Origin of the sequence: Burkholderia sp. IDO3 (genome assembly GCF_003366075.1) — a bacterium.
Lineage (GTDB): Bacteria > Pseudomonadota > Gammaproteobacteria > Burkholderiales > Burkholderiaceae > Burkholderia > Burkholderia anthina.
Genome location: NZ_CP028965.1, coordinates 280,936 through 337,101, shown reverse-complemented (window position 1 = coordinate 337,101; position 56,166 = coordinate 280,936). Strand labels below are relative to the sequence as shown.

Here is a 56,166-nt window from a genome sequence, read left to right as displayed (position 1 = left end):
CCCTGGAGAGGCCGGTGCGTTGAGTGCCAGCGAGCGCCAGGAACTCATCGAGCTAGGGGTCGTCTCAGAAAACGGAAAATAAAGCACGTTAAGCTGGTGGCAGCGGTCGCAACGCCCTGAACTTCCCTGCACCGACCTTGGTGCTGCTGCGCCAAAGGTAATCGCCGGTCAGATTGATGTGTTCCCACCCCAGCGGCGATAGGTACTGCAACAGCGTGTCATCGACGGTCTGGCTGTGGCTACGCAAAGCACTGGTGGCACGCTCCAGATAGACCGTATTCCACAACACGATGGCCGCCGTCACCAGATTGAGGCCGCTGGCTCGATAGCGTTGTTGCTCAAAGCTGCGGTCGCGGATTTCACCCAATCGGTAGAAAAAGACAGCCCTGGCCAACGCGTTGCGCGCTTCGCCCTTATTCAGTCCAGCATTGACGCGGCGACGCAGCTCCACGCTTTGCAGCCAATCCAGTATGAACAGCGTGCGCTCAATGCGCCCCAACTCGCGCAGTGCAACGGCCAATCCGTTCTGACGCGGATAGCTACCGAGCTTGCGCAACATCAGCGAGGCCGTCACCGTACCCTGCTTGATCGAGGTGGCGAGCCGCAATATTTCATCCCAATGGGCGCGTATTTGCTTGATGTTCAGCCTGTCGCTGCTAATCATCGGCTTGAGCGCGTCATAGACGGCATCGCCCTTGGGGATGAACAACTTGGTGTCGCCCAGGTCCCGGATACGTGGCGCGAAGCGAAATCCCAGCAAATGCATCAAGCCAAACACGTGATCGGTGAAGCCCGCTGTATCGGTGTAGTGCTCCTCGATCCGCAAGTCGGACTCGTGGTACAGCAAGCCATCGAGCACGTAGGTCGAATCGCGCACGCCTACGTTGACCACCTTGGCGCTGAATGGCGCGTACTGGTCGGAGATATGAGTGTAGAAAGTCCGTCCCGGACTGCTGCCATATTTCGGGTTGATGTGTCCCGTGCTCTCGGCCTTGCTGCCGGTTCTGAAGTTCTGGCCATCGGATGAGGACGTGGTGCCATCACCCCAGTTCGCGGCGAAGGGTTGCCGGAACTGCGCATTGACCAGCTCGGCCAGGGCCGTTGAGTACGTTTCATCCCGGATGTGCCACGCTTGCAGCCACGACAGCTTCGCGTAGGTCGTGCCAGGGCAGGACTCGGCCATCTTGGTGAGCCCAAGATTGATGCCATCGGCCAGGATCGTCGTCAGCAGCAACGTCTTGTCCTTGGCGGTGTCACCGGTTTTCAGATGTGTGAAGTGCCGGGTGAAACCCGTCCACTCATCAACTTCTGCGTATTTCGGCGAACGTGACCGCCGATTTCGGGAACGTGACCGATTCGGCGGGGTTGGGCGTTGCGCGGTGTTGATTGTAGATTTTCTTGTTAGTTCTGGTCGAGTTTGGGCTCCGGGACGTTGGGTTTTGGGGACGCTTTTCTGAGGGATTCACCGGTGAGCATGATCCGGTGATGACGCTGCATGAGACGGTCGAGCATTGCGTCGGCAATGGTCTCGTCGCCGATCCATCCATGCCAGTGCTCAATCGGTAACTGGCTGGTGATGATGGTCGCCTTTCCCGCAGAGCGGTCGTCGATCATCTCGAGCAGATCGTTTCGGACCATCGCGTCGAGGGGAGCCATTCCCCAATCGTCCAGCAGGAGCACGTCAACGCGGGCGACCTGCAGCAGCCATTTTGTGAAGCCGCCGTTGCCGTGCAGAACGCGAAGCTCCTCGCCGAGTCGCGGCACGCGCAGATACAAGGCCGAATGCCCGCGCCGGCAAGCGTATTGGGCCAGGGCGCAAGCGAGCCACGATTTCCCAGCGCCGGTCGGGCCGCTTATGAGCAGGCTGTAGCCGGCTTCGACCCAGTCACCGAGCGCGAGACTCGTGAGTGAGCGCGAATCGACGCCACGCCCAGCGCGCGTGTCGAGATCTTCAATGGCGGCTTGCGGATACTTGAGGCGCGCCTGCTTGAGCAGTCGGGTACGACGGCGATCATCACGCCAGCTGACTTCCCGGTCGACCAGCAGTGACAGGCGTTCCTCGAAGCTCAGGCTGGCCGCACCGGGCTGCGTCAGTTGTTCTTCCAGGCCGTCAGCGAAGCCGTCCAGCTTCAGGGTGCGCAGTTGCGTCAGTGTCTGTTGCATCATCATGGTGGGTCTCCTTTATTGGTAGTAGCCGGCGCCGCGTACATGCGCGTGACTTGGGCTGATCCAGTCGGCGGGCGTTGCCACTGCTGCGCGGTCGCGGTTGTTGATCAGGATGTCGCGCACGTGGCGGTAACGGTGCACGCCCAGCTCCAGTGCTAGCGCACAGGCGGCTTCGAGACGTTCGCGGCCATAGCGACGTGAGAGCGAGAGCAATCCGAGGCACGCCCGATAGCCGTGTTCCGGATGGCGTTGCTCCTGCAGCAGCCGGGTAACAAGCACGCCGGTTGCCGCGCCGATCTGCTGTCCCCAATGAATCAGCCGCTGCGGCGTCCATTCCAGATGAGCGCGGTGCGCCGCCGGCATGTGCTCGACGACGGTGGTGTAGCCGCCTGCGCGCTCGTTGCGCGCGTGGCTGGCGACACGGCGACCGCGATGCAGCAGTTCGACAGCGCCCGCCGTGATGCGCGCATCGAGCTTGAGACCGACCAGCGCGTGCGGCACGCTGTAGCGGTGTTTGTTGATCTCGACGTGATAGTCGATGTGAACCGTCACTGTCTTGAAGCGCGCGAGCTCATAGGGCTGTGCCGGCAGCGGCTGCAGTGCCGGCGCGTCCAGCTGGGCGAATGCGCTGGCGCGACATCCAGGCAGCTTCTGGAACGGCCTCTCATTCAGGTTCCTGAGCAGCGGGCGGATCGCCTCATTGACCGAGTGGACCGACTCAAACCGGTGATGACGCAGGCGCGCCATGATCCAGCGTTCGACGACCTGGACCGCAACCTCTACCTTCGGTTTGTCCTGCGGACGATATACGCGTGCGGGAAGGAATGACGTGCCGTAGTGACGCGCAAAGTCCAGCACGGTGTCGCCGGCGCGAGGTTCATAGCGGTCGGGATCGGCAATCATCGCGCGCGGGTTATCCGGCACGATCAGCTGCGGCACGCCACCATAGAAGGTCAGCGCACGTGCGATGCCGCCCAGCCAGTCCTCCATCGTTTCGGCTGGCGTCGCGCATGCGAACGTGTAACTCGATGCGCCCATGGCTGCCACGAAGATGTGCGCGCGGCGTCCAGTCGTCAGCGGCAGCGTGGGGCCGGCGAAGTCGACAAACAGTTTCTCGCCGGCGCGGTGAATTTGCCGCATCGAGCGCTTCAGGCGTTTCGTGAACGCCTTGTAGTGCCCGCAGAACTGCGTATAGCGGTAGGTCTGCCGGTCCGCGAACTCGGCCTGGTACTCCTCCCATAGCAACGTCAGCGTCATGCCCTTGCGACGCAGCTCCTGGTGGATGCGTCCGTAGTCGGGCTGGGCGTAGCCTGCTGGCCCCGTGGGCTTGCCGAGGAGCCGCCGCTCGAGGTCGCCTTCATCCATATCGCAGGCGCTTGCCCAGTCCAGCCCGGCAGCACCGGCCAGTCCTATGTACTTCGTGACCACGCCCTTGGAGATGCCCAGTGACGCGGCGATCCGGTCGTGCGAGAAACCGCCGTCGAATTTAAGTCGTAAAACGTCCTTGATCATCCGCATGTTCATCCGGTGCGCGGGCATGCTGTCTCCGGCCAAAGCCGGCGAGCATAGCCCGCGTGGTTGATGTCATGCGCAACGCCAATCCTGCCTTCCGGTCCGCTTCGTCACGTTCCCGAAATGACCGGTCACGTTGCCGAAATCGCCGGTCACGATCCCGAAACGGCCGGTCACGTTGGTCCGAAATACGCAAACTTCCATCAAGAGTTCGGTGATCTTGACGTGCGGCAGCAGCATCGCCGATTGGTCGATCAGGGCTTGCGCGGTTTCAGGCACAGCCGCGTCCAGCGGCGTGATCTTCAGGCCGGACTCGGTAATGATGGCGTCCGGTAGATCATTGGCCGCCGCCATGCGGTTGACGGTAGCGAGCTGCTGTTCCAGCAATTCCAGCCGGTCGTGCAAATACTGATCGCAGTCAGTGGCCACTGCCAGCGGCAATTCGCTGGCCAGCTTCAGAGTAGCGAACTTCTCGGCCGGCACCAGGTACTCATCAAAGTCCTTGAACTGGCGCGAACCCTGCACCCAGACATCGCCTGAGCGCAGCGCGTTCTTAAGCTCCGACAGGGCGCACAGCTCGTAGTAGCGCCGGTCAATACCATCATCCGTGAGCACCAGTTTCGCCCAGCGTGGCTTGATGAATGCGGTCGGCGCGTCGGCGGGCACCTTGCGAGCATTGTCGTTATTCATGTCGCGTAGCACGTCGATGGCATCGAGCACGCCTTTGGCGGCTGGTGCCGCCCGTAGCTTGAGTACGTCCAGGAACTGCGGTGCGTAGCGGCGCAACGTGGTGTAGTTTTCACCGATGCGATGCAGAAAGTCGAAGCTCTCCGGTTGCGCGAGCTTTTGCGCCTCCGTGACGCTGGCGGCAAAGGTGTCCCAAGGCATTACGGCCTCGATGGCGGCGAACGGATCGCCGCCGCTCTGTTTGGCTTCCAGCAAAGCTTGGCCGATGCGGCCATACATCCGCACCTTGTCATTGATCGCCTTACCGGAAGCCTGAAACTGCTGTTGATGCTTGTTCTTAGCGGCGTTGAACAGCTTGCCAATGATGCGGTCGTGCAGGTCGATGATTTCGTCGGTGACGGTAGCCATGCCTTCAATGGCCAACGCTACCAGAGTGGCATAGCGTCGTTGCACCTCAAACTTGGCCAGGTCAGCGGGCGTCATCTGGCCACCCTCACGGGCGATCTTGAGCAGGCGGTTCTGGTGAACTTGTCGCTCGATGCCTGCGGGCAGGTCAAGCGCCTGCCAGGCTTTGAGGCGCTCGATGTGTTCGAGCATGTGCCGAGAATTCGGTTTGACGGGCGACTGGCGCAGCCATGCCAGCCACGTCACTTTGCTGCCGTCCTTGCGCTTGAGAAGTTCGTCCAGGCGCTGACGGTGGGGCGATAACAAAGAATCGGTCAACGCCTCGTAAATACGCCGGTTGGCACGGGTGATGGCCTCGGCGCTCGCGCGCTCGATGGCATTCATGGCGGGCAGGATGATGGTCTGCCGCCGCAGGTTTTCGACAAGGGTGCTGGCCAGCACAATGCCTTTGTCGGTCTGCAAGGCCAGCTCTGTCAATGTATGCACGGCTTGCCGATAGTGGCTCATGGTGAAGGGCTTGAACCCAAACACCGCTTGCAGTTCGACTAGGTGCTCGCGCCGTGTCTGCTCACGCTGGCCGTACTCATCCCAACTTTCCACCGGAACCTTGAGCTGTGCCGCCACCATGCGCAGCAAAGGCGGAAACGGCAGTTCATCGACACCCAGGATGACGCCAGGGAATCGCAGGTAGCAAAGCTGGATGGCAAAGCCCAACCGGTTCGCTGGCCCGCGACGCTGGCGAATGATCGACAGGTCGGTTTCGTTGAACGTGTACTGCCGGATCAGTTCGTCTTTGGCATCTGGCAGTGCCAGCAGGCTTTCGCGCTCGGTGACGGACAGGATTGAACGACGCGGCATGGTCAGTCTTCCCGCAGGTACTGGTACAAGGTTTCGCGGCTGATGCCGAAGTCACGGGCCACCGAGGTTTTTTGATCGCCTGCCGCAACTCGCCGTTTCAACTCGGCAATTTGTTCGCTGTTCAGCGATTTCTTTCGTCCCCGGTAGGCACCGCGCTGCTTGGCAAGCACGATTCCCTCGCGCTGGCGTTCGCGGATCAGGGCGCGCTCGAACTCAGCAAAGGCTCCCATGACCGACAGCATCAAATTGGCCATCGGCGAGTCCTCGCCGGTGAACGTCAGCCCTTCTTTGACGAACTCCATGCGCACGCCCCGTTGTGTCAGCCCCTGAACGATGCGGCGCAGGTCATCAAGGTTGCGTGCCAGCCTGTCCATGCTGTGCACCACCACGGTATCGCCCTCGCGGACGAAGGCCAGCAGCCTTTCAAGTTCGGGACGTTGTGTGTCCTTGCCGGAAGCCTTGTCGGCAAATACCTTGCCAACGTCGATTTGCTCCAGTTGCCGGTCAGGGTTCTGGTCGAAGCTGCTGACGCGGACATAGCCGATGCGTTGACCTTGCAAGATGCCTCCAAAAGTAAAAGTGTCAGGATGAAATCTATTACCTTTGGCTGAATGTGTCAATAAATATAAATTAAGACTCTATTCTGACATATTTTGCATACAGCATCTGACATCAGGTTTGTCATTTTCAGAAGACGACTGCACCAATTGTCAGGAGTCGATAACACTACATCGGCGAGAGCGAAAACTTCCCGGCTCAGTGCGAGCTAAGTCTGCCTGCGTACCTTCTCCACTGTGCAAATCCCTGCACTCTTCTGGAGAAGCATCATGTACCGCTATACCAAACTTTCCCTTCTGGCCGTCGCCATCGCTGCAACCGGCGCGGTCGCCTACGCCGCCAATGGCGGTATGGAAAACGACGCACTGGCAATCAGCAAGGCCAAGATTCCCCTCACTCAGGCGGTCACCGTCGCCGAGCAGCACGCCAATGGCAAGGCGTCACGCGCCGAGTACGAGAACTCGAAGCAAGGCTGGGTCTACGACGTGGAAGTCGTCAGCGGGGCCAAGGTCTTCGATGTCCGGGTCGATGCCGACAAGGGCACGGTCATCTCGTCTGCCGAGGACAAGGCGGATCACGATGATGACCACGACAAGCGGGACTGACTCCCGACAGTATGGCCGGATCGTTTCCCTCGGAGGCGATCCGGCCCGGAGACCTCATGGAATCACTCAACCATACATTTTTTCTCTGGCTCAACGCACCGGAGCATCCCAGTGCTTTGGCTCTGACGTTGGCCACCTTCTTTGCCGAACAGCTCATCTGGGCGGTTCCACTCCTGATCGGCATCGGCTGGCTTCGCGGCGGCGAGCCTACCCGCAAGACGATGCTCGTTGCTAGCGCATCGGGATTGCTGGGCCTGCTCATCAACCAGATCATCGGCCTGGCTTGGTTGCATCCTCGACCTTTCATGATCGGCCTGGGTCACACCCTCATCCCTCATGTTGCCGATTCGTCTTTCCCAAGCGATCACCTGACGCTGTGGTGGGCGGTTGCCTTCAGCCTCGCGCTGCAACGAGGCCCACGAATTGCAGGCGTGACTTTGGCTTTGCTGGGCGTTCCCATTGCCTGGGCGCGCATCTACCTTGGAGTGCACTTCCCATTCGACATGCTCGGGGCCATCGCCGTTGCTGCAATCTGTGCCTGGCTGACGTTACGTGAAGCACACTGGTATCTATTGCCAAGTTATCAACTTTCCACCGGAATCCATCGGCGGCTTTTCAGCGGGTTGTGGAGTTGCCCCTGTAACTCAGGACACGCGGACACCGTTAGGTTGATGACACCGCATTACGCCTGAACTCGCGAGGCGAGCGGTATTTCAGGGCTTTGTGCGGGTGGCGCTCATTGTAGTGTTCAAACGCGATTGCCAGACGCGAGAGCGCTGTTGGTGCGTCAGACTTGTCCATATAGGCGACGTAATTGTGCTTCATGGTCTTCACGAACGATTCCGCCATGCCATTGCTCTGCGGCGAACGGACCGGTGTGGTCAGCGGCTCAAGACCCAGTTCGCGAGCGAAGCTGCGCGTGCGGTGGTCGATGTAGGCCGAGCCGTTGTCCGTCAGCCATTCAATGGGCTGCGCGGCCTGCGTGGTGCCGAAGCGCTGTTCGACGGCGGCCAGCATCACGTCGCGCACCACATCACCGCTATGCCCGCCGGTCGTTGCTGCCCAGCTAATCGCCTCGCGGTCGCAGCAGTCCAGCGCAAACGTCACGCGCAGCGGCGTACCATCGTCGCACCGGAACTCGAAGCCATCGGAGCACCAGCGGGTGTTGCTGCGGTCCACCGCAACGCGACCGTCATGTCGCCGCTTATCTCGCCGCACGCCAGGGCGGCGCAGCAGCAACTGATGCTCCCGCATGACCCGATACACGCGCTTGACGTTGATGCACGGCGCACCGCTCTGCTCCCGACTGCGGCGCAGCAGCGCCCAGACACGGCGGTAGCCGTAGGTGGGAAGGTGCGCCACATGGGCCTGAATCTCCTCGACCAGCCCGGCATCGTTGGTCACGCGGGCACGGCGACCATCGCGCCAGTCGGACGAGCGAGCTCGCTTCACCGCCACGGCAGAGCGCGCCACGCCGAGAACTTCGCAGACCGTCTTCATCGGTCGTCCCCCGGCAGCAAGGGCGAGCGCGCAATCAGGTTTTTTGAACGGCCCCATTCCACGGCTTCTTTCAGGATTTCGACCTCCAGCGTCTTCTTCCCGAGTAGCCGTTGCAGTTCCTTGATTTCCTTGATGGCGGCGGCCAGCTCAGATGCCGGCACAACGGTTTCGCCTGCCTTCACCGCCGCCAGACTGCCTTCCTGGTATTGCTTGCGCCAGCCAAACACTTGGTTGGCGTTGACGCCGTGCCGACGTGCAACGGCCGACACCGACGCTCCCGGCTCCAATGTTTCCTGCACGATGGCGATTTTTTCTTGCGCCGTGCGCCGCCGACGGCGCTCCGGCTCGGTCAGAATTTCGATGCTTTCCACGTAATGACTAGGCTTACTGATAGGCACAAGACTATCCCTTATTTTAAGAGAGTCCTCGTGTCCTCAGATACGTGGGGCCGCTCCAGGTTGATCGCGCTTGGATGGGTGCGCGAGTGAGCCTATGGGCGGGCTAAGTCAGCATGTTCAAACTGCTGGCAAACCATTTCACCCCCGGCAGGAGAACACCATGAACAAATTGCCCACGAGCAGCACCACTGGCTGGCTCAATAAAGTCCCGGAAGTCGCGCTGTCGTTCTGGATCATCAAGATCATGTCCACCACGGTGGGCGAGACGGGAGCCGATTTCCTGGCGGTCAACGCAGGGTGGGGGCAAGGCGTGACTCGAACCGTCATGGCTGCCCTGTTGGCGGCCGCCTTGTTCATGCAGTTGCGCACCCGACGCTATACCCCTTGGATTTACTGGCTGACGGTGGTACTGGTCAGCGTGGTCGGCACCCAGATCACCGATCTGCTGACCGATGGCCTTGGCGTCAGCCTGTACATCAGCACCTCGGCGTTCGCCGTTGCGCTCGCCGCGATCTTCTTCGTCTGGTATCGGATCGAGCGCACCCTGTCCATTCACGACATTGTGACGCGCAGCCGGGAGCTGTTCTATTGGGCTGCCATCCTCTGCACGTTCGCGCTGGGCACGGCTGCTGGCGATTTGGCGACCGAGGCATTGGGCTTGGGCTTTACCTGGGGCGCGGTGGCGTTCGGTGTGCTGATTGGCATCACCTATACCGCCTGGCGCATGGGCGGCAACGCCGTTCTGACCTTCTGGATCGCCTACATATTGACCCGCCCCTTCGGGGCCGCACTCGGCGACTTGCTGACTCAGGCCAAGACCTATGGCGGCCTTGGCATGGGTGCCATGTGGACAAGCGCCTTGTTCCTCACGGTGATCGTCATGCTGGTGGCCGTCGCGCAGATCGGCATGAATGGACGCCGCTCGGCCCAGCTCGTCGAATAACCATCTTCGCTCTACACAAGGAGAAAAACATGCTCATAAAGCACTCAATCGCTCGCCCTGTTGCCGCCATTTCGGCCGCCGTGCTCTTGGCCCTCGCGGCTGGTTGTTCCAAATCTGCCGATCAGAACAACGCAAGCACAGCATCAACTACACCGGCCCAGACTGTCTCGGCCTCGCAAGGCAAAACTGCCTCCAAGCTGGGCGACCTGTCGGCCTTCCGCAGCATCGCCACCGATGTCGCCGCCACTGTTGACAAGGGCGATCTGCCTGCTGCCAAGTCACGCATCAAGGACTTGGAAGTCGCATGGGACTCGGCCGAAGCCGGACTCAAACCGCGCGCGGCAGATGACTGGCATCTGCTCGACAAGGCCATCGACAAGTCGCTTGCGGCGCTTCGCGCAGACACGCCAAGCCAGGCTGACTGCAAGGCTGCGATGGATGCCCTGCTGAAAACCTTTAACACGCTCGAAGGAAAGTGAGCGCGCCCCATGAAAACATCCACTGAACACGCTTTGGCCAAGGTGCCCGAAGTTACGCTGGGCTTCTGGCTCATCAAGATTGCCGCCACGACGCTCGGTGAAACTGGCGGTGATGCGGTTTCGATGTCCATGAACCTGGGCTACCTGGTCGGTACAGCCATCTTCGCGGCGATCTTCCTGGCTGCCGTGGTCGCGCAGGTCAAGGCCAAGGACTTCCACCCCTTCCTGTACTGGACGACCATCATCGCGACAACCACGGTCGGCACGACGCTGGCCGATTTCGCGGACCGATCGCTCGGAATCGGGTACGCTGGCGGTTCGAGCTTGCTGCTGGCCTTGCTGCTTGGCTCTCTCTTCGTCTGGCATCGCACCCTTGGCTCCGTGTCGGTAAGCACGGTCAGCTCGCCCAAGGCGGAAGCCTTTTACTGGTTGACGATTATGTTCTCCCAGACGCTGGGCACCGCGCTGGGCGACTGGACGGCTGATACGGCGGGCCTGGGATACACGGGTGCGGCCGTCGTGTTCGGCGGGCTGCTCGCGCTGGTCGTGGCAGCCTACTACTGGACGAGCGTGTCCCGCACGCTGCTGTTCTGGGCGGCGTTCATCCTGACGCGTCCGCTAGGTGCCGTGGTCGGCGATTTTCTGGACAAGCCGGTGAGCGCGGGCGGCTTGGCGCTGAGCCGCTATTCAGCGTCGGCCGCGCTGCTCACCTTCATAGTGGTGGCAATCCTGCTGTTCAGGCAGCGAGCCGCCAGGACGGCGCATTGAACAACAATTGAAGGGAGGGTGAGTGCGGGTATTGCTGGTCGAAGACGATCCCATGATCGGTGACGCGATCCAGGGCGCATTGAAGGATGCGTCCTACGCCGCCGACTGGGTGAAGGATGGGCAGACGGCGCTCACCACGCTGGGCTGCCAGCACTACGACCTGGTGCTACTCGACCTCGGTCTGCCCGGCAAGGATGGGCTGGAGGTGCTGGCCAGCATCCGAGCCAAGGACAACCCGATTCCCCTGCTCATCATCACGGCTCGCGATGGTCTGGATGACCGTCTGCGCGGCCTGGATGGCGGGGCCGACGACTACGTGTCCAAGCCCTTTCAGATGGCGGAACTACTGGCCCGGATGCGCGCCGTCCTGAGGCGCAAAGGTGGCACGGCAGCACCAGTGCTCAGCAACGGCGTGGTGACGCTCGACCCGGCCACCAAAGAGGCTTGTGCCAATGATGGCCCCCAAGTGCAACTGTCCAACCGCGAGTTCTCGCTACTGCAAGCCTTGCTGGTTCGGCCTGGTGCCATCCTTTCGCGCAGCGAACTGGAGGATCGCATCTATGGCTGGGGGGAAGAGGTCGAAAGCAATGCCGTCGAATATCTGATCCACGCACTGCGGCGCAAGCTCGGTGGCGAGGTCATCAAGAACGTCAGGGGGGTCGGATGGATGGTCTCAAAAGGCGCTTGAACGAATCGGTGCAGCTCAAGCTGTCCTTCACCTTGTCGCTGGCCATCCTCGTGGTGGCCGTTGTGGCGGGCGTCTTCTCGTTCCTGTCCGCCTTCGATGAAGCCCACGAACTACAGGACGATGTATTGCGCCAGGTGGCGCAGCTCATGGATCGTCAGCGCTTGTTGCCTGCCGTGCCAACCACCGATATCCGTCTCAAGGATGTCGATGAAGAGTCGCGCGTGATCGTCCAGCGCTTGGGTGAGGTCAGTCCCTCTACGGTAGGCGTGGACGCAGGAGGCGTGCTCCCGCTCCCGGCGACCTTGGCAGATGGATTGCACACGCTGGAAGTTGGTGGCGAGACGTTTCGCGTGCTGGTCAAGACCACAGCGAGCGGCGAACGCATTGCTGTGGCTCAGGAGTCCGGCTTCCGCAATGAAATTGCCCGCGACGGGGCACTGCGCACGGTGATGCCTTTCTTGATTCTCGTGCCGGTGCTGCTGTTGATCGTTGCTGACCTGGTGCGCAAGATGTTCCAGCCCATCGCGGCGCTGTCCAAGGAAATAGACCAGCGGGCAGAGCAGGAACTGCATCCCGTCGAAGACCGCCACCTTCCGGTCGAGGTACGTCCGTTTGCCGTGGCGATCAATCGCCTGCTCGCTCGTGTCGGCCAGTCGATGGAATCTCAGCGCCGCTTTGTCGCGGATGCCGCGCACGAGCTACGTTCGCCGCTGACAGCCATGTCGCTGCAAGCAGAACGGCTCGCGGAAGCGGAAATGTCCAGCGTGGCGCGCGAACGGCTGACGGTTTTGCGCCAAGGGATCGAGCGCGGCCGCAGCCTGCTCGATCAACTCTTGACCTTGGCCAAGGCGCAGTCGGCCACCGACCTGCCGAAGTCGCCTGTATCTGTCCAGAGCATCTACCGCCGCGTGCTGGAAGACCTGATGCCGCTGGCCGAGGCCAAGCACATCGACATTGGTGTCGAAGGCACGCTGGACGCCGAAGTGTGGGCAAGCGAGCTGGACATGATCGCTGTGGTCAAGAACCTGGTCGATAACGCCATCCGCTACACGCCAGAGGGAGGGCGTGTTGATCTTTCTGTGGGTGTTTCGGAAGGGAAGGTCGTACTACGTATTCAGGACAGTGGGCCTGGCATTCCGTTGGCTGAACGGGATCGAGTGTTTGATCCCTTCTACCGCACGCTGGGGAGCGAGCAGATCGGCTCGGGTCTGGGACTATCCATTGTCCAGACGATTGCCAATCGCATCGGTGCTGAAATCCGCCTCGACTTCTCAGACCAAGAGAAGCAAACTGGCTTAAATGTTGCCGTTATCGCTCCCATGCGGTAGGGGTTTGAGAAACGCGGAGGCAGGCTAAATGATTAATTCGGCGGGGTGGTTTTATTGGGCTTTGCTGTCCGCTATCTTTGCAGCACTGACGGCTATTTTTGCCAAGGTTGGCATTCAGGGAGTTGATTCCGATCTGGCCACCTTGATCCGCACGGCCATCATCATCGTCGTCCTGTCGGCGTTTGTTGCGTACACGGGGAAATGGGCCAACCCCTTGGAGTTATCACCCAAGACATGGCTTTTCCTCGGGCTGTCCGGCTTGGCAACAGGGGCATCGTGGGTCTGCTACTTCCGCGCACTCAAGATTGGCGATGCATCCAAGGTTGCGCCAGTGGATAAACTCAGTCTTGTCCTGGTGGCGGTATTTGCTTTCGCCTTTTTGGGCGAACGCCCGTCACTGAGGGAGTGGTCCGGCATTTCGATGGTCGCCGGAGGCGTTCTGTTATTGGCGTTCAAGTGATAACAGGTAGCACATACTGACTCAACCAGTCGTCACGATTCGTCTACAGTAACCGCTGTCCTGCCATCAAACTTGACTGAGCAGTTTCTCGCCATCAAGGCGCAACTCGCCCTTCGGCGAAATGTGCCGATACAAGGTCTGCCGTGTGATGCCCAGTTCCTGACATAGATCGCCGACCTTGGTTTCGGGCTGCCCCATAGCGGCCATCGCCAGCCGCAACTTGGCGGCAGTCATCTTGAAGGGCCGGCCGCCCTTTCTACCGCGCGCCCTCGCCGAAGCCAATCCTGCAATCGTGCGCTCGGCAATCAGTTCGCGCTCGAACTCGGCCAACGCGGCGAAGATGCCAAAGACCAACTTGCCGGCGGCCGTCGTGGTGTCAATGGCTGCGCCGTGCCCAGTCAACACTTTCAGACCGATGCCACGGCCGGTCATGTCGTGCACGGTGTTGATCAGGTGGCGCAGGTCGCGCCCGAGGCGATCCAGTTTCCACACCACCAGCGTGTCGCCGGGCCGCAGCGCTTTCAGGCAAGACACCAGGCCGGGTCGGTCCTCGCGCTTGCCGGACGCCTGATCCTCATAGAGATGGGCCGGATCGACGCCGTTAGCAATCAGCGCGTCGCGCTGCAAGTCGGTGGCTTGGGAGCCATCCGCCTTCGATACCCGCATGTAGCCAATCAGCATGTTTCACCTGTCACATATACGTTCGATTATGTGACAGTGTGCACCGGAAAGTTCTGGTCGTCAAAATTTGTCACTTAACCCGTCATTCTGTCTAAGACATGCAAAGGGTCCATCAGCCTCGTAATGTGACAGAAATTCCGGGGGAATGCCTTCCTTTGCAAAGGTGGCGCGCAACTGTTCCAGGGAAGCGGGATCGCGCCGACCATAGGAAGCCAACGCGAACAGCGAGCGTGCCGTCTCGGGGTCGTGCCGGGCTTCAATGATCGCCTCACTGATAGCTTGGACCGCCCGTTGCCAATGATTGACGGGTTCGGGCTTCGGCGGTTTCGCCGGCAGACCACTGGTGAACCCGGTTTGGAGCTCGGACCAGAACAGCTTTGCATGCTCGCCTGGCGGGCTGATATCCCTCACCTCGATCAAGCTGATTGCCGTTGCCGCCGCCTCCAGCATCTGCAACCGTATTGCCGGGTTCAGGGTTTCATACGGTCGCCACAGACTTTGCCCAGCACGCAGCGGATGCCCGCAGCCTTGCCAGACTTGGCGGAGATACCCCGCGTAGGTTCCGCACGCCGAAAGCGGGGTGTTCAGCTCATCGAGCAGCGTGCGTAGCAGTCGAAACCACAATCCAGCGTGGATGCGTCGGCACGGCAGTTCCACATGGCCGGTCGTCAGTGCCTGCCAGGTACGCCGGTCCATCACTGCAATCGCGTCGCTGGCGGTGCGCGACGCAGTGTCGGCGTTCTCCCAGCCGAGAAACCGCCCAGGTGTCAACGCCGGTTGAAAACTGACCCCTTTGTCGGCGCTCGCGCCGAAGTAAATTTGACCCCCTGGGGTTGAAGGGTTATTGGGCAGCAGTCCGAGCCCGAGCCGGGCTGTTGCCGGCTTTGCGCTTGTCCTTGAGCCGATAGCTTTCGCCACTGATCTGCACGATGTGAGCGTGATGCAGAAGGCGGTCGAGCATGGCTGCCGTGAGCGTCTGGTCGTCGGCGAAGGCGCTGGCCCATTGAGGGAAGGGCAGGTTGCTGGTCAAGATGATGCTGCCTCGCTCGTAGCGCTTGGCGACCACCTGGAAGAACAGATTTGCTTCATCGCGCCCGAAGGGCAGGTAGCCGATCTCGTCGATGACGAGCAGACGTGGGCCAAGCACGGCTCGATTGAAGTACTGCTTGAGCTGTCCTTGCCGATGTGCCGCGTTCAGCTGCAGGATGAGATCGGCGGCACTGATGAAGCGGGTCTTCACGCCAGCCATGGTGGCGCGATATGCCAGGGCAATTGCCACGTGATCTCGTACCGACTGTCAACGCATGTTCGCGGCTTCGGAGCAGGGCTCTACGCCGGTTCGGGCATAGGCTGGTTGCGGCGAGACTGGCGGACCTCGAGCGGCACTTTGAATTGCGCAGCAACGATACGTTTGCCCTCTTGGACGGAAATCGAGTTACCTTCCTGATCTCGAAGCACGTACGGCTCGCCGGTCTTCAACACGCGATAGATCCGGTTGATCAAGCGCGTCGCAACTGCGCAGATGGCTTGCTTGTGGTGATGCCCTTTGTTCACCATAAGACGCCAGTACACGGCGGCAAGATCTGGATCGATCTTTCGTGCAACGTCCGCAGCGATGTACAGCGCCCGCTTGACGCGATCACTACCACTCTTTGTCAGCCTTTGACCGGGCTTCTCTATACCACCGGACGAACTTCTGGTAGGAAACATACCGCAGAATCCGCGTATGTGATCTTCGTTACGGAAGCGTTTCGCGTAGCCGAGTACGCCGATGAGCAGCGGAGCCAAGGTCGCCCCTATGCCAGGAATAGATCGAAGCGCATCGGACGGATGCACCCGCTGATAGATCTGCTCCACTTCACGCTCGATCGCGCGGACGTGGCGATCCCACAGTCGCAAATGTTCGACTTCTTGCGCCACCTCGAATTGCAAAGCGGTGAAATCGACGCTATCGCCGTGGAGCTCAATGGTCTCTTCGGCCGCTGCCTTAAGTTTCTCGACCAGCGAATCGATGAAGGGGCCGCTCTTGGGATGATTCCCTGAGGCGTGTTGTGACAGGAATCGGGCGAGCACATCGCGTCGCATGGCTACGACCTTGCGCGGATCCAACAGCTCGCCGAGAATTGCTAGCGTGAGTTGCGTGACCGTATCGGGCAACACAGGCTCAAGCGCCGGGCACGCCCAGCGGATGAGGTCAAGAACGCGGCGCCGCGCGGAACACACTAGCTCCTGATAGCGGTGACGCTGTTTGGTCAGTCGTTGTAGTGAATGTTGCTCGGGCCCTGGCACATGAACTGGGTCGAGGCCACGGCCACCAAAGCCGGGTATTGCGCCCAATACATGTGCATCGGCCGCGTCGGTCTTGGCATGCTCGCTGAGGTATTTGCGTAACGCCTTCACGCGCTGACCCTTGACCCGAATGACTTTGATTCCGGCACGCTGCAGCCAGTTGGCCACCGGAAACCATGCCATGCCGGTTGGCTCCATCACGGCTGTGATCGGCGTATCGGCGCCGACGCCGCTCTTGATGGCTGACACGAAACGCCTGAGGTCGGTTGACGTCAAACGGAAGCGGATCGGTTTGCCAATTGCACGTCCATCATCGAAGATCTGCGCGACCTGAACTGCACTTATTGCCAGATCGATGCCGACGGTCCGGTGACGCACGGGTGCATTGCTGATAGAAGCCATGAGTTATTGTTCTCCTTATCAACGAATCAGAGGGCTCGTCGCTGGGCAGCACTGCCAGGTGTTTCATTCGTGGCCGCTTGAAACTCGCAGATTCATGCGCCACCATCTCGTTACTCTTGCCTGCGCCAGCCCGAACCCCGCAACCATGGGCTTCACATCGTCGGGACGAACTTTGCGGGCTCTCCCACGTTCTTAAGGTCGCCGGGTCCGGTGCCCGCAGGCAAGAGTACCAGCGAGCGAGCGGGCGGAGTTGAACGGCGAGTCAGAAGCGACAGAAGCTCGGCCTCATACTCTTGCCCCTCGGCGTACGTCCTGCACCCCGATTCAGACAAGAAGCTATCGAATTCGACGGTGCGAAGGTCGACCCGCGATCACTTCGTCGAGGCGCCCTGAAGCCCTATCATCGACTTGCCCCTCGGCGTCAACCCCGCACTGCTATAGATACCTGGCTCTTGCCCACGCCGGAGGGTCCGAGCAAGACGATGTTCTCGGCACGGTCGATGAATGCCAGGTTGGCCAGTTCCTGGATCTGCGCGCGGGGTGCGCCGCTGGCGAAGGCGAAGTCGTATTGCTCCAGCGTCTTGACTGCTGGCAGCGTTGCCATCTTCAGTAAGGTCGAGCGGCTGCGCTCCAGTTTTGCCTGGTGTTCGCCGCTCAGGATCTTCTCCAGGAAATCGGCGAAACTTGCTTGCTCGTCGGCGCTTTGCTGTGCGAGGTGGGCCCAGTCGGCCGCGATGCGCTCGAGCTTGAGCTGGATGCAGAGCTCGGCGATGCGTGCGTGCTGCAGGTTCATGCGGCATGCTCCAGTAAGGCGCCGTACACCGACAGCGGGTGCTGCAGGCTCTCGTGCGGAATCACCATATCTGCAGTTTTTACGGTAACGGCCGGCGGCGTAGCGAACGCCCTGGGCAGGCTCATCAAACTATGTCGCTCGTGAGCAAGGCGCACTTCGGGCTTCTCACCCGTCGTGCCGTGGATGCGTTGCTGCGCCACCTCTGCCAACCAGCGGCCGATATGGGCATTGGCCGTATCGACATCGAGGAGCAGGCCGGCCGTCTTCAGCGTCGCAGCCAACGGGGTGACGAAGCTGCTCTTCAGATAGCCGTTGAACCGTTCGACCTTGCCCTTGGTTCTGGCTCGATAGGGTCGACACAGCCTGGGACGAAAGCCAAACTCATCGGCCAACGAGGCAAGTGCTGGGTGCCAGCGATGTTGACCCTGGCCGTATGCATCGCGTTCGGTGACGACCGTACCGGCGTTGTCGAAAAGAACCTCTTCGGGCACGCCGCCGAAATAAACAAATGCTTCACGTAAGCCGCGTAGCCAAGCCGGGCTGTCTTCTCTCTCGGAAAATAGCACGAAGGTGGCGCGGCTGTAGCCCAGCGTGGCGACGAAGGCCTTCAGCGGATGGCGGCCTCGCCGTATCGTCGTGAAGTCGGCCTGCATCTGCTTGCCGGGTGGGGTCTCGAACCGCACCACAGGCTCGGCGGGACGAACCTTCAACGGCGCCAGAAACGCCTTCAACTGACTAATGCCGCCCGTGTAACCGTGTTCACGGATCTCGCGCAGAAGAACCGTCGCCGGAATCCAGTGCGGATGGGCCGCCTCGATGCGATCTCGCAGGTACTGCGTGTACGGGTCCAGCTTGCGTGGCCGCGCAGCCCTCGGGCCGTAGCTGGGAGGCGTCGCCTCACCGCGCAGGTATCGCCTGACTGTGTTGCGCGACACGCCCAACTCTCGCGCGATCGCCTTGATGCCGTGGCCCTGACGGGCCAGTACTCGAATCTCCAATGATTGCTCCTGGGTCAACATCTTGGCGGCCAAAAGCCGCCATCATCGCCCAGGGGGTCAGTTTTACCTCGGCGCCAGGGGTCAGTATTACTTCGGCGCTGACACCCAGGCACGCCCCAATAGGATTCCAGCCAGCAGCCATGCAGCGGGCAGCTCAGCATCAGGGGCAGCTATCGCGCGTCAATCAAGATGAGAACAGCGCGTCAATCAGGATGAGAACTGGCGTGGCGGCAGCGGTGGAGGGCGTAGCCCGGAAACCGCTGCCGCCACGCCGCGCCGAACAGTCCCCCCGTCGTCGGGGAGCCTTGTCGGTGGTCGCGGTGGATCGGGTATGAAGGAACCTTCCATTTCACGGGAGGCTACGGTGCCCGGGCGTCACGTCAACGACCACCAGATGAGGCTCTATATGAAGTACAGAAGCAAGGAACAACCGACCAAGGCAGGCGCACGCGCCGGGTTCAGCGCCGCCACTGCCTATCGCATCGAACAGGACCCAAGACCGCCATCGAAGAAGAAGGCGCCACGCACGCGTCGCCGTGCTGATCCCCTGGCAGCAATCTTTGACGCCGAGATCGTCCCGCTGCTCCAGTCCGCTCCCGGCATCCGGCCCGTGGCCGTACTGGACGAGATGCTTCGGCGCCATCCAGACCTCCCGGGCAACGTGCGTCGCACGCTCGAGCGGCGTATTCGCGACTGGCGGGCACTCCATGGCGAGGAGCGTGACGTCATGTTCCGCCAGGTGCACGAGCCCGGTCGCCTCGGATTGTCCGACTTCACCGAGATGGACAGCCTGGGCGTCACCGTGGCGGGTGTCGCGCTGGACCACCGTCTGTATCATTTCCGGCTGGCGTGCTCGGGCTTTGAGCACGCTCACGTCATCCTCGGCGGCGAGAGCTATGTCGCGCTGGCCGAAGGGCTGCAGAACGCGTTGTGGGTGCTCGGTGGCGCACCGCGCGAGCACCGCAGCGACAGCCTGTCGGCGGCGTTCCGCAATCTGGAACGCGAAGCGCGCGACGATCTCACCACGCGTTACGAAGCGCTCTGTGCTCACTACGGAATGCAGCCTACGCGCAACAACCGCGGCGTTGCCCATGAGAACGGCTCCATCGAGAGCCCTCACGGCCACCTCAAGAACGCGGTGCGTGATGCGTTGCTTTTGCGCGGCAGTAAAGACTTCGACGACCTCGATACCTATCGCCGCTTCATCGACGAGCACGTCTGTCGCATCAACGCGCGCAATGGCAAGCGCATTGATGCCGAGCGCCCGCAGCTTCAGCCACTGCCGCCGCAGCGCACGACGGACTACGAGCAAACGCGTGTGTACGTCAGCTCCACCGGCGGCTTTGTCCTGCGCAAGGTGTTCTATACCGTCCCGTCCCGGCTGATCGGTCATCGACTGCGCGTGCGGCTGTATGACGACCGGCTGGAACTGTTCCTGGGCAGCACCGCCCTGATGACGCTGCAGCGCGGCCGTCCGGGTCCCAGTGGCAAGCACGGCCACGTCGTCAACTACCGGCACATCATCCACGCGCTGCGCCGCAAGCCCATGGCGCTGCTCAACCTGGTCTACCGCGATCAGGTCTTTCCGCGTGAGGCCTATCGATTGACCTTCGAACGCCTGTGCGAGCAACTGCCGGAGCGTGCGGCATGCAAGACCATGGTTGAACTGCTCAGCCTGGCCCACGAGCGCAACTGCGAGGCACAACTGGCGCAGGCACTCGAGCAGTGCCTGGCCGACGGGCAACTGCCCGATCTGCACGCGCTGAGTTCCCGTTTCGAAGCGAAACCCGCGAGCCTGCCGCAGGTGAACGTCCAGCTGCCTTCGTTGCGCGACTACGAGGCCCTGCTTGGCCTGCAAATGGAGGTGGCAGCATGAATCACGAATTCGACGCCACCCGCCTGTCGCTGCTGCTCAACGATTTGCGGCTGCCCGCCATCAAGCAGATCTGGTCGAGCTTTGCCGAGCGTTCCGACACGGAAGGCTGGCCCGCGGCGCGCCTGCTCATGGCGCTGGCCGAACACGAGATCGCCGAGCGCGATCGACGTCGCATCGAACGTCACCTCAGGGACGCCAGGCTGCTGCCGGGCAAGACGCTGGAGAACTTCGATTTCGACGCGGTGCCGATGGTGTCGAGAGCGCACGTCTCGGCGCTTTGCGCTGGCGACGGCTGGCTGCGCAACGGCGCCAACCTGATTCTTCTGGGGCCGTCCGGAGGCGGCAAGTCGCACTTGTCGTCGGCCATTGGACTGAGCCTGCTGGAGAACGGCTGGAAGGTCCTGTTCGCCCGTACCACCGACCTCGTGCAGCGGTTGCAGGTCGCACGCCGCGAGCTGTCGCTGGAGTCCGCCATCAACCGGCTGGATCGATTCGATCTCCTTATTCTGGACGACTTTGCATACGTCAGCAAGGATCAGGCCGAGACGTCGGTGCTGTTCGAGCTCATCAGCGCCAGGTATGAGCACCGTTCTCTTTTGCTAACTGCAAATCAACCATTTGGCGAATGGGACCGTATCTTCCCCGACCGGGCCATGACGGTAGCCGCCGTCGACCGGCTGGTCCATCACTCGACGATCTTTGAACTGAACGTCGAAAGCTACCGTAGGCGTACCGCCCTGGAGCGCAAGCAGCAGGGACCGGGACGCCCGGCCAGTATCGCGACACCAAACAACGTCGGCGTGCCGCCGCGCCCGGAGGATCAGCAATGAAGCACAACGCACATCTGCAGCTCGTAACGCGTGACGATACATCCGATAGTTCGACGACGAAGCCCATCGCACGCACGGCCGCACAACGGCAACGCGCATACCGCTTACGCCGCAAACGGGCCGTTATAGACGCCATTGGTGAGGAAGCCTGCGCGTCACGCGTTACGATGCTGGCCCTGCTCGGCGAAGGCTTGGCGGCATTGGATAACAGCGACACTTCGACAAGGCTCATTGAGAGCAAACGCCACTGCGTAAGGCGTGTGCTCCAGGCCATCGTCACGCGTTACGCAATCGATCTCACCGACTGACGCGCTGTTCTCATCCTGATTGACGCGCGGCAGGCAGGCAACGCTCGCCAGCGTCAATCAACATCGACATCATCAACCTCGCCGCAGCATTCTCATCCTGATTGTCGCGCGGCACAGAATGCCTGCAGCGTAACGCTGCAGGCTCTGCCCGGCGACGGCTTGGCGGCATTGGACGCCGGCGACGTTCCACGATGCTCATCGAGATCAAACGCGACAGCGTAAAGCGTGTGCTCCAGGCCATCGCCACGCATTACGCAATCGTCCTCACCGGCTCGGGCGCCGTTCTCATCCTGATTGTCGCGCGGCACACGCGCGCCAGCGTCAATCAAAAACTGCGCGTCAATCAATAAACGCTTGTCAGCGCCAATCAACATCGGCATCATCAACCCCGCCGCGACATTCTCATCCTGATTGTCGCGCGTCTCTCATCCAGATTGTCGCGCCACAGGCAGCTTCCATGCAAGCAGTACGGCTTGGTTTGCCGGGTCGTTCAGACAGAGAGGACAGGCGCGATGTATCGGCTGGCTGGGCAGCCAGGCACGCCAGCTCGTGATGGATCGCGTCCTACGGCGGAGTTTCGGCAGCAGCACCGAGAGCTGGAACGCATAGGTTTCCAATGCGTCTGGAATCTGATCATCAAGGCTGTCCAGTAGCCAAGGCACCCAGCCGGCGAAACTCATGCAACGCAGCCGGTCCGGCTCGATGCCGCTCCGCTGGGAGAGCATCGCCAACAGCGCCAGTGGTGGCGCGGTATCCAGGTCATCAACCTGAGCGTGACCAAGATCGTGCTCCAGCAGCTCGGACACCTCCATGTGATAGCAAAGGGCCACGCGGTTGAGCCACGAAGACAAGGCTTCGCCTTCTCTGGGGGCCGGATGCAGTGGCCAGCGTGGCGCTGGCTTCACATCAGTTCCCGCTCGAATTGCCGCCGCCGCTCGCTGGGACCGGTGTAATCGGCCATGCTCAGCGTGCGATGGTTGATCGCTTCCTCGCCGCTCTCCACGGCGACGATGGCCGCCGCCATCAGCAAGTGCGCCAGTTCGCCGATGGTGCCCTCGCTGCGTGTGAGCAGGTAGCGGGCCATGTCCAGCGTGGCAATCGACGAGGGTCGCCGCAGTGGAAGCGAAGCGGCGAAACTGGCCAGCAGTGAGCAGCAATCGTGATTGGCCTCCCATACCGGCAGCATCATCGGCTCGAAGCGATTTTCCAACTGGTCATCGGAGCGGATGGCCAGGTAGGCGTCGCGCGTGCCGACCCCGACCAGTGGGATGCGCAGTTCATTGCCGAGGAAGCGCAGGAGATTGAGGAATTCCCGGCGATTGACGCTGTTACCGGCCAGGACGTTGTGCAACTCGTCGATCACCAGCATGCGCACGCCGACCTTGCGCAGCAGTGCCAGCGCCAGTTGTTCCATTTCTGGCAGCCGTGGGCGCGGTCGCAATGGCGCACCCATCGCCGCGAGCAGCGCGACGTAGAAGCGGATTACCGACGGTTCGGATGGCATCTGCACGACCAGTACCGGAATGTGCTCCTGGTCGGCGTCGGCTCTGGCCGGATGCGTGCGCCGGAACTTCTCGACGATCATCGACTTGCCGTTGTTGGTCGGGCCGACCAGCAGCAGGTTGGGCATGCGTTGCTTGTTTGGCCACGTATACAGGATTTCCAGCCGGTTCAGCGCCTCGACTGCTCGCGGATAGCCGATCCAGCGGTCGGCGCGAAGGCGATGGATGCGTTCGTCCGCCGGGAGACGGGCCAAGCCCTGGGCCGCCGGCAGCAGGTGGGACAAGTCGATGATGGGATATTCTTCCACGGCTACCACTCCTCAATCTGGTCGAACGGTTTGGCCGGCGGCTGGTTGTCTGCCTGCTGCCCATCCATGTCAGCGCCCGGTGGTGGCGTGGTTTTGACAGGCGTTGCCGTTGCCTTGAGATGCTGGCGTCGATCCGCGTCGCGCCGCGCCTTGCGCGTAGCCTTCTGCGCGGTGGTAACGATTTCGCGCATCTGGCCGATCATGCGGAACAACGCCGACTCATCCACCTGTTCGCGCCCTTGCTGCCGCAATTTCGCCAGCGCCTGTCGTTGTTCCCAGAGGGTGACAGCCGGGTGCGACAAGGTACGGTAGGGAATTTCCAGGTAGTGCTGCCCCTCTGGTTCCAGCACCCATATGCGGCTGATGTCGCGCGGGTCGCGCCGGATCAGGAACGCAGGCAAGCGGTCCCGCCGAGCTATCCACGGCTTGAGCGCATCGGCGTAGTAGTGGATGTGGTCGATGACGAAGCCGGTGCGGGTCAGCGTGCGGCGGATGATGGGCAGAAAATCGACCAGAAAAGCCGTAGCGCGAGTGATGACGGTTGGCACGCCGGTCCGCGTGATAGCTTCGGCCCAGCGCGCGGCCGGCGGTTGGAGCAGGCCGTTGTGCACGGAGCCGTGATAGGTGCCGACCGCCAATGTGAGCCAGCGCTCCAGCTCGCGCAGTGTCAGGGCGGCCATCTTCTCGGAGGCGTATTCCCCGCGCTGGTCAGGATTGGAGAAGGTCGTCCCCGGCAATTCGTCGTGGATCATCTGCATCGCCGTGCCGATGATCCGTTCCACGATACCGCCGTAGTGCGGCTGCCCAAGCGGGCGATAGTCCAACCGGATGCCATGCTGCTCGCAGCCACGGCGCAGCGCCTCGCTCTTGAACTCAGCCGCGTTGTCCAAGTAGAGCAGTCTGGGCTTGCCGCTCATCGGCCAATCCATCTCTACGTTCAACCCTTCCAACCAAGGGCGCTTGTCGCAGGCGGCATGCACCAAGCACAAGCCGACCGAGACGGCGGACGGGGCTTCCAGGGTAACGACCATGCCAACCACGCAGCGGGTGAATACGTCGATGGCGAGGGTCAGGTATGGACGGCCAATCGGTTGCCGGTCGCGCTCGTCCACCACGATCAGGTCGATGACTGTGTGGTCGATCTGCACCTGCTCCAGCGGCGCGGAGACGGGTGGCGGAACACCACCAACACCTTGCAGGTCGCGGGCGGCATCTTGTCCTTCCCGGCGGTGAGTGACCTCGCGCGGATCGAGGCCGGCGATCCGCAGAGCCACCGTGTTGCGCGCCGGCACCCGCAGCTTTTGCAGCTTGCACGCCCGCACAACTTCGCGGTGGAACGCCGCCAAGCTACGCTTCTGCTTGGTCAGGAAGCGCTTTTGCAGTAACTCGCGGATGATTCGTTCGACCGACTCCGGCAAGCGGCCTTTACCTTTGCCACCGCTCGACTGCCCAAGAGCCAAGTCAGTGACCAGCCCCGATCCTAGCCGGGCACGGCGGATCAGGACGTAGACCTGCCGCCGGGACAGCCCCAATGCCTGGGCTGCCGCGTCGGCCGCTTCATGCCCAACCGTCTCCGACTGCGCCAACGGCCCAATGATCTCCGCGCGACGACGCGCACGCTCCCATGCCTGTTCTGGCAGGGTGGCCACGCCGTGCTCGGTAATCGGTGCGGTATCGGTCGCCATGCTCATCTCGCTTTGGTGCACACGAGTATTGAGCATAGACGAGTTTCGTGCAGAGGAGTCCTGATATCTGGCTGTCAGGAGCCGTATGCACAAGAGGCTTCAAACCGCGCTGAATGGTGCAGTCGTCTTCTGAAAATGACAGGCGCGGCACGGGAATCAAGGCATTGCGATTCTCGAAAATAGTTCTTGAAATTCTATTCTTGATTGCATATCATCTCAACGAGTTTCGATAAGAAAGGATGCCCATGCGACCGTCTGTTGTGCTTGACATGAAGCGAAGCGCAGTGCGTGAAGCGGTAGGCCGCTTTCGCGCCGCGAACCCGCGCGTCTTCGGCTCGGTGCTGCATGGCACCGACCGGGATGGCAGCGACCTCGACCTGTTGGTCGATGCGCTGCCCGGTGCCACGTTGTTGGACTTGGGCGATTTGGAAGAAGAACTGAAATCGCTGCTCGGCGTTGACGTCGATCTGCTGACTCCCGGCGACCTGCCGCCGAAGTTCCGGGCCAAGGTGCTCGCGGAGGCGCAACCGATATGAGCGAGAACCGCCTGCCCGATTACCTCGACCACATTCAGCAGGCCGCAACCGATGCGCGCAGCTTCGTGGAAGGGATGGCCAAGGACGACTTCTTGGCCGACAAGCGCACCCAGCAGGCCGTCATCATGAGCCTGATCGTCATCGGCGAGGCGGCCACAAAGGTGATGGATGGCTACGTCGAGTTCACCCAGGCGCATGCCGACGTGCCGTGGCGCAGCATGCGCAATATGCGTAATCGCATGGCTCACGGCTATTTCGACATCAACCTCGATGTGGTGTGGGAGACGGTACAGGAATGGCTGCCGGCGTTGCTCCAGCAATTGCCCGCCGTGCGTCAGGATGCCGACGATGAAGACCGTAACGACAAAGGCATGGAGCCATGACCAATCAAGCCGCCGATGTTCGGCCCCTCTGGCGTGTTCGATCCCGCGACCTATGAGCCGCGCTCGGGCAAGACCTTCTGGATGGCCGCAACGGACGTGAGTTCGCTGGTGGGCAAGGAGGCAGCAGCCGACACGCTCATCGGCAACTGCACGACCGCACGACCAGCCTCCCGTTCAAATTCGAGTTAGAACTCATATCCAGCCTGTCTGGGGGCACTGTGAAAGAGGGATCTCCGATGACTGTTGAATCGAGAATATTTTCTGTAGCCGAGTATGTTCAGCCGTCCGAAGGCGAGCCTATTCGTTCCGTTGTGCTTGAAACCCGAGACTCAATTATCGTGGTTTGGCATGTCCATCCCGGGCAGGAAATTGCGGCTCACATTCATCCTCACGGCCAAGACACGTGGACTGTTTTGTCGGGAATGGCTGATTACTTTCAGGGCAATGGGATTGTTCGTGCCCTCAGGGAAGGTGAGATAGCCGTGGCAAGACCGGGCCAAGTGCACGGGGCGCGAAATACAGGTACCGAGCCATTTGTGTTCGTCTCGGTTGTGGCATCAGCCAATGCCGGTTTCGTATTGGCTGAGCGATAGAGCCCAATCTCTGGAGTTGGTCCAATGAGCGGTCGGGGAGATAGGTAACAGACATGCAGCGGACACGGCTGCTAAACCAGGTCGCAAACCTCCTTGCGTCGCAGCGTGCCGCAAGCGACGCGATCAATCGAATGGGGTCGGCATGAGACTGAACACCATCCAGTTCCCGACCGCGTAGCCGCCTGTCCTGCCGATCAGGTCTTGACCATCGACGCCTGGGATCAGTCCTGAATGTTCTTGGAGACCACTACGTTATGAGCCGCAGCCGCCGCAAAACACCCATCGTCGGGCACACGACCTGCGGCAGCGAGCGCGAGGACAAGAAGCTCTGGCATCAGCGCTGGCGCACCCGTGAGCGCACGGCGCTGACCAGCGCGTCGCCCGAAGCCCTGAGCGCCCATCTGCCCCTGCTGGAAAACCAGGCCAGCAGCGTCTGGTCGATGGGCAAGGATGGCCGCTCCTACTGGCCCGTCAAGCGCCAGGCCGCCACGGCGGATCGCATCGCCAATCACAAGGGACGCAACCCGCAAGAACGCGCCTCCCTGAAAAAGCGCCTGCTGCGCAAGTGGATGAGCAAATGAAGCTCTCCTTCCATCAGCACATTGCGCTGTTCTGGATGATCGGTGCTCCGGGCGTCTTCGCGCCCGTGATCGAGAACGCCAAGCGGCCCGATGCCGGCGCCGTCATGGCGTGGGGTGTCGCGATCGTGGCGGTGATGATCCTCTTCACCCCTTTGCTGCTGCGCTGTCCACCATTCCGGCGCTGGTATGGCCGGACGGATGCGCTGTCGGAGCGGCAGCGCCAGGCGCTTGCCGAGCGCGGCCTGCGCCGCTACTACCAGACCGCTTTCGATGACGGCTACGTGCCCCGCGTGATGCCCTACGTGTGGCGCATCATCTGGACGGTCGGCGGGTTGATGGCTGTGACCGCCGTACTGCCTACCAACACCGGACGGCCAGCCTTCGATGCCTTGGTGGTCTTCTCGACCTGGTATCCGATAGGCGTGATGCTGCTGGTTTTCGCGTCGAGGCCCCTTGGCCGGTTGATTCGCCAAAGAGCACAGGAGCGGCGGAAATGAGCACGTCAACCATCGAGGCGCTGGCCAGCGCCTGGGCAAGGATTGCCGAGGAAGCGGAATTCCCCGCTGACTACGAGGGGACTGCCACACCACAAGCGCATCGGGCTAGCGAAGCTATTCAGGAGCAGATTCGGGAGCGCATCGTCGCCACCAACGACATGCGGCTGTTCAGCCTGCTGCACCTGCTGGGTCAGGCGTCGCTGCGCATGGAGCAAGCGCTGTGGCCGGAGGATTACGAGCGGATGACGCGCGAGGTTGAGGAAGCCCTGCGGCAAGCCACCGACGCCAACGCCAGATCGTACACCCACGAAGAAGTGATGCAGGCGATGCAGGAACGCATCGACCGGGCGCGAGACAAGCCATGTTGATTGGCTATGCGCGCGTCTCGACGCAGGATCAGAACCTGGAGCTGCAACGCGAAGCCTTGAGCAAGGCCGGATGTAAAAAGGTCTTCGAGGACAAGGTGAGTGGCACGCGGGCAGACCGGCCTGGCTTGGCCAAGACGCTCGAAATGCTGCGCGAAGGCGATACTTTGGTCGTCTGGAAGCTCGACCGGCTGGGCCGGTCGGTCAAGCAACTGGTCGATCTGGTCGGCGAGCTGCACAAGCACGGTGTCCAGTTCAGGAGCCTCACCGACTCCATCGACACCGGCACACCATCCGGGCGGTTCTTCTTCCACGTCATGGCGAGCCTTGCCGAAATGGAGCGCGAGCTGACCGTCGAGCGCACCCGCGCCGGGCTGGAAGTCGCCAAGCAGCTCGGCCGCAAAGGCGGCCGCAAGCCGAAGATGACCGACAGCAAGATCGAGTCGGCCAAGAAGCTGCTGGCCAGCGGGGTGCCGCCCAAGGACGTGGCCAAGAACCTCGGCGTGTCCATTCCGACGCTGTACCGCTGGGTGCCAGCCTCCACGCACGCTTAGCGTGCTTTATTTTCCGTTTTCTGAGACGACCCCATTCTGCGCATCCGGTTAGCACGGCCGAGGCGGCGGCAGCGGACGTCAGCAGGAATTGACGGCGAGATAGTGACATGGGGCGCCCCTGGTTTCATGGGTTACGATCATGACGGCAGCGCTCAATGCCGCCGGTTTCTTCTGCGAAAAGTCAGATTTTCACGTTCCGCAACCGTAGCGCGTTGGTGATAACCGATGCCGAACTCAGGCTCATGGCCAGTGCGGCGATCATCGGGGACAGCAATAATCCGGTGAACGGATACAGTACCCCTGCCGCCAGAGGCACACCCAGGGCGTTGTACACAAACGCGAAGCCGAGGTTCTGCTTCATGTTCCCGATTGTCGCCTCGGACAACTCCCGGGCTCGCGCGATGCCGCGCAGGTCTCCTTTGACGAGGGTCACCTGTGCGCTGCTCATCGCTACATCGGTGCCGGTGCCCATCGCGACGCCCACGTCCGCCTTGGCAAGCGCGGGCGCATCGTTGATACCGTCACCGGCCATGGCTACAACCTTGCCTTCCTGCTGGAATTTCGTCACCAGCGCCAGCTTGTCGGCTGGTTTGACCTCGCCATGGAATTCACCGATGCCGAGCTTCGTCGCGACAGCCCTGGCGGTCACGACACCGTCGCCCGTCGCCATCACCACGCGGATACCGTCTTCCTTGAGCCGGGCCAGTGCCTCGGGTGTCGTTGCCTTCACCGGGTCCGAAACCGCGAGCAGGCCGGCCAGCATTCCATCAACCGCCAGATACATGACGCTGGCGCCCTGCGCACGCAGCGTGTCCGAATTTTCCGTGAGCGTCCCAACGTCGATGCCGTCGGCCTGCATGAGGGTGGTGTTGCCCAGCGCGAGATTGCGGCTGCCGACCAGTCCTCGCACGCCAATCCCGGTGCTCGACTCGAAGTGCTCCACCTTCTCGAACGCGAGCCGCCGTTCACGGGCCGCATCCACGATGGTCGCAGCGAGCGGGTGTTCGCTACCCTGGTCAAGACTGGCCGCGAGCCGGAGAACATCCTCTTCCGCATATCCATTCACGCCGATTGCGCGTTCGAAGGCAGGGCGACCTTCGGTCAAGGTGCCTGTCTTGTCGACGATCAGCGTGTTGACCTTCCGGAAGTTCTCAATCGCAGCCGCATCCCGAAAAAGCACACCGTTCGACGCGCCTTTGCCACTCGCGACCATGATGGACATGGGAGTCGCCAGCCCAAGCGCACAGGGACAGGCGATGATGAGCACCGCCACGGCATTGATAAGCCCGTAGACCCAACTGGGCTCGGGTCCGAAAAAGCCCCAGGCGACGAACGTCAGGATGGCGACGCCGACCACCGCGACGACGAAAACTCCCGCGACCTTGTCAGCCATGCGCTGCATGGGTGCCCTGGAACGCTGCGCCTGCGCGACCATCTGGACGATTTGTGCCAGCATGGTCTGGGAGCCGACCTTCTCCGATTTGATGATGAGGCTTCCGGAGGTATTCATGGTCGCGCCGATGACGTGGTCACCCACCCGCTTGCTGACGGGAATAGGTTCGCCCGTAATCATGGACTCATCGAGCGCGCTGGAACCCTCCGTCACAACGCCGTCGACCGGAACCTTCTCGCCTGGTCTTACGCGAAGGAGGTCGCCGACATGGACGTGAGCCAGTGGAACGTCCTCTTCTGTGCCGTCGGCGTTGATACGCCGCGCGGTCTTCGGCGCCAGTCCCAGCAGTGCCTTGATGGCAGCGGACGTCTGCGACCGAGCCTTCAGTTCGAGCAGTTGCCCGACGAGCGTCAACGAAATAATGACGGCCGCGGCCTCAAAATACACGCTCACACGACCATGTGCGGCAAATGCCTCCGGGAAGACTCCTGGAACGACTGTCGCGATGACGCTATAGACATAGGCCGTCCCCGTACCAAGTCCGATGAGCGTCCACATGTTCGGGCTGCGATTGATGAACGAGCGGGTGCAACGTTCGAAGAACGGCAAGCCCGCCCACACGACGACCGGAGTCGAGAGAGCCAGTTCGACCCAGCTCTGTGTGGACGCTTCCATCCAGCCCAGCCGGTGGCCGAACATGGCCAGGACGAACACCACGGCCGTCAGCGGCAGCGTCCACCAGAACCTGCGTCGAAAATCCGTCAGCTCGGGATTCTCTTCGTCCTCGAGACTGGGCAACAAGGGCTCAAGGGCCATACCGCACTTCGGGCAGTTGCCAGGATGGTCCTGGCGAATTTCCGGATGCATCGGGCAGGTGTATATCGAGCCCTCCGGCGCAGCCTCAACCGACGTGCTGGTCGACGGTTTGACATATCGCAACGGGTCCGCCCGAAACTTCTTCTGACATGACGCACTGCAGAAGAAATACGGATGTCCATCGTGCTCGCTGCGAAATGGCGAATCCGCCGTGACAGACATGCCGCACACCGGGTCCCTGAGCGCGCCGTCGGGACCTTCGGACATTTCACCGTGGCCATGTCCGTGGTGCGCCGCGTGATTGCCATCGGCATCCCCGCTGGCCTGACCTTGCGCGGCGTGCGCAGCATGGTCTTGGTGGCCGCCCGCGCCGTGGCTCGCGTTCAGGTGTTCGGGAGAAGTTTCGCCGTCGTTACGCTGTCCGCTCATTTTCCGTGCTCCGCGTTGTCTTTCACACTGTGCACAAATTGCGTCGCCTGTCGTGCCGTCCATTGGTAACGCTGGCCGCTATGGTCTGTTGCGGGGACGCCGACCGGCCAGCTTGCTCGTTCCACGAGTGCAGGGGAACGCGCGGCCGCCGGTGTGATTATCCGCCCCTGAGCCAGGCTGGTCCCGAGAAACGGGATAGTCGAAGGCTTCGTGGCCTGACCTTCAGATGTGTAAGCTCATGCGAGCGCGGCGGGACTATATCCGGCCTCCTGTATCGCCGAAAGAAATTCACCCGCCTCGCGTGACGACTCGATGCGCACGATCCTGGTTTCCAGGTCGACGGTCACGTGTGCCGCCGTATCGACTTCCTTGACCGCTTTCGTTACGACGCCCGCGCAGTGCCCGCAGGTCATATCCTTGATGGTCAGTTCCATTTTCCAACTCCGTTCCGTTGAATCATTTCAGTTGCGGATTTCGGCGATGGTGATCAATCGTTTCGGCGAACGTGATCAGTCTGGAAGGTGGTGTTGCGCGGTCAATGGATTATAGCGACGGTGATCACGATCAGGCGTCAGCGGACTCGGATTTCGTTTTCTTTCTCATCGAATCGCCCTTGACCGGAAGCTTGTGGGCCTGATGCACGAGCCGATCGAGAATCGCATCGGCGAGCGTGGGGTCCTGCAGCCACGCGTGCCAGTGTTCGAGCGGCAACTGGCTGGTGATCACAGTCGAGCGCGTACCGACACGATCATCAAGTACCTCAAGCAGATCATTGCGCGCCGCCTGGTCGAGATCCTGCAAGCCCCAATCGTCGAGGATCAGCACATCAATCTTCGCGAGTTGCGCAAGCCGACGTGTGAAGCTGCCGTCGCCGTGCGCGATTTTCAGCTCTTCGAACAGCCGCGCGACGCGCACATAGAACACGGAGAAGCCCTGCCGGCACGCCTGCTGGCCGAACGCGCAAGCGAGCCACGTCTTGCCCGCGCCGGTGGGGCCGGTCAGGATCAGGTTCTGAGCATTGCGCACCCAGTCGCAGCCGGCGAGCGTGGCGACGATGCGCTGGTCCAGCCCACGGGTTTGCCGGTATTCAATGTCTTCGACGCAGGCCTGTGGGTTCTTGAGCTTCGCGGCGCGCAGCAAACGTTCGAGTCGTCGCGTATCACGCCAGGCCAGCTCGCGATCTACGAGCATGCCCACGCGTTCCTCGAATGACAGGCTGGTGCTTGCCGTGAGCGTTGACTGCTCCTCGAACGCGCGAGCCATGCCGTCCAGTTTGAGCGCCTTTAGCTGGGTAAGGGTGTGCTGCATCAACATCGTGACCTCCTTCGGGTCAGTGGTAGTAGTCGGGGCCGCGCACGTTCTCGTGCTCGGGCGAGCGCCATTCGGCGGGCGTGGTCGGGAGCGAGGGCTGCAGGTCAAGTCCCGCTTCCAGGATTGACAGCACGGAGCGACGCGTGGGCGAGCCGATCTTCAATGCACGCTGGCATGCGGCCTCGAGGCGGTGTTTGCCGTACTTGCGCGCGAGCGAGAGAAGACCGAGACAGGCGCGATAGCCCATCTCGGGGTGAGGTTTGTTGGTCAGCAGATGCCGCACGACAGCCTCGGCGCCGGGGCCGACGGATGCGCCCCAGTTGAGCAGGCGCCCAGGCGTCCATTCCATGTGCGCGCGATGCGCAGCCGGCATGTGTTCGGCGATGGTCGTGTGTTTGCCTTTGAGGCGCGAGCGAGCGTGCGCAGCGACACGCTTGCCGCCATGCAGGATCTCTACGCCGTGGCGTGTGATACGCGCCCAGACCTCCTGCCGTGCGAGGCTATGCGGGACGCTGTAATAGTGGCCGCCGACATCGACGTGGTAATCGATGTTCACACGGCACTTCTGGAAGGTGGCGATCTCGTAGCGACGCACGGGCAACGGGCGCAGGACGGGTTGGTCCAGCCGTTCGAACCATTCACGCCGGTTGCCTTCGAGCCGCTTGAACGGGCGCTGGTTTAGGTCGGCGATCAGTTCTGCAATCGCCTTGTTGAGTTCAGCCAGACTGTAGAAGCGATAGTGGCGCAGTCGGGCCAGCACCCAGCGCTCGACGATCTGCACGCCGACTTCGACCTTGGCCTTGTCCTGCGGTTTGCGCGGACGCGCCGGCAGCATCGCGGTGCCGTAGTGGTTCACGAAGTCCTGCGTGGTCGTGCCGAGTCCGGGTTCGTAACGGTCGGGTCGCGCGATCAGCGCCTTCGGGTTGTCGGGCACGAGCAGTTCGGGCACGCCGCCAATGAACTCTAGCGCATCGCACAGGCTGCCGATCCAGTCCGCCATCGTCTCGGTGCGCGTCGCGCACGCGAACGTGTAGTTGGATGCGCCGAGCACGGCAACGAACACGTGCGCCTCGAACTCGACGCCGCCATCGCTCGCCAGGACCGGCACGGTGGGACCCGCGAAGTCCGCGAACAGCTTCTCGCCGGCGCGGTGCTGCTGACGCATCGAGCGCTTGATCGACTTCGCCCAGTCCTTGTACTTCTGGCAGAACTGCGTGTAGCGGTACGTCCGCTGGCCGGGGTTCGCTTCAGCGTATTCTTCCCACAGCAGTTGCAGCGTCACGCCCTTGCGGCGCAGCTCGCGATGCAATGCCGTGTAGTCGGGCTCGATGCGTCGCGTCGTCGTCGCCGCGGCATTGGTTGCCGCAGGCCTCAGGCGCGCGTCCAGTTCGTCGTCGGACATTGCTTCGGCTGCCGCCCAATCGAGTCCCGCCTGGCTGGCTTGGGCCGCGAACTTCGAGACGGCACCGACGCTGATGCCGATAGCCCGGCTGATCTGCCGATGCGTCAGGCCACACGCCCACTTTAGTCGCAGGACTTCCTTCAATTTGCGCATGCTCATCCGAGGTGTCGGCATCGGCACTTCTCCCGCAAAAAAGGGAGCAGGCTAACGCCGTCGGTGAATACATGCGCAACGCCACCGCCAGACTCAAACCCGGATTACGTTCCGGTTACGTGATCACCCGTTTCGGTCCCGTGATCGCTCATTCCGGCATCGTGATCACGCGTTTCGGAAACCTGTGATCAGCGATCACGATCAACCGAAACGGGTGATCACGATCATTCGGAATCCATGATCACGATCCGCCGAAATGCGTGATCACGTTCGCCGGAATACGCAATTTCAGTTACAACCTTTCGCTGCGGGGCAGGTCAAGGGGGCGTCAATGCGCCGCGCCAGCCAGTTTCTCCAGAATCGGACAGTCAGGGCGTGAGTCCCCTTTGCAGTGGGCTGCCAGATGCCGGAGCGTATCCCGCATTTCCACCAGTTCCTGAATGCGTAGATTCAGGTTGGCAATATGCTCATTCGCGAGCCGTTTGACCTCGCCGCTGGACCGGCTGCGGTCTTCCCAAAGGGCCAGCAGCACCGCAATCTGCTTCGTGGAAAAACCAAGATGTCGGGCCTGCCGGACGAAGCGCAGCACCTGGACATCCCTGGGCGTGTACACACGATAGTTCGCCCCTGTCCGGGTGGCAGCCCGAATCAGGCCTGTTTCCTCATAGTGACGAATCATCTTGGTCGACATGCCCGACGACTTCGCAACCTCGCCGATATTCATCGTTTTCCCCTCTCGAAACGGCCATTCGAACCGCACTGACTATTCTTGACCTTCCCACGTTGGGAAGGTCAAGTGGTTTCGATTCAAGGGGTAATCGTTCGATTCGTGGTGCGGCACGGAAAGAGGCCGAACGGCTGATCCTGTGGGCCATCGTCAAACGGGCCGGGCGCTGTCGTCTGAGATTGATAATCATTGAGAGGCCTCCTGGCCGCCCGAAGGAGGCGGCGGCTAGGGTCTACTAGTTGAACTGCGACGGTCAACAGGACCCTTGAGGAGGCTGAAATGAACTATAGCGGCATCGATCTTCGTTCGTAAGCGAAATTAAGCGCACCTAGAATCGGAAGCTGAACGAGCGCAGGCTTGCGTCCGCAACTACAACTTGCGGGCGCTGCGTCTCTCAAAATGCAGAGCCAGTAACGTAGGACCAGGACGTTTGCTCAGCGGGCGCCTTCAGTCGCCGCCCGCACTCGCAGAAAGCGTTCTACCGGTACGACGGCAACGACGCCATCACCACTAGATTCCTCGTTGGCGACCGTCATGATTTCCTCGATCAGCGCGTCGACGTTCTCGGCGACTGTGAAGATTTCGATCTTGATGTGCTCAGTCGTCCAGTCGTTGGCAAAGAGATTGGGATGTGCACCGAATCCCCTTGCATGGGTCACCGTCATGCCGTGGATGTGTAGCGCGCCCAACTGCCGCTCGAGCATCTTGAGTACATTGGGGCGCAGTATCGCGATCACGCATTTCAGTTCCATCGCATCCTCCGTTTCTAATATGAGTCATCACTCCTATCCCTTGGACGCCCACTTCGCATCGACGGCCGCCTGAATCTTCGCTGCGTCCTGGATACCCGATTGCGTCATCCGGTAGGCGATTTCAGCGGTCCCCTGGCAAACCGGACACGACACAGCCATCCGGTCCTCGAAGCATTGAAGATTCGAACGGTGCTCGCCACGGTTCTCGCATCCACACCAGCAGTAGAGCTTGTTGAGCGTCGCGGGAATCCTGGTCGCTACCCAGTACGCGTGCCGCACGGCGTTGTCCGAGAATTGCGCCGGATTCAGTACGTGCGAGGCGTCGAATACTCCTGATGGAACGATGCGCAACCCGTCTGGTCGCAGCATGCCAACTCGCCAGCCGGGTATCTGTTGGATCGCATTTGTTGACTCGATGGCAACTCCCGTGGGGCCGGCAACCCAATGGACAAATGACGGCCCCCACACCAACGCCGTCGGCATCGCAATAATCAGGGCCAGCAGAGACAGCAGATGCCACCCCGACTTGCTGCCAAGGCTAGAGTGCTTGCTGACGATGCTGCCGGCCTGAGGTCGTATGTGTCGTTTCACTTTCAATCTCCCAGATTCCCGGTCAGAATCCCGGATGCTGATACATGGTGCCTCCACAAGACAGCATCCCGTGCATCATTCCGGTGTGCATTGCCCACATCGCACCTGTACCCAGCACCGCTAACAGGCCGATGACCGCGAGCAAGCCGATGATAAAATTGACGATTAGTTTCCCGTTGAACATATGCTCTCCGTGAAGCGAACCGGACCAGAACGATGGGCGCTCCCACCGCACCGGTCCGAAGTTCCCGCAGAAATCGACGGACTCAGTGTTTGGCTTCGTCCGTTACCCGAGCGCGCGTGGCGGGACCGCCAGTGTGAGAACGCACGCCACGCATCATGAACATCATCGATAGCGGGCAGATGAATACACTGGCGATAACAGCGAGCGTTGCAAGCGTGCCTCTGAGAGGAGGAAATGCCCAGTAACCGAGGGCGATGACGGCGACCAGTGCGAGCGCAACGGCCGCCATGGTTTTCCAGTTGCATTTCATGTGAAGTCCTTGTCAGGCTGTATCCAATGTGAGTAACGTGGTCGGGCTTGCGGTCACTTCGACGGTGGCGTAACCGCCTGGTCGGAATACTTCATCATGATGTCGCTCATGGCCCGCATCATCTCGGCGTGCATTCGCATCGCGGTCTTCGGGTCCAGACCGGCGCTTCCACCCATCATCGGGCAGCCGCCCATCATTCCGCCCATCATCATCGCGCCGTGACCGTGCTCACGGTCCTGCATCGCCGGACTGGAAGAAGAGCCAGTGGCAGCGAGGCCCACTGCGCTCGCAGCGAGCAATAGCGTGGAAACAACAGCCAATCGTGCATGTCTTGCGTTCATGTGTATCTCCATCTTTCGTTCGTAGAATCGAATCGAGCATGTGACGCTTCGCGGATGGTCACGCGGGCCGCGAGCGAACTCGAGCCGCGGTACGGAACCGCTGGGCAAGCGCCGACGGAGGAGAGTTACAACGAACGCGGGGGCGGTGCTGGCAGCTCAGGAATGAACTGCTCGGAAAGGATCCGGGTGATGGCCCGATAATCAGGTGTCGATGGGGCAATGCCGACGGTATGCGACATCGGTATGGCCGGCATCCCGCACACGGAGCTTCCCATGCCCGCGTGGCAAGCAGATGGATGAGCGCTGGTACCGACGTGCATCGTGCCGGATGTGCATCCTGTCGCTTCGATAGCGCCTGCTGCCTTCATGGGATGCTGTACGGCAGGCATCGACGACATTTCTGGACATAACGCGGCCTGGGCGGGGTAACCGAGCATCGGCAACCACGCGATCAGGAAGCAGGCGACGAGTTTGACCCAGAGATTCATGATTTTCAGTATAGGCGCCGATGAGTCCTGCTGCGGCCGCCGACAGCTGCGTTATTGCGCCACATCACTCGACTGCAAGCGTTTCAGATGGGCCAGGAATGCGTCCGCCCCAATAAATCCGACCAGTTGCGCATCAGGCTGCTCCCGACCAGTTTTGTCGAAGAAAATCAGGGCCGGAGGGCCAAACAGACCGAACCGCCGCAGCATCGCCGTGTCGGCCTCGGTATTTTTCGTCACGTCGATGCGTAGCAACTTCCAGTGCGTAAACTCGTCCATCACACGTGCATCAGTGAACGTGAAGCGCTCGAGTTCCTTGCAGGTGATGCACCAGTCCGCGTAGAAGTCCACCATGACAGGTGTTCCTCGTGCGAGCTTGAGCGCCTCGTCCAGCTTGGCGTTCGAGGTGATCGTGTCGAATCGCGCTGCCGAACTTGCGCCACCTCCCGCTGACGCCGACATCCGCGTCAAACCGCCCAGTGGCATCAGCATGTCGAAATTGCCCGATGCGACGCCAACAAACTCGGCGATACCTGCGACCAGCAGCAACACACCGAGCGCTTTGCCGACTCGGGCAATCCCCGTCGCGCCGGCCGGTAAAGGGTCGATCGCACGTAGCATCATTCCGCAAGCAGTCAGCAGCAATGCGACCAGTGACATCAGCAGCCAGACAGGCAGCAGTGAATAGACGAACCACAGCGCTGCGGCCAGCAGCATGACACCGAGTGTGTTCTGGACCGCGACCATCCAGTGTCCCGACTTGGGTAGCAGGCGCGTTCCGAACGTGCCGACAAGCAGCAGCGGAATGCCGATCCCGATACCCATCAAATACAGCGCCAGCGTACCGCCTGCGATGTCATGACTGTTGGCGATGTAGACCAGTGCGCCTGCCAGTGCCGGTGTGGAACACGGCCCGACAATCAGCGCGGACAACATGCCCATCACGAACACCGGCCCAACACGGCCTCCGGGCAAGCGTCTGCTCCATCCCGCAAACCGCGTCTGCCAGCCCGTCGGCAGTTGCAACCTGAACACGCCGAACATACCGAGCGCGAGGATGAGCATGAGCGCGCCGAACGTGGCCAGTAACCAGGGTTTCTGCGTCACCGCCACAAGTGGAATGCCAACGACTGCCGCAATGGTTCCAGCCGCCGCGTATGTCATCGCCAGTCCTTGTACATAGGCGAACGACAGCGAAACCCCGCGCCATACCGGCAACCGCTCACGGGTACCGTTAATGACCGCCGTGACGATAGGGATGAGCGGATACATGCACACGGTGCCCGCCATCAGCAGACCAGCCACCAGAAAGCCTAGCAATTCGGCGATGCCGATCCCATTGGCAGGACGCAGCGGTAGACCCGGTACGGCGGACTGCCGGCTTTTCTCGACGACAGGGAAGTCCGCTGCATTCGCACTCCCAACGAGCGCTGCGAGCGTCACAGCACCGTCCGCAGCGATCCGAAAGCGGCGCGTCTGCGGCGGATAGCAGACCCCCACGTCGGCACATCCTTGCGATGTAACTGTCAGCATGGCGCTCGACGTGATCGCAGCGGACAACGGAAGACGAATCCGGACGGGCTGGTGATAGACCTGGACCACGCCGAACGTCGGGTCGTTCTTCGACTCGGAGGGCGGCATCGAATCCGGTTTTACCAGTGTGCCGTCAACCGCAAAGCTGATTCGGTCGCGATACAGGTAATACCCGGGCTTCGTCTTGAAGTCGAGCACGACCTCCATCGGGCTCGCGAGGCTGACGGTCAACGGAAATGCCTGCTCAGGCGCAAGCAGTTCGGATTCGTTGACTGCGTAAGCCGAAAAGGATGCGGGTCCGAGCAACAGGACAAGGGCGAAGCGAAGTATGCGACTCAATATGTCCGCTGTTTGGTAGTCAGACTGATACGCGTTGGATGATGTCGTTCGCATGGTGGTCTCCTCGCCCGAACTCCTGGCTGCCGGCGCGCGGACAGAAGCCTGCGTGCCAGCCATCAACGCTTCGTCACAAGCGCTTTTCGAGTTTTACGATGGTCAGGGTGCCGTTGACTTCTTCGACGCGCACCTTGACCTTGTCGCCTTCCTTGATCTGCTTGACCATCGCGGCATCCTTCGCCTTGAACGCCATCGTCATCGGCGGCATGCCGACGTTTTCCAGCGCGCCGTGCTTCAGCGTGACCATGCCTGTCGCCACGTCGACTTTCTTGACCTCTGCGTCGGTGAGCGCATTGTTCGACGACACTTTCATCGCGGAAGCCCTGGTCGACATATCCATGCCGGCCATGTCGTTGCCGGCAAATGCGGGCGTGGCGAAAGTGGCTGCAAGGGCAGCGGACATAACAAACAGTTTCTTCATTGGATCTCTCCAGTTTGGTTGACTGGCACGTTCGTGCCGGAAGGGTTTGTGTGGGGAAAATGGACAGCGCTGGCCTGTCGTGCGCGACGACGCTGCAACAGGAACCACGCTGCGGGAATCACGAACATCGACAGAAGTGGCGCGGTCACCATGCCGCCGACCATCGGCGCGGCGATACGCTGCATGACCTCCGACCCTGCACCGTGCCCGACCATGATCGGAATGAGGCCGGCGAGCACGACGGCCACCGTCATTGCCTTCGGCCGTACGCGCAGCACGGCGCCTTCGCGAATCGCGTCGAACAGCAACGCCTCGGTGAGCAGCTCGCCATCTTCCAGCCGGCGATTGAGCGCACCTTTCAGGTACAGCAGCATGACCACCCCAAACTCGGCAGCGACGCCCGCAAGCGCGATGAATCCGACCGATGTCGCGACCGACACCGCGTGGCCGAGTATCCAGATGAGCCAGAAGCCGCCGACCAGCGCGAACGGCACGGTCGACATCAGCAGCAGCGCATCGGCGGCGGAGTTGAAGGTCAGGAACAACAGCACGAAGATGACAACCAGCGTCACCGGAATGACGGTCCGGAGCCTGGCCGCCGCGCGCTCCAGGTACTCGAACTGGCCCGACCACGCAATCGAGTAGCCGGGTGGCAACTGGACCTGCCGAGCCACGACCTGCTGCATTGCCTTCACGGCGGATTGGAGATCCGTGTTGCGGATATCGACGTAGACGTACCCGGAGAGCCGAGCATTCTCGCTGCGAATCATCGGCGGGCCGTCGGCGATCGTGATGTGGGCGACGTCGCCGAGCTGGATTTGCGCGCCGCGATCCGTGACGATTGGCAGTTGCCGCAGCTTCTCAAGCGAATCGCGGAATTCGCGCGGGTAGCGGATATTGATGGGGAAGCGCTCGCGGCCGGCAATCACCTCGCCAACGTTCTCACCGCCCACCGCCGACGACACGACCGACTGGATATCGGCCACCGACAGTCCGTAGCGTGCTGCGGCGAGCCGGTCGATGTCCACGTCGATATAGCGCCCGCCGTTGAGCCGTTCCGCGAGTGCGGACGTCACACCAGGGACACCTTTGACGGCCGTTTCAACCTGCGTCGCGATACGGTCGATCTGCGTCAGGTCCGGCCCGGAAATCTTGACGCCCACCGGCGTCTTGATGCCGGTCGACAACATGTCGAGGCGATTGCGGATCGGCGGCACCCATACGTTCGAAAGACCGGGCACCTTGACCGTCCGGTCCAGCTCATCGACCAGCTTTTCCGGCGTCATGCCCGGCCGCCACTGGCTGCGCGGCTTGAACTGGATGGTGGTCTCGAACATCTCGAGCGGTGCCGGGTCTGTGGCCGTATCCGCCCGGCCCGACTTGCCGAACACTGTCGCGACCTCGGGCACGGTCTTGATGAGCCGGTCGGTTTGCTGCAGCAGCTCGCTCGCTTTCTCGGCGGAAATGCCCGGAAGAGCGGTCGGCATATACAGCAAATCGCCCTCGTCGAGCGGCGGCATGAATTCGCCGCCAAGACGCGAAATCGGCAGAATCGTCAGCACCAGCGCGACAACTGCGAGACCAATCGCCGCCCACGGCCAGCGCAGCGTCGCCTCAAGCAATGGACGATACAGCCAGATCAGCACGCGATTGATGGGATTCGCGTTCTCATGCGGAATACGGCCGCGGATCAGGTAACCCATCAGGACAGGCACGAGCGTGACCGACAAACCTGCTGCCGCCGCGATCGTGTAGGTCTTCGTGAACGCCAGCGGAGAGAACAGCTTGCCCTCCTGGCCTTCCAGCGAGAACACCGGAATGAACGACAGCGTGATGATGAGAAGCGAGAAGAACAATGCCGGCCCGACCTCAGTTGCCGAAGCTGCGATGAGTTCCCAGCGCTGCGCGGCGGTCATCCGTGTCTCGGGGAACGCATGCTCGAACGCTTCCAGGTGCTTGTGCGCGTTCTCGATCATCACGATGGCCGCATCGATCATCGCGCCGATCGCGATCGCGATACCACCGAGCGACATCAGGTTCGCGTTGACGCCCTGATACCGCATCACGATGAACGCGGCCAGCACGCCGAGCGGCAACGACAGAATGGCGACGAACGCGCTGCGCAGGTGAAACAGGAACACCGCACAGACGAGCCCAACGATGATGAACTCCTCGATGAGCTTGTCCTTCAGGTTGTCCACCGCGCGTTCGATGAGTTGCGAGCGGTCGTAAGTCGTGACGACTTCGACGCCGGGTGGCAGCGAGCGCTTCAGGTCGGCGAGCTTCGCCTTCACCGCGTCAATGGTCTTCAGCGCATTTTTTCCCGAGCGCATCACGATGACGCCGCCGGCGACTTCGCCCTGACCGTTCAGCTCCGCGATGCCGCGACGCATCTCGGGGCCGATCTGGATGCGTGCGACGTCGCCCAGCAGCACCGGCGTGCCCGCGTCGTTGGTGCGCAATACGACATTCCGGAAGTCGTCGAGCGAGCGCAGATAGCCCGACGAGCGCACCATGTACTCCGATTCGGCCAGCTCGACGACCGAGCCGCCGGATGCCTGGTTTGCCTTGCCGAGCGCATCGGTCACCGCGGCTTGCGTGATGCCGTAAGCGCGCAGCTTGTCCGGGTCGAGCACGACCTGGTACTGGCGCACCATGCCGCCGATGCTGGCGACCTCGGAGACGTCCGGCACTGCTTTCAGCTCGAACTTCAGGAACCAGTCGTTCAGCGCGCGCAGCTGTCCGAGGTCGTGCTGTCCGGTCTTGTCGACCAGCGCGTACTCGTACACCCATCCCACGCCGGTCGCGTCCGGCCCGAGCGAGACGGTCGCGCCCTGCGGCAGGCGGCTTTGCACCTGATTCAGGTATTCGAGCACGCGCGAACGTGCCCAGTACTGGTCGGTCTTGTCGTCGAACAGCACGTAGACAAACGCATCGCCGAACGACGAGTACGCGCGAATGGTCTTTGCGCCCGGCACGCCGAGCAGCGTCGTCGTGAGCGGGTAGGTGACCTGGTCCTCGATAACCTGCGGCGCCTTGCCCGGATACGATGCCTTGATGATGACCTGTGTATCGGACAGGTCGGGCAGTGCGTCGAGCGGCGTCTCGGCGACCGAGTAGAGGCCCCAACCGGTCATGAGTACAGTCGCGAGCAGCACCAGGAAACGGTTGTGGATGGACCATCGGATGAGCCGGGCAATCATTGCACGCCTCCGACCGGTTCGACCTTCGTCAACTGGTAGCCCTCATCCGACTGCTTGAAGACGAAGTGCACCGTCTGTCCGGCCTTGACGTCGGGGAAGGCATCGGGAGCGGGCTTGTTGAACGCCATCGTCATCGCGCCCCAGCCGAGCGCCGGCACGGGTTGATGGGAGAACGTGATGTCCGCAGCGGTCACTTTTTCGACCTTGCCGGTGGTCTCGTACGTTTGTGCTGCGACGGCGGGTGCGGACGCCGGTGCGCTTGCGCTTGCCCCCGTGCTGCCCTCCAGCCTCGGCAGAACGGACTTCAGGCTCGCTTCGGAATCGATCAGGAACTGGCCGGACGCGACAACGGTGTCGCCGTCGTTCAGGCCGCTCAGCACCTCGGTTTCGTTGCCAATGTCATTGCCCACGGTAACCGTCGCCGGCTGAAGGCGCCCGTCGCCGTTCTTTACGATGACGACCGAGCGCTTGCCCGTTGTGATCACGGCTTCGGAGGGCACCAGCAGTCGCGAGACAGCCTTCTGGCCGGCAACGCGCACGCGCATCAGCATGCCCGGCGTCAGCTTGAATCCGGCGTTGTCGATTTCCAGACGCGCCTGGAGCGTGCGGCTGGTGGTGCTGATGCCCGGCAGGATTTCGCGGATGCGACCGTTGAAGTGTTGTGTCGGGTCGCCTGCGAACGTCGCATCGACGGTCATACCGGGTTGTACGCCCAGCGCGAGCGCCTCGGGAATCTCGACGATGAGCCACAGCTTCGACAGGCCGGCAATCTTCGCGAGTGTCTGGCCGGGCGCGACCATCGCGCCGTCGCGGACGTTCAGTTCGCTGACGACACCGGACTCGGGCGACGTCAGCAAGACGTGCGTCTGGGCCTTGCCGGTTCGGTCAAGGCTCGCGATGATTCCATCAGGAATCGACAAGGCGCGCATCCGCGCTCGCGACGCTTCGAGCAAAGTGGCGTCCATGCCGCCGCGCTTGAGTGCGAGATATTCCTCCTGCGGCGCGAGCCATTCCGGGACGAACAGCGATGCGACTGGTGCGCCTTTTGCGATGCGTTGCATCGGCGCGTTCGCATAGAGCCGGTCGATGTAGCCGGTGACGCGCGACTGCACGACATCCGAGTGCGATTCATCGAACTGCGTCGTGCCGATGGCATCGAATCCGCCGGTCGTTTCCTGCCGACGCACGGTCGCATAGCGAATGCCAAGATTCTGCTCAAGCCCCGGGTCGATCTTGATGCCTGAAGAGCTCTCGCCTTCATCCGCGTAGACAGGCTCAAGTTGCATGTCCATGAATGGCGATTTACCCGGCTTGTCGAAATGCTGGTTCGGCACCATCGGGTCGTGCCAGTACAGCACCTTCCGCCCGGTCTTCGGGTCGATCTTGCCGCCCGGCGAGGCGGCGCCAGTCGAGGCAACTGCGGTGCCGGTCGCCGCGTGACGCGTTCCCGCGAAATAGCCCGCGCCGAGCAGCGCCGCGCCGGCAAATACCGTCAACACCGCGCGTGCCAAAGGTTTCCTGTTCATGCTGTTCTCCGTCATTGCGCGGCGGCCATCGTCGGTGGCACGACTTGATATTCGAGCTGCGCCCAGGTCTGCGACACCTCTCGTTTGAGGTCGAGCACCTGCAACTGCGCTTCCAGTTGGGCACGGCGGGCAGCGAACGTGTCCGCGAGCGAGCCGCTACCAGCGCGATAGGCAGCATTCGCGAGTTGCACGCGCTGGTCCGCGGCGGGCAGCAACGACTGGCTCAGATTGGCGATGCGCTCGCGCCCGCTCGCCAGGGTCGCGGATTGTGCGCGGATGTCGGCTTGCACCTGTCGCAGCGCGTCTTCGTACATCAGCCGCGCCTTCGTGGCGAGTTCGGCTTTCTCGGCGACGTCGCGGTCCTGGTTGTTTTTCCGGTTCAACGGCAATGGAATGGTGACGCCGACGGACACCATATTCGAGTACGCACCGCCGCGTTGCTGGTACGCGACCTCCCATGTCCAGTTCGGGCTGCGCTCGCTGTCGGCGACTGCCGTATCGGCATCAGCGACCGCGATGTCATCCGCGGCGGCGACGAGCGTCGGCTGCGACAGACGCAGTTCGTCAGGTGGGAGCGACGACACGAACGACTCGGGCGCCGGCGGTTCACCGGTCACATCGGAGACGGGAACGGCCGTCCAGCGTGACAACCCAATAAGCGCGGTCTGATAAGTCTGTTGCGCCTTGAGCACCTGGTCCTGAGTCTGCGCGAGCATCACCTGCGCCTGTACCACGTCGGCGGTGCTTGCCTTGGCGCCGCGATACGACGCCTTCGTCGCCTCCAGCTCGTGGTGCATGTGGTCGCGGAGCGCCTGCTGCAGCGCCAGCGCCTGTTTCGCATACACGGCGTTCAGCCAGGCTGTGGAAGTTTGCTGGCGAACGTTGGCGAGTTGCACCAGATAGTCGGCGCGCTCGCGCCCGACCACCTCATCGGCCAACGCGGAACGCAGCTGCCGCTTCTCGCCAGATACCCACTCCTGTTCGATGCCGATGCGGCGCATCGTCATGAAGTCCTGGCCGATGGTGAAGCGTTGCGGACCGTTGACCGGCAGGTTATCGATGCCGGCCTTGAGCATCGGGTCCGGCAGTTGTCCGGCCTTGACGGCCGCCTCGGAGCTGGCGCGGACGGACGACTGCGCGGCCTGCATCGATGCAGAGCGATCGGTCGCCGACTGTAGCGCGGCGTCCAGCGTGAAAGGCGCCTGCTGGGCGTGAACGACGCCCGCGACGAGAAGCGCGGCAAAAAGCGTGTGCACGCGCCAAGGTACACGCCGGCGCAGCGGCGTGCCGAAAATGAATGGCATGTTCTAACCCCAAAGGCGAAATCCCATAGGGATTCCGCGTCCGGCATACGACGAACCTCACCGCAACTGCGGTGAACCTGTCAGCGAGGGATTAGACGAGACGCGGCGGTCGCCATAACCCGTTCGGGTCACGGACCGGAAGAGACTGGGTGTAATGGAAGATGACAGGCGTGCCGACCGCAGCCGGGCGGCCGATTTCAGCCCTGGCGGCCGGGTGATAGAGGCTGCCGAACTGGCATTGGGCGGTTACTTTGCAAAACATGCCCTTGACCTTGGCCTTGTCGACGGATGCGGGCTTCATCGAATCGCAGCCCGGCATGTCAGCGGATACGCTGGCGTCCGCATCCATGGACATGGTTTGCTGCATCGGACATTCACCGGTCAAGCCACTGGCTGCCAGCCCACTGATGGGCAGCACCGCGCAGAGCAGCAACAGGATGACGGTCCGGAGCAGTTTCATGGCGGAAATTATAGCCTGCAGCCTGGCGCGATCGCGGTGGATAATTGCACTACTTTTTGTCGGACCACGATCTGAACCAGACGGGCAGCTTGCAATGCGAACGCCAATGGCGACTGCGGGGTGCGGAGGAGACCAATCAGGAAGTAGCTGATTTCATTATGCAACTCAGTCGGCGGATGCGGGCTTCGATGCGTGCTCGCACTCGAATGTCGCGAAGGTCGGTCAACCAGCGTTCGAATACGGCGGTCTTGATGAGTTCGATCATGTGTCAACTATGGCTGACACTTTTCGACCGTGTCAACTATGACTGACAATGATCGGGCCACCACATACTGTCTCGATCGGTGGGCGGGCGCCTTCAACCCTCGCCAAACCCGTCGTCCGGGTGCAGCGCTTCGAGCGGTTCGAGCATCGTCCTCACCCGCGTGAGTTCCATCACAAATTCGTCAATCAGATCAAGCGCGCCCAGCACCTGCTCGGGCAAGGTACCTTCGCGGCGCGACGGAACCGACGGTGCGCCATTCAATACTGAGTGCGCCATGCTGTGGATCTCAAGCAGATCGTCGCGTAGCCCCTCGGGATCATGAAGCTGGATGCGTATGCGATCGACAATATCGACGGCGGCCAGCAGGCGGGTGGTATCGTAGCTCGATTCGAGCCGCTCGAGCGCGGCGGTGTCGATATCGCCGAAATAGGTCGTCGTGATGGCCGGGCGTGCAGTCATGGTCGGGGTGCATAGGTACGGGCAGCATGGCCGAACAGCGGATCCTTGATCCAGGCTTCCGGCCGACGGTCCAGGTGCAGTTTATAGTGGCCGAAGCGGCGGATGTTGTGGGTCGGGTACGGGCTCAGAAACTCGATGTCTTCGGCGCGCACTTTCTCGCTGTTAGCCGCCATCTCGCGCAGCGCCTGCATCATGTCCACCGTGTTCTGCAAGATCACGGCCGATGCGACCAGGTCATTGTAGCGTAGCCGTTTCTGCTGTTCCTCCGGCTCGTTCTCGGCGATCACGTCACCGCCGAACGACAGCCATTTGGAGAAGCCGTTGTAAGACTCGATCTTGTTCGTGTTCGCGGTGACCTCCTGCCGCAATTCGAGGCTGCCGATCCACTCGAGCAGAAACACCGTGCGAACAACGTTGCCGAGCTCGCGCGCGGCCAGGTACAGCCGGTTCTTGCGGCTTTCGGAGCCGAGCCGGCGCAGCAGCAGCGGCGACGAGATCGTGCCTGCCTGAATCGACAGCGCGACCTGCATCAGCTCCTGCCAGTGCTGCTCGATCAGCACCCAGTCGATGGTCGCCTTGAACAGCTTGTCGACGTGCTTGTATTTGGCCTTGCTGTCTGGGCGGTACAGGACGAGATCCTTCCAGTTGCGAATCCGCGGCATCAGGTTGATGCCGAGCAGGTACGTGAACGCAAAAACGGCGGCCGACTGCCCCTGCGTGTCGGCATGGACCGTATCGGCCTTGATCGACAGGCCCGCTTTCAGCAGGCCCTCGATCACATAGATCGCCTCCCAGACGCCCGGCGGAATGAAGTGCTGGAACACCGCGATATAGTTGTCGGCAACGTGCCGGTACGCGACCGCGCCCATTTTTCGGTAGCGGAAGTGATAGCCGGCCAGCAGGTTGTTGTCGTAGAAGTCGTACTGCGTGCCGTCGGCCGCCACCGTCTTGCCATCGCCCCAGTGTTTTGGCAGGTCCAGCCGCAGGTACAGTTCGATCAGCTCGCGCTGTGCAGTCTCGAGCTTGTCCAGGCTCACGTGCCGACGGTTGACGAACGACAGCATGTGCGCGGTGACATCCGAGTCGAGATGGCGGGCCGCCTGGGTCGGGCCGAGATTGCAGCCCATCGCGAAAATCGTGAGCAGGTAGCGCTCGGCCGCCTTGCGAATCTGGGGATCGCTCCCGGACAGCGGCCCGAAGTGCCGCGTGAAATGCGTCCAGTGTTCGATGTTCGCGAGGATGTCCAGCATGTTTCGCGTCGGCAGGCGGGCGTTCAGCCGCTCCTGCAATGCGATCGCGCTCGCCGGGATCTCTTTCGCGACGGTTTTGCGCAGGATAGGTTCGCCGTGACGATCGATCACGACGTGCTCGCGCTTGCGCGGCAATTCGTCGTCGAGCTTGTGGGAAGCGTCGGTCAGCCATTGACGCAGGTGGCACACGAAGTCACTGCTGGTCGTGGGCATGCCGAGCTTGTCGCAATAGTCTGGCAACTGCTGCTCGCATTGCCGCCATGGCAGGAGGTGATCGCGATAGTCGGCGTAGGCGTCGGAGCCGGACACGCACAGATCGCCGACCCGTAGCTCTTCGGCCATGTACGAGAACACGCAGAGTTCGAGATACCGTCGATTGGTCGGCAATCCGTCGCCGTGGGTGCGACGTGCGAGCTTGCGCCACCGTGGCGCCGCAAAGCCCAGGTCAACATCAGCATCGATCCACTCGCGATGCCGCGACTCGTTTTCCAGCACGACGTCGAGCGCATCGAGCAGCGTGCGGACCGGGCTGGTCGAATCCCATTCGAGCGTACGGGCGACACGCATCATGACCGAACGGTGGGCCTTGAAGTGCTTCCAGAGCAGCGGCAGATAGTTGCGGCCGCTGAACGCGCGGATCGCCGCACAACTCTCGCGCAACGGCTCGAGATCGCCTTTCGGCGCAAGCAGCTTCCTGACCGCTCGGGCGATGGCCGTCTCGTCGGATTCATCGGCGAGAATGTCGACCACACCGTCCAGCAAGCCGACGAGATCCTCGACCTGATCACGCTGTTTTCGCTGAATGGCGTCCAGTTCGTCGCTCGCGCGCTTGTGGATCGCGCCCATGCGCCGGACGAACATGTCGGCGAGATCGTCGCGGGCGCGCACGCGCATACGGTTGAGCAGCGCGACGATCAGCGTGTAGCGCTTCTCGGGCGAAGTGTCGTTCCTGAGCGCCGACGCGTCGAGCGCCATCGCCTGATTGGCGAGCGAGCGCAACTTTGAGGCTGGAATCCCGGCGACGGCCAGTGAGAAATCGCCGAGCTCGTCGAGCCAGGAGACCTGCTCAATCAGCAGGTCCAGATGCTGGCGCGATGGGCGTTTCGCGTGACGCTTGATCCGGTTGTAGGCAGTCTGCCGGCTTGACAGATCACGCGCGAGCAACCGGTCGAGCGCGAGTTTCTGCTCATCGGTCAGGCGTCGCGTGACGCGCTTGAAGAGCCGGGACTGCGCCCGCGCGTGAATCTGTTCGGTCAGCCGATCGAGCGTCGAGAACGCCGGCAGTTCGATATCGCGCGCGATGAGTTCGTCGATCGTCGCGTTGATGATGTCGACCGGTTGGTCCATCGTCAGCGACGCCGTGTGCGCCGCCCGTGTCGCGATCGCGTTGGCGTCGGTGCCGTAATACGGCTTCACGTCCAGGTAGGTGCGAACCGCCGCGTAATGCCGGAACAGCGTTGGGGAGGTCTCTGTGTCGTAGCCGAACTGTACGGAGTCGCCGATATCCGCGGCTGCCCGAATATGCTCGACAACGGCGGCCGGAATGGTGTCGGCCGGCGGGAAATAGTGCAGTTGCTGAAAGACCTTCAGCAGCACCAGCAGGCCCAGTCGAGGTCGCTCACCGCGTGTTGAGCGGCGCGCCCATTCGAGCTCGTCGGGCAGTGGGGTGTAACAGGCTTGCAGTTCCCGGGGTGCCAGAACCTCGGGAAAGCGCGGGTACGCGGTACGTTCGAGGGTAGCCATTGCGGATCGTCCGGATCGCAGAGGGCCGCTTAGATTAGCGCAATAAAAATCTGGCGTTACTGCGCAAAATAGTAATAAGCAAGGCGGAGTTCATAACTACAAGGCTTATGATAGGAATTCGCGCTTACCTTGTCCATGCCCCGTAAGGCCTTGATCTTATGGACGATTCCCGGCACGCGATGCGGCCGGTTGCGACGCCGCGCCCGCGCGGCGCACCCCGGTTGGACGCCTTCAGCCTCAAACTCGATCGTCGACTGACGCTGTTTCAACGTGGCGCGCCCGAACTGTGGCTGCTCATCGAAACGGATCCCGCTGTCCAATCATTTTGTGAGCGGCCGGGCTACGTGCAGCTCAACGGACAGCGCTATCTCGCCGATTTTTGGATCCGCTACGCCGACCGCGAAGAGGTGGTCATCCTGTCCGATTCGCTCGCGGACATGCGGCTCCATGCTGCTCGCCCCAAGTATGAATTGGACGGCGTACCCGTCCGGTCGGTGACATCAACCGACCTCGCGGCCGCGCGCGCCTGGATCGATAACTGGCGGTACATGCTGCCCTGCGTGGTCGCGGCGCGCGGGTTGGTCGCGTCTTCGCTCCTACGCGCAGTCGAAACTTTCGTGACGATGCCACATACCTTGCTCGAGATCGAGCGTGAGCTCTCTGTCGGCGATCCGGCGCTGGTCCGTGCGGCGGTTTTCGCGCTCGTGTATGCAGGGCACGTGGACGCGGTTGATCTGCGTACCGAGCCTCTGTCGTTGCTGACGCGCTTCGTCGCAACCGAGGCGGCATGATGGCACGTCGCAAGCCGGAATTTCAGACACTGGATCCGTCGTCCTGGCCGACCATCGCGTGGACCGAGTTTGATGCTGCCGAAAGGGAATCGATCCAGGCGCGTATGGCAGCGATCGAGCAGTATGCGCGTGGCGCTGCGATCAAGGAGATTGAGCAGAGCACGGGAGTCAACCGACGACAACTTTATCGCCTGCTCGAGCGGGCACTCGCAGCGCACCCGGACGGTCGCCTCTATGGCTTTCGCGCGCTGGTCTTGCACGCCCGCGTTGCCGATTACGTGCGTTTGAGTCCGGTGAAACCGAACGACGAACGCGGTATCCGCGGCGCCGCCGGCGCGCTATCGCAACTGTTCGAGCGATTCCCGGTGCTCGCGGCGTGGCTGCGGCTGCAAATCAAGCAGCGTCGCGTGGCGTTGATCGAGATCCGTACCGGCGGCGAATTGCGCACCCGCTTGAGAGGCCTTCAAGGACTGCATGCGAGTTTTCTGCTGCAATGTCGCCAGAGCGGCCTCACGCCTGCCGACTATCCGTTCAATACGGCGAGCCACGCGATCCGATCGCTCTCGGCCCGTGTCAAAAGCGAACTGCTGAGCGAATTCGGCATCGCTGCGCGAGCCGCTGGCGCGGCGCATCTGAAAGGCCTGCCGCGCAGCGATGAGTTCGCTGCGCCCGCCGCGACGCGTCCTTACCAGGTCGTTGAATTCGATGGGCACCGGCTCGATATCCGGCTCAAGATCGTGATGCTCGATCCGCTCGGTTTTACGCACGAGTTCGAAATCGAACGCGTCTGGTTGCTGGTGATCATTGACGTTTGCACACGCGCCGTGCTCGGGCATCACCTCGTTCTGGCTCGCGAATACAGCCGTTACGACGTCATCAAAGCGATCGAATCGGCGCTCGAGCCTCATCGAGCCCGGTCCTTCACGATTCGCGAACTCGACTACGGTCCCATGGATGGATACCCGTCTCAACGCATGCCGGAGCTGGCGTACGTGACGTGGGAGCGCATCAAGCTCGACAACGCTAAGGCGAATCTCGCCACCGAGACGCTCGCCGCTTTATGTGAGTTCATTGGCTGTCAGGTCGCGGCCGGACCGAAGCACAGTCCGGATGAGCGTCCTTACATCGAGCGGTTCTTTGGCACGATCGCCACTCGGTTGTCCTCGCGCTTGCCGGGCTACACCGGCGGCCATCCTCGCGATTTGCGTCGCGCTTTGTCGGACCCAAAGGGGAATCTGCGCTTGTTTGTATCCTTCGACGAGCTCGAAGAGTTGGTCGAATACGCAATTGCGAGCTACAACGGCACGCCGCACACCGGACTCAACAACGTCTCGCCGCTCGAGGCGATGGAATCGTTCGTCCGTGGCCGACATACGCTCGTGAACTGGTTGCCGGAGCCTCGCCGTCGCACGCTGTGCCTGATGCAGTCGGCGAAGCGCTGTCGTGTCCACGCCTATCTGAATCAGGGTACCCGACCGCATATCAACCTCTATGGTGTACGGTATTCGAGTCCCGTTCTGGCTTGCAGCACTGAGCTCATCGGTAAGCAGCTGCTCGTCTACCTGAACGCGGACGACTTGCGCAGTGTCCGTGCATTCCTGCTCGACGGCACCGAATTAGGTCTCCTCGACGCGCAAGGTGCGTGGCACGTCGTGCCACACAACCTGACCTTGCGACAGGAGATTCGCAAGGCCCAAGGCCGCAAGCGTCTGCGGACATCGCTGGATGCCCACGGGATCGAGAAGTACATCCGCGCCAAGCTCGAGCAAGCGGGGAAAACCCGCCGAGCCGCGTCCGATTTGGCGCAAGCGGCTCGCATTCTGGCGGCCGCGCCGCTCGTTCGGACGCCGCCGGGACCGGTGTCGACATCGATGTCCACGTCGACCGCCGTAGCGTACCCGGCTACCAGTGTAGTGCGGCCCGAAGTCCCAGAGGTGCGGGCGCATCCGCGCAAGCTGAAGATCGGCACCGGTCAGGTAGGTTGATCCAACGTTTCCGAGAGGAGGACACCATGTCAGTCGAGGTTCCACGTCCCATCGATCCGGCGTTACATCCCTTGGCGACCGGCAATTACCGGATCGCTACGCCGGCCATCGAGGCTTTCTACGATCTTGTCACGAAATGTTTGCGTTATCGCATCATGGGCGCACTTATCTATGGACCGCCGCGCATTGGCAAGACCCGTGCAATCGAATATCTGCGATTGCTGCTGGCCCGAGATCTGCCGAAAATCACCAGCTACCACGCGCTGTGCGAACACAAGCCGCGGCACGCCGAAGGTCCATTCTTCGTGAACCTGCTCGAGGCGGTCGGAGACCATAACCCAAACGCAGGCGTCGGTTCGGCCAAGCGCATGCGTTTGACGTTGCGCATTCGCGAAGCGGCTGCCCGTGCCGGCAGCGGTACTGTGCTGCTGTTTTGCGACGAAGCGCAGAGGTACAACGAAAACGAGTACGAATGGTTGCGTGACGTTCACGATGCGCTCGATCGCCAGCAAATCAAGCTGTTCACGTTTCTCGTTGGCCAACAGGAGCTGCTCTCCCAGAAAACGGCCATGCAGATTGCTGGCAAGACGCAGATCGTCGCGCGCCTCATGGTCGAGGAGTTGTCGTTTTACGGGATTCGCAACGTCGACGATGTCGCGACTTGTCTGAACGGTTACGACCAGACTGCGTATCCCGAGACGAGCGACTGGAGTTTTACGCGATTCTATCTGCCGCAGGCTTTCGACGCCGGGTATCGCTTGCTCGACGACGCGGGTGAACTCTGGCGGGCGTTTGAGGCGGCCCACCACAAGGCCAGTCTGCCGGGCCGTCTTGAGATTCCGATGGAGTCGTTCGCACGTGCAGTCGAAATCGTTTTGAAGGATAGCGAATTAATGGATGCACCGGGTTACTGTCCCGAGCCGACCTTGTGGACGCACGCGGCGCGTCAATGTGGTTACATTCAATCTCGCCATGCGACCGGCCACGTTCTCGCCACCGCGTAGCCGAGCGCTGCTTCAGCCGCCGCGCCTGCCGATTCTGACGCTCGACGAGCAAAAGCTTACACCGTCGATGGGTTACGTATTCAACAAGCGCTGGCTGGATCCCTGCGAATCGCTCGTGTCGATTTTGTGGAAGTTCGAGAAGGTAAATGCATTGCCTGGGAATGTTGTGGCACGGGTAATGGGTCCCGACATCGATCCGTACGAGGGCGTAATACCGCAACTGGGGGGCGTAAGCGTTGCGCGACTACATAGCGTCCTCGGCGTTCCTTATGCGTCGCTCGAGATCGGGCTGCTGCACCCGAGTCAGCGGCGCCAGTACAGCTCACTTTTTCGTCACTGTCGCAGTTGCATTGCGCGCGGCTACCATAGCGTGGTACACCAGATGCTGAAATTCAACACCTGTCCGGCGCATTATCGGCAGTTGGAAACCGCGTGCCGCCGCTGCGGTTATGAGGCCCCCTACGTCGTGAATGTCCGCCTGCTCGAATCGCCGTATCGATGCGCGTTCTGTGGTGGCAGTTACGGAGGCGGTGGTTGGTCACCAGACAGGGCTCGCCCGATGAAGTCAGAGTACCGCAAGGCGTTGACGCGACGCTATTACGAACGTCACCTGGGATAGGGCGCAGATCCGAAAGTTGCACGCCCGATCAACGATCATCTAGTCAAACCCGAGGGTTGTACATCGCGTGACAGCGACAGCCGGCGCTGTGGGGAATTGACGCCGGTCTTCGCGACACCACGCGCGGTGACGAATTTATTTCGCGGTGCGCAAGCCTATGATTTCTTAGAGACGGTTTCAAAAAGGCCCCGTGGGGCTGTTAACTTTCGCGGTGAGCTGTTAACCTCAGGCATCGGAACAACCGAGACTGAGGAGATGGCCAAGCCGATCATCGACGATGAATTGTGGACACTGATCGAGCCGTTACTGCCGCCACCCAAGCCGCGGCGCGAGAAGAACCCGGGCCGCCTGCCTGTTTCGAATCGCGCCGCGCTGACCGGCATCCTGTTCGTTCTCAAGACCGGACTACGCTGGCGCGACCTGCCGGCCGAGATGGGATGCGGCTCGGGCGTGACATGTTGGCGCCGGCTGCGCGATTGGCAAGCAGCCGGTGTCTGGGATCGCTTGCACGAGCTACTGCTCGCAAAGCTGCGCGCAGCGGACCAGATCGACTTCTCACGAGCCGCCGTCGATTCATCATCGATTCGCGCCGTTGGGGCAGGCCAAAAACTGGGCCAAACCCCACCGATCGCGCGCGACCCGGTTCCAAGCACCACATCGTCACCGACGCCAACGGTACGCCGCTCGCCGCGATCCTGACCGGCGCGAACGTCAACGACGTCACGCAATTGCTGCCGCTGATCGACGCGATTCCGCCGATCCGCGGATTGCGTGGCCACCCATTGCAGCGGCCGCGTGTGGTCTACGCGGATCGCGGTTACGACTCCGAGCGACATCGGCGCGCGTTGCGCGATCGCGGTATCGAGCCAGTGATCGCCAAGCGCCGTACCGAACATGGCAGCGGCCTTGGCAAATATCGCTGGGTCGTCGAACGCACGCATGCCTGGCTGCATCACTTCCGTCGTCTCCGTATTCGTTTCGAGCGCCGTGCAGACATTCACGGCGCGTTCCTCAAACTCGGTTGCTGTCTGATCTGCTGGAATACCCTTCGGCGGGCCGATCAGTCTTTATGAAACCGTCTCTTAGAAATTTTCTGATCCAGCGTCGGTGTCAATCTCTGAAGTGACATTTTTACTTCGCAAACGTTGACAACTTTGCTTCGGTCTACGCGACGGCAGGCCACAGCGGCGACATCGTGCGAGACGTGATGCTGGCTGCAGTGGAAAATCGGTTTGGCAACGAACTGCATACACCGTCTGAAATGGAGTGGCTGAGCGATAACGGTTCGGGCTACACGGCCGACGACACGCGCCGGGTCGCAGTGGCCATCGGCCTGAAGCCATTGACCACGCCGGTGTGCAGCCCCCAAAGTAACGGGATGGCTGAGAGCTTCGTGAAGACAATGAAGCGCGACTACGTCGCCTTCATGCCGAAGCCGGACGCAGCGACTGCTGCACGCAACTTGGCCATCGCGTTGGAGCATTACAACGAGAAGCATCCCCATAGCGCGCTGAAATACCGCTCGCCTCGCGAGTTCCGGCGCTCGATGGATTCAGCAACCTTAGTGTGACGCTGTGTCCGGTATTACAGGGGCAACTCCATCGGTCCGCACAGGACTCGCAACGGACGAATTTACGGGGGACGTCACGTGTATTCCTCATCGTTGTCATGCGGGGCATACCATTGCGCCTGCCGTTTCCCCCTTACCGAGCCTGGGCAGCACTTGCAACAACGACATGCAAGGGCGCGTCGACTACGAGTCTGAGGTCCGACGGCC

At 61.7% G+C, this 56,166-nt stretch carries 54 protein-coding genes and 8 pseudogenes (1 of these 62 only partly in view); 27 read left to right on the top strand and 35 right to left on the bottom strand.

Translation table 11 applies throughout. The features are described from left to right. Positions 1 to 82: the 3' end of a transposase gene (locus DCN14_RS37375; protein WP_137962686.1), read on the top strand. 170 nt of this gene lie to the left of the window's left edge; the window shows 82 of its 252 coding nt (coding positions 171-252); the start codon falls outside the window, past its left edge; its stop codon occupies positions 80 to 82. A gap of 6 nt (positions 83 to 88) precedes the next feature. Here the strand turns inward: DCN14_RS37375 and DCN14_RS37370 are convergent. The 5 genes and pseudogenes from DCN14_RS37370 to DCN14_RS37350 all read right to left on the bottom strand — a co-directional run. Next, positions 89 to 1,309 (bottom strand): annotated as a pseudogene (locus DCN14_RS37370) (Tn3 family transposase); the annotation flags it as partial. Positions 1,310 to 1,401: 92 nt separating this feature from the next. Then, positions 1,402 to 2,169: an IS21-like element helper ATPase IstB gene (gene istB / locus DCN14_RS37365; protein ID WP_096506405.1), complete on the bottom strand. Its 768-nt coding sequence runs from the start codon at positions 2,167 to 2,169 to the stop codon at positions 1,402 to 1,404. A gap of 12 nt (positions 2,170 to 2,181) precedes the next feature. Beyond that, positions 2,182 to 3,705, bottom strand: a complete 1,524-nt coding sequence (gene istA, locus DCN14_RS37360) for an IS21 family transposase (RefSeq protein ID WP_096506404.1) — start codon at positions 3,703 to 3,705, stop codon at positions 2,182 to 2,184. Between the two features lie 168 nt (positions 3,706 to 3,873). After that, positions 3,874 to 5,628 (bottom strand): annotated as a pseudogene (locus tag DCN14_RS37355) (Tn3 family transposase); the annotation flags it as partial. 2 nt (positions 5,629 to 5,630) lie between these two features. Beyond that, the gene (locus DCN14_RS37350) at positions 5,631 to 6,188 is read right to left on the bottom strand and encodes a recombinase family protein (RefSeq protein WP_096506403.1); all 558 of its coding nucleotides are present in this window, start codon (positions 6,186 to 6,188) and stop codon (positions 5,631 to 5,633) included. A gap of 267 nt (positions 6,189 to 6,455) precedes the next feature. Between DCN14_RS37350 and DCN14_RS37345 the strand changes: the two genes are divergently transcribed. Then, a complete protein-coding gene (locus tag DCN14_RS37345) occupies positions 6,456 to 6,791 on the top strand; it encodes a PepSY domain-containing protein (protein ID WP_005797945.1) in 336 nt (111 codons plus the stop codon). A gap of 56 nt (positions 6,792 to 6,847) precedes the next feature. Beyond that, positions 6,848 to 7,483, top strand: coding sequence for an undecaprenyl-diphosphatase (locus DCN14_RS37340; protein WP_240327521.1), 636 nt, complete (start codon positions 6,848 to 6,850; stop codon positions 7,481 to 7,483). On the opposite strand, the gene DCN14_RS37335 is transcribed toward DCN14_RS37340, so the two are convergent. Then, positions 7,455 to 8,653 (bottom strand): IS3-like element ISButh1 family transposase gene (locus tag DCN14_RS37335; RefSeq protein ID WP_163013128.1). Its coding sequence is split into 2 segments (ribosomal slippage): positions 7,455 to 8,338 and positions 8,338 to 8,653, totalling 1,200 coding nucleotides; the frame shifts between segments, so codons are not numbered across the junction. The two genes, DCN14_RS37340 and DCN14_RS37335, sit on opposite strands and share 29 nt — an antisense overlap. Before the next feature lie 196 nt (positions 8,654 to 8,849). Here DCN14_RS37335 and DCN14_RS37330 point away from each other — a divergent pair. The 6 genes from DCN14_RS37330 to DCN14_RS37305 are packed head-to-tail and all read left to right on the top strand — an operon-like array spanning position 8,850 to position 13,355. After that, entirely contained in the window at positions 8,850 to 9,632 is a 783-nt protein-coding gene (locus DCN14_RS37330; protein ID WP_005797951.1) for a membrane protein, read from the top strand. A 29-nt stretch (positions 9,633 to 9,661) separates the two neighbouring features. Next, entirely contained in the window at positions 9,662 to 10,111 is a 450-nt protein-coding gene (locus DCN14_RS37325) for a hypothetical protein (protein WP_011875624.1), read from the top strand. A 9-nt stretch (positions 10,112 to 10,120) separates the two neighbouring features. Then, positions 10,121 to 10,879: a membrane protein gene (locus DCN14_RS37320; RefSeq protein ID WP_011875625.1), complete on the top strand. Its 759-nt coding sequence runs from the start codon at positions 10,121 to 10,123 to the stop codon at positions 10,877 to 10,879. 22 nt (positions 10,880 to 10,901) lie between these two features. Then, complete coding sequence (locus DCN14_RS37315) at positions 10,902 to 11,567, top strand: response regulator transcription factor (RefSeq protein WP_011875626.1); 666 nt, start codon at positions 10,902 to 10,904, stop codon at positions 11,565 to 11,567. After that, positions 11,543 to 12,895 carry an ATP-binding protein gene (locus DCN14_RS37310; protein WP_011875627.1) on the top strand — a complete coding sequence of 451 codons (1,353 nt, stop codon included), beginning with the start codon at positions 11,543 to 11,545 and terminating at the stop codon, positions 12,893 to 12,895. Before DCN14_RS37315 ends, DCN14_RS37310 begins: the two co-directional genes overlap by 25 nt. A gap of 28 nt (positions 12,896 to 12,923) precedes the next feature. After that, entirely contained in the window at positions 12,924 to 13,355 is a 432-nt protein-coding gene (locus tag DCN14_RS37305; protein ID WP_021161961.1) for an EamA family transporter, read from the top strand. 66 nt (positions 13,356 to 13,421) lie between these two features. On the opposite strand, the gene DCN14_RS37300 is transcribed toward DCN14_RS37305, so the two are convergent. The 7 genes and pseudogenes from DCN14_RS37300 to DCN14_RS38960 form a co-directional block, all read right to left on the bottom strand. Continuing rightward, the gene (locus DCN14_RS37300) at positions 13,422 to 14,036 is read right to left on the bottom strand and encodes a recombinase family protein (protein ID WP_011875630.1); all 615 of its coding nucleotides are present in this window, start codon (positions 14,034 to 14,036) and stop codon (positions 13,422 to 13,424) included. A 60-nt stretch (positions 14,037 to 14,096) separates the two neighbouring features. Then, a pseudogene (locus tag DCN14_RS37295) lies at positions 14,097 to 14,801 on the bottom strand (TniQ family protein); the annotation flags it as partial. 76 nt (positions 14,802 to 14,877) lie between these two features. Beyond that, positions 14,878 to 15,324 (bottom strand): annotated as a pseudogene (locus tag DCN14_RS37290) (ATP-binding protein); the annotation flags it as partial. Positions 15,325 to 15,365: 41 nt separating this feature from the next. Further along, positions 15,366 to 16,727: an IS110 family transposase gene (locus DCN14_RS37285; protein ID WP_011875602.1), complete on the bottom strand. Its 1,362-nt coding sequence runs from the start codon at positions 16,725 to 16,727 to the stop codon at positions 15,366 to 15,368. A 430-nt stretch (positions 16,728 to 17,157) separates the two neighbouring features. Then, positions 17,158 to 17,520, bottom strand: a pseudogene (locus tag DCN14_RS37280) (ATP-binding protein); the annotation flags it as partial. Further along, complete coding sequence (gene istA / locus DCN14_RS37275) at positions 17,517 to 18,539, bottom strand: IS21 family transposase (RefSeq protein WP_011875632.1); 1,023 nt, start codon at positions 18,537 to 18,539, stop codon at positions 17,517 to 17,519. The gene istA (DCN14_RS37275) and the pseudogene DCN14_RS37280, both read right to left, overlap by 4 nt. An 83-nt stretch (positions 18,540 to 18,622) precedes the next feature. Further along, positions 18,623 to 18,721, bottom strand: a pseudogene (locus tag DCN14_RS38960) (TniQ family protein); the annotation flags it as partial. A 191-nt stretch (positions 18,722 to 18,912) separates the two neighbouring features. Here DCN14_RS38960 and istA (DCN14_RS37265) point away from each other — a divergent pair. From istA (DCN14_RS37265) to DCN14_RS38330, 4 genes are all read left to right on the top strand, one after another. Further along, entirely contained in the window at positions 18,913 to 20,394 is a 1,482-nt protein-coding gene (gene istA / locus DCN14_RS37265) for an IS21 family transposase (RefSeq protein WP_096509060.1), read from the top strand. Next, a complete protein-coding gene (istB, locus tag DCN14_RS37260; RefSeq protein ID WP_115531504.1) occupies positions 20,391 to 21,224 on the top strand; it encodes an IS21-like element helper ATPase IstB in 834 nt (277 codons plus the stop codon). Before istA (DCN14_RS37265) ends, istB (DCN14_RS37260) begins: the two co-directional genes overlap by 4 nt. After that, a complete protein-coding gene (locus DCN14_RS37255; RefSeq protein ID WP_096509064.1) occupies positions 21,221 to 21,532 on the top strand; it encodes a hypothetical protein in 312 nt (103 codons plus the stop codon). The genes istB (DCN14_RS37260) and DCN14_RS37255 overlap by 4 nt, the downstream gene beginning before the upstream one ends. 191 nt (positions 21,533 to 21,723) lie before the next feature. After that, positions 21,724 to 21,882: a hypothetical protein gene (locus DCN14_RS38330; RefSeq protein WP_162826291.1), complete on the top strand. Its 159-nt coding sequence runs from the start codon at positions 21,724 to 21,726 to the stop codon at positions 21,880 to 21,882. Between the two features lie 93 nt (positions 21,883 to 21,975). Here the strand turns inward: DCN14_RS38330 and DCN14_RS37250 are convergent. The 3 genes and pseudogenes from DCN14_RS37250 to DCN14_RS37240 form a co-directional block, all read right to left on the bottom strand. Further along, a pseudogene (locus DCN14_RS37250) lies at positions 21,976 to 22,437 on the bottom strand (TniQ family protein); the annotation flags it as partial. Further along, positions 22,434 to 23,342, bottom strand: a complete 909-nt coding sequence (locus DCN14_RS37245; protein WP_009687862.1) for a TniB family NTP-binding protein — start codon at positions 23,340 to 23,342, stop codon at positions 22,434 to 22,436. The pseudogene DCN14_RS37250 and the gene DCN14_RS37245, both read right to left, overlap by 4 nt. Positions 23,343 to 23,344: 2 nt before the next feature. After that, positions 23,345 to 25,027, bottom strand: a complete 1,683-nt coding sequence (locus DCN14_RS37240) for a DDE-type integrase/transposase/recombinase (RefSeq protein ID WP_011875634.1) — start codon at positions 25,025 to 25,027, stop codon at positions 23,345 to 23,347. 245 nt (positions 25,028 to 25,272) lie between these two features. Between DCN14_RS37240 and DCN14_RS37235 the strand changes: the two genes are divergently transcribed. The 8 genes from DCN14_RS37235 (at position 25,273) to DCN14_RS37205 (ending at position 28,536) form a co-directional block, all read left to right on the top strand. Further along, the gene (locus DCN14_RS37235; protein WP_001247892.1) at positions 25,273 to 25,563 is read left to right on the top strand and encodes a nucleotidyltransferase; all 291 of its coding nucleotides are present in this window, start codon (positions 25,273 to 25,275) and stop codon (positions 25,561 to 25,563) included. Beyond that, a complete protein-coding gene (locus tag DCN14_RS37230) occupies positions 25,560 to 25,946 on the top strand; it encodes a DUF86 domain-containing protein (RefSeq protein ID WP_003100872.1) in 387 nt (128 codons plus the stop codon). The genes DCN14_RS37235 and DCN14_RS37230 overlap by 4 nt, the downstream gene beginning before the upstream one ends. Positions 25,947 to 25,961: 15 nt before the next feature. After that, positions 25,962 to 26,135: a hypothetical protein gene (locus tag DCN14_RS38525; RefSeq protein ID WP_003154411.1), complete on the top strand. Its 174-nt coding sequence runs from the start codon at positions 25,962 to 25,964 to the stop codon at positions 26,133 to 26,135. Positions 26,136 to 26,182: 47 nt separating this feature from the next. Then, positions 26,183 to 26,539 carry a cupin domain-containing protein gene (locus DCN14_RS37225; RefSeq protein ID WP_003465043.1) on the top strand — a complete coding sequence of 119 codons (357 nt, stop codon included), beginning with the start codon at positions 26,183 to 26,185 and terminating at the stop codon, positions 26,537 to 26,539. A gap of 254 nt (positions 26,540 to 26,793) precedes the next feature. Beyond that, positions 26,794 to 27,120, top strand: a complete 327-nt coding sequence (locus tag DCN14_RS37220) for a hypothetical protein (RefSeq protein WP_003100858.1) — start codon at positions 26,794 to 26,796, stop codon at positions 27,118 to 27,120. Beyond that, positions 27,117 to 27,617 (top strand): hypothetical protein, encoded by a 501-nt coding sequence (locus DCN14_RS37215; protein WP_003100856.1) that lies wholly within the window; start codon positions 27,117 to 27,119, stop codon positions 27,615 to 27,617. Before DCN14_RS37220 ends, DCN14_RS37215 begins: the two co-directional genes overlap by 4 nt. Beyond that, positions 27,614 to 27,985 (top strand): hypothetical protein, encoded by a 372-nt coding sequence (locus DCN14_RS37210; RefSeq protein ID WP_003100853.1) that lies wholly within the window; start codon positions 27,614 to 27,616, stop codon positions 27,983 to 27,985. Before DCN14_RS37215 ends, DCN14_RS37210 begins: the two co-directional genes overlap by 4 nt. After that, positions 27,979 to 28,536 (top strand): recombinase family protein, encoded by a 558-nt coding sequence (locus DCN14_RS37205; protein ID WP_004118524.1) that lies wholly within the window; start codon positions 27,979 to 27,981, stop codon positions 28,534 to 28,536. The genes DCN14_RS37210 and DCN14_RS37205 overlap by 7 nt, the downstream gene beginning before the upstream one ends. A gap of 181 nt (positions 28,537 to 28,717) precedes the next feature. Here DCN14_RS37205 and DCN14_RS37195 read toward each other — a convergent pair whose 3' ends face one another. From DCN14_RS37195 to DCN14_RS37100, 19 genes are all read right to left on the bottom strand, one after another. Then, a complete protein-coding gene (locus tag DCN14_RS37195) occupies positions 28,718 to 31,012 on the bottom strand; it encodes a heavy metal translocating P-type ATPase (protein ID WP_089454681.1) in 2,295 nt (764 codons plus the stop codon). Between the two features lie 398 nt (positions 31,013 to 31,410). Next, positions 31,411 to 31,608, bottom strand: coding sequence for a heavy-metal-associated domain-containing protein (locus DCN14_RS37185; protein WP_009687815.1), 198 nt, complete (start codon positions 31,606 to 31,608; stop codon positions 31,411 to 31,413). Between the two features lie 130 nt (positions 31,609 to 31,738). Beyond that, complete coding sequence (gene istB, locus DCN14_RS37180; RefSeq protein WP_006397350.1) at positions 31,739 to 32,488, bottom strand: IS21-like element IS408 family helper ATPase IstB; 750 nt, start codon at positions 32,486 to 32,488, stop codon at positions 31,739 to 31,741. 16 nt (positions 32,489 to 32,504) lie between these two features. Next, positions 32,505 to 34,061, bottom strand: coding sequence for an IS21-like element IS408 family transposase (istA, locus tag DCN14_RS37175; protein ID WP_011875599.1), 1,557 nt, complete (start codon positions 34,059 to 34,061; stop codon positions 32,505 to 32,507). A 307-nt stretch (positions 34,062 to 34,368) separates the two neighbouring features. Continuing rightward, entirely contained in the window at positions 34,369 to 34,764 is a 396-nt protein-coding gene (gene cueR / locus DCN14_RS37170; protein ID WP_009687816.1) for a Cu(I)-responsive transcriptional regulator, read from the bottom strand. Between the two features lie 437 nt (positions 34,765 to 35,201). Beyond that, entirely contained in the window at positions 35,202 to 35,519 is a 318-nt protein-coding gene (locus tag DCN14_RS37165; protein WP_009687817.1) for a P-II family nitrogen regulator, read from the bottom strand. Between the two features lie 33 nt (positions 35,520 to 35,552). Next, positions 35,553 to 36,110, bottom strand: a complete 558-nt coding sequence (locus DCN14_RS37160; protein WP_042973472.1) for a PCYCGC motif-containing (lipo)protein — start codon at positions 36,108 to 36,110, stop codon at positions 35,553 to 35,555. Positions 36,111 to 36,132: 22 nt separating this feature from the next. Next, positions 36,133 to 36,294 (bottom strand): hypothetical protein, encoded by a 162-nt coding sequence (locus DCN14_RS38325; RefSeq protein WP_009687857.1) that lies wholly within the window; start codon positions 36,292 to 36,294, stop codon positions 36,133 to 36,135. A gap of 82 nt (positions 36,295 to 36,376) precedes the next feature. After that, on the bottom strand, positions 36,377 to 36,604 hold the full coding sequence (locus DCN14_RS37155; RefSeq protein ID WP_043292957.1) for a DUF2933 domain-containing protein: 228 nt from the start codon (positions 36,602 to 36,604) through the stop codon (positions 36,377 to 36,379). A gap of 53 nt (positions 36,605 to 36,657) precedes the next feature. Next, entirely contained in the window at positions 36,658 to 36,945 is a 288-nt protein-coding gene (locus DCN14_RS37150) for a hypothetical protein (protein ID WP_021157491.1), read from the bottom strand. Positions 36,946 to 37,070: 125 nt separating this feature from the next. Next, complete coding sequence (locus tag DCN14_RS37145; protein WP_011875596.1) at positions 37,071 to 37,433, bottom strand: hypothetical protein; 363 nt, start codon at positions 37,431 to 37,433, stop codon at positions 37,071 to 37,073. Between the two features lie 51 nt (positions 37,434 to 37,484). Next, complete coding sequence (gene dsbD, locus DCN14_RS37140) at positions 37,485 to 39,356, bottom strand: protein-disulfide reductase DsbD (RefSeq protein WP_042973489.1); 1,872 nt, start codon at positions 39,354 to 39,356, stop codon at positions 37,485 to 37,487. A 73-nt stretch (positions 39,357 to 39,429) separates the two neighbouring features. Continuing rightward, entirely contained in the window at positions 39,430 to 39,780 is a 351-nt protein-coding gene (locus DCN14_RS37135) for a copper-binding protein (RefSeq protein ID WP_011875594.1), read from the bottom strand. Next, a complete protein-coding gene (locus DCN14_RS37130) occupies positions 39,777 to 42,983 on the bottom strand; it encodes an efflux RND transporter permease subunit (RefSeq protein WP_021157489.1) in 3,207 nt (1,068 codons plus the stop codon). The genes DCN14_RS37135 and DCN14_RS37130 overlap by 4 nt, the downstream gene beginning before the upstream one ends. Then, on the bottom strand, positions 42,980 to 44,509 hold the full coding sequence (locus DCN14_RS37125; RefSeq protein WP_011875592.1) for an efflux RND transporter periplasmic adaptor subunit: 1,530 nt from the start codon (positions 44,507 to 44,509) through the stop codon (positions 42,980 to 42,982). Before DCN14_RS37125 ends, DCN14_RS37130 begins: the two co-directional genes overlap by 4 nt. A gap of 11 nt (positions 44,510 to 44,520) precedes the next feature. Continuing rightward, entirely contained in the window at positions 44,521 to 45,813 is a 1,293-nt protein-coding gene (locus tag DCN14_RS37120; RefSeq protein WP_060096529.1) for a TolC family protein, read from the bottom strand. Positions 45,814 to 45,904: 91 nt separating this feature from the next. Further along, positions 45,905 to 46,273, bottom strand: a complete 369-nt coding sequence (locus DCN14_RS37115) for a hypothetical protein (RefSeq protein ID WP_011875590.1) — start codon at positions 46,271 to 46,273, stop codon at positions 45,905 to 45,907. Between the two features lie 358 nt (positions 46,274 to 46,631). Then, positions 46,632 to 46,997, bottom strand: a complete 366-nt coding sequence (gene tnpC / locus DCN14_RS37105; RefSeq protein WP_009693043.1) for a Tn3 family transposase post-transcriptional regulator TnpC — start codon at positions 46,995 to 46,997, stop codon at positions 46,632 to 46,634. Continuing rightward, positions 46,994 to 49,990: a Tn3 family transposase gene (locus DCN14_RS37100; protein ID WP_011875589.1), complete on the bottom strand. Its 2,997-nt coding sequence runs from the start codon at positions 49,988 to 49,990 to the stop codon at positions 46,994 to 46,996. The genes tnpC and DCN14_RS37100 overlap by 4 nt, the downstream gene beginning before the upstream one ends. Before the next feature lie 158 nt (positions 49,991 to 50,148). Between DCN14_RS37100 and DCN14_RS37095 the strand changes: the two genes are divergently transcribed. The 6 genes and pseudogenes from DCN14_RS37095 to DCN14_RS37070 all read left to right on the top strand — a co-directional run. After that, on the top strand, positions 50,149 to 50,781 hold the full coding sequence (locus DCN14_RS37095) for a hypothetical protein (RefSeq protein WP_012218140.1): 633 nt from the start codon (positions 50,149 to 50,151) through the stop codon (positions 50,779 to 50,781). Next, positions 50,781 to 52,766, top strand: a complete 1,986-nt coding sequence (locus DCN14_RS37090) for a DDE-type integrase/transposase/recombinase (RefSeq protein WP_012464889.1) — start codon at positions 50,781 to 50,783, stop codon at positions 52,764 to 52,766. The genes DCN14_RS37095 and DCN14_RS37090 overlap by 1 nt, the downstream gene beginning before the upstream one ends. A gap of 26 nt (positions 52,767 to 52,792) precedes the next feature. Further along, positions 52,793 to 53,770: an ATP-binding protein gene (locus DCN14_RS37085; RefSeq protein WP_012218138.1), complete on the top strand. Its 978-nt coding sequence runs from the start codon at positions 52,793 to 52,795 to the stop codon at positions 53,768 to 53,770. Further along, positions 53,739 to 54,389, top strand: a complete 651-nt coding sequence (locus DCN14_RS37080; RefSeq protein ID WP_226103166.1) for a hypothetical protein — start codon at positions 53,739 to 53,741, stop codon at positions 54,387 to 54,389. The genes DCN14_RS37085 and DCN14_RS37080 overlap by 32 nt, the downstream gene beginning before the upstream one ends. A 255-nt stretch (positions 54,390 to 54,644) precedes the next feature. Continuing rightward, positions 54,645 to 55,462, top strand: a protein-coding gene (locus tag DCN14_RS37075) for an IS5-like element IS402 family transposase (RefSeq protein WP_085954470.1) whose coding sequence is annotated in 2 segments (ribosomal slippage) — positions 54,645 to 54,993 and positions 54,993 to 55,462 — 819 coding nt in all. Because the reading frame shifts where the segments join, the coding sequence is not laid out codon by codon here. 92 nt (positions 55,463 to 55,554) lie between these two features. Next, a pseudogene (locus tag DCN14_RS37070) lies at positions 55,555 to 55,959 on the top strand (integrase core domain-containing protein); the annotation flags it as partial. Positions 55,960 to 56,166: the final 207 nt, after the last annotated feature.

Coding starts and splice junctions, on each gene's coding strand:
- DCN14_RS37100 (WP_011875589.1), bottom strand. CDS start 49,990: ATGGCTACCCTCGAACGTACCGCGTACCCGCGCTTTCCCGAGGTTCTG.
- DCN14_RS37150 (WP_021157491.1), bottom strand. CDS start 36,945: ATGAACGCAAGACATGCACGATTGGCTGTTGTTTCCACGCTATTGCTC.
- DCN14_RS37135 (WP_011875594.1), bottom strand. CDS start 39,780: ATGAAGAAACTGTTTGTTATGTCCGCTGCCCTTGCAGCCACTTTCGCC.
- DCN14_RS38325 (WP_009687857.1), bottom strand. CDS start 36,294: ATGTTCAACGGGAAACTAATCGTCAATTTTATCATCGGCTTGCTCGCG.
- DCN14_RS37225 (WP_003465043.1), top strand. CDS start 26,183: ATGACTGTTGAATCGAGAATATTTTCTGTAGCCGAGTATGTTCAGCCG.
- DCN14_RS37240 (WP_011875634.1), bottom strand. CDS start 25,027: ATGGCGACCGATACCGCACCGATTACCGAGCACGGCGTGGCCACCCTG.
- DCN14_RS37220 (WP_003100858.1), top strand. CDS start 26,794: ATGAGCCGCAGCCGCCGCAAAACACCCATCGTCGGGCACACGACCTGC.
- tnpC (WP_009693043.1), bottom strand. CDS start 46,997: ATGACTGCACGCCCGGCCATCACGACGACCTATTTCGGCGATATCGAC.
- DCN14_RS37310 (WP_011875627.1), top strand. CDS start 11,543: ATGGATGGTCTCAAAAGGCGCTTGAACGAATCGGTGCAGCTCAAGCTG.
- DCN14_RS37300 (WP_011875630.1), bottom strand. CDS start 14,036: ATGCTGATTGGCTACATGCGGGTATCGAAGGCGGATGGCTCCCAAGCC.
- DCN14_RS37230 (WP_003100872.1), top strand. CDS start 25,560: ATGAGCGAGAACCGCCTGCCCGATTACCTCGACCACATTCAGCAGGCC.
- DCN14_RS38330 (WP_162826291.1), top strand. CDS start 21,724: ATGCTCATCGAGATCAAACGCGACAGCGTAAAGCGTGTGCTCCAGGCC.
- DCN14_RS37090 (WP_012464889.1), top strand. CDS start 50,781: ATGGCACGTCGCAAGCCGGAATTTCAGACACTGGATCCGTCGTCCTGG.
- DCN14_RS37285 (WP_011875602.1), bottom strand. CDS start 16,727: ATGGCTTCTATCAGCAATGCACCCGTGCGTCACCGGACCGTCGGCATC.
- DCN14_RS37205 (WP_004118524.1), top strand. CDS start 27,979: ATGTTGATTGGCTATGCGCGCGTCTCGACGCAGGATCAGAACCTGGAG.
- istA (WP_011875599.1), bottom strand. CDS start 34,061: ATGCCGACACCTCGGATGAGCATGCGCAAATTGAAGGAAGTCCTGCGA.
- DCN14_RS37130 (WP_021157489.1), bottom strand. CDS start 42,983: ATGATTGCCCGGCTCATCCGATGGTCCATCCACAACCGTTTCCTGGTG.
- DCN14_RS37345 (WP_005797945.1), top strand. CDS start 6,456: ATGTACCGCTATACCAAACTTTCCCTTCTGGCCGTCGCCATCGCTGCA.
- DCN14_RS37325 (WP_011875624.1), top strand. CDS start 9,662: ATGCTCATAAAGCACTCAATCGCTCGCCCTGTTGCCGCCATTTCGGCC.
- DCN14_RS37125 (WP_011875592.1), bottom strand. CDS start 44,509: ATGAACAGGAAACCTTTGGCACGCGCGGTGTTGACGGTATTTGCCGGC.
- DCN14_RS37080 (WP_226103166.1), top strand. CDS start 53,739: ATGCGACCGGCCACGTTCTCGCCACCGCGTAGCCGAGCGCTGCTTCAG.
- DCN14_RS37085 (WP_012218138.1), top strand. CDS start 52,793: ATGTCAGTCGAGGTTCCACGTCCCATCGATCCGGCGTTACATCCCTTG.
- DCN14_RS37115 (WP_011875590.1), bottom strand. CDS start 46,273: ATGAAACTGCTCCGGACCGTCATCCTGTTGCTGCTCTGCGCGGTGCTG.
- DCN14_RS37215 (WP_003100856.1), top strand. CDS start 27,117: ATGAAGCTCTCCTTCCATCAGCACATTGCGCTGTTCTGGATGATCGGT.
- istB (WP_006397350.1), bottom strand. CDS start 32,488: ATGTTGATGCAGCACACCCTTACCCAGCTAAAGGCGCTCAAACTGGAC.
- DCN14_RS37145 (WP_011875596.1), bottom strand. CDS start 37,433: ATGAATCTCTGGGTCAAACTCGTCGCCTGCTTCCTGATCGCGTGGTTG.
- istB (WP_096506405.1), bottom strand. CDS start 2,169: ATGATGATGCAACAGACACTGACGCAACTGCGCACCCTGAAGCTGGAC.
- istA (WP_096506404.1), bottom strand. CDS start 3,705: ATGCCCGCGCACCGGATGAACATGCGGATGATCAAGGACGTTTTACGA.
- istA (WP_011875632.1), bottom strand. CDS start 18,539: ATGTTGACCCAGGAGCAATCATTGGAGATTCGAGTACTGGCCCGTCAG.
- DCN14_RS37210 (WP_003100853.1), top strand. CDS start 27,614: ATGAGCACGTCAACCATCGAGGCGCTGGCCAGCGCCTGGGCAAGGATT.
- DCN14_RS37330 (WP_005797951.1), top strand. CDS start 8,850: ATGAACAAATTGCCCACGAGCAGCACCACTGGCTGGCTCAATAAAGTC.
- cueR (WP_009687816.1), bottom strand. CDS start 34,764: ATGAATATCGGCGAGGTTGCGAAGTCGTCGGGCATGTCGACCAAGATG.
- DCN14_RS37235 (WP_001247892.1), top strand. CDS start 25,273: ATGCGACCGTCTGTTGTGCTTGACATGAAGCGAAGCGCAGTGCGTGAA.
- DCN14_RS37095 (WP_012218140.1), top strand. CDS start 50,149: ATGGACGATTCCCGGCACGCGATGCGGCCGGTTGCGACGCCGCGCCCG.
- DCN14_RS37165 (WP_009687817.1), bottom strand. CDS start 35,519: ATGGAACTGAAATGCGTGATCGCGATACTGCGCCCCAATGTACTCAAG.
- DCN14_RS38525 (WP_003154411.1), top strand. CDS start 25,962: ATGTTCGGCCCCTCTGGCGTGTTCGATCCCGCGACCTATGAGCCGCGC.
- istA (WP_096509060.1), top strand. CDS start 18,913: ATGAGGCTCTATATGAAGTACAGAAGCAAGGAACAACCGACCAAGGCA.
- DCN14_RS37305 (WP_021161961.1), top strand. CDS start 12,924: ATGATTAATTCGGCGGGGTGGTTTTATTGGGCTTTGCTGTCCGCTATC.
- DCN14_RS37255 (WP_096509064.1), top strand. CDS start 21,221: ATGAAGCACAACGCACATCTGCAGCTCGTAACGCGTGACGATACATCC.
- DCN14_RS37155 (WP_043292957.1), bottom strand. CDS start 36,604: ATGAAATGCAACTGGAAAACCATGGCGGCCGTTGCGCTCGCACTGGTC.
- istB (WP_115531504.1), top strand. CDS start 20,391: ATGAATCACGAATTCGACGCCACCCGCCTGTCGCTGCTGCTCAACGAT.
- DCN14_RS37120 (WP_060096529.1), bottom strand. CDS start 45,813: ATGCCATTCATTTTCGGCACGCCGCTGCGCCGGCGTGTACCTTGGCGC.
- DCN14_RS37320 (WP_011875625.1), top strand. CDS start 10,121: ATGAAAACATCCACTGAACACGCTTTGGCCAAGGTGCCCGAAGTTACG.
- DCN14_RS37185 (WP_009687815.1), bottom strand. CDS start 31,608: ATGGAACTGACCATCAAGGATATGACCTGCGGGCACTGCGCGGGCGTC.
- dsbD (WP_042973489.1), bottom strand. CDS start 39,356: ATGCGAACGACATCATCCAACGCGTATCAGTCTGACTACCAAACAGCG.
- DCN14_RS37195 (WP_089454681.1), bottom strand. CDS start 31,012: ATGTCCGAAGGTCCCGACGGCGCGCTCAGGGACCCGGTGTGCGGCATG.
- DCN14_RS37340 (WP_240327521.1), top strand. CDS start 6,848: ATGGAATCACTCAACCATACATTTTTTCTCTGGCTCAACGCACCGGAG.